The organism is Streptomyces sp. NPDC058000, assembly GCF_042886435.1.
Taxonomy (GTDB): domain Bacteria; phylum Actinomycetota; class Actinomycetes; order Streptomycetales; family Streptomycetaceae; genus Streptomyces.
This window is the reverse complement of the sequence record NZ_JBHVQS010000007.1, coordinates 169,426-227,096: the sequence shown is the minus strand read 5'-3', so window position 1 is coordinate 227,096 and position 57,671 is coordinate 169,426. Positions and strand designations below refer to the sequence as shown.

Here is a 57,671-nt window from a genome sequence, read left to right as displayed (position 1 = left end):
GACGTGCGGGACGCCGGGCGGGATCTCCTGGTCGCAGCCGGGGCAGCGGTAGTGCTTGGTCGCGCCGCCGCCGCCGACCTGCCGGACCACCCATTCCTCGCCGCGCCACTCCTCGGTGGCCTCGAAGCCGTAGCGGCCGACGCCGGCCTCGTCCGCGCGGGCTGCGTGGTCGCGGGGGTTCGCACCGCGTTGGCGGTTTCGACGCGGAGACACAGAACACCTCGGCAGGTCGACGGGGATGGGGTCCCCCTGCTCGAACGTCGAGAGCTCGGGGGAGGGCTGTCACCAGCGTACGCGGCACGGTCAGGGGCAAAACTCCGCCGTCACGTTTCTGCGATGATCTGGAAATTTCGCGTCAGGCCGTGCCTTGGGCACGTGTCTCACGTTGTTGCCGGGTGAGGGAGGGGACGCGTCGGCTGCAAGGAGGCAGAGAGCGATGCGCGTAGGGGCTTTCATCCTGGCCGCCCAATTTCCCGGTCAGGGACAGGGGGAAGCACTGCACCGCGCGGTGCGTTCCGCGGAGATCGCGGAGCAGGCCGGACTCCATGAAGTCTGGCTGGCAGAACACCACTTCGTCCCGTACGGGGTCTGTCCGCAGGCCGCGACGCTGGCCGCGCTGTTGTTGGGGCGCACCCGGCGCATCGGGGTCGGGACGGCGGTCAGCGTGCTGCCGACCCAGCATCCGGTGGCGCTCGGTGAGCAGGCGGCGCTGCTGCATCTGACGTCGGAGGGCCGGTTCACGCTCGGCGTCGGCCGGGGCGGTCCCTGGGTGGACCTGGAGGTCTTCGGCTCCGGGCTGGCCGCGTACGACCACGGGTTTCCGGAGTCGCTCGATCTGCTGCTGCGCTGGTTGCGCGAGCCGCGGGTGGGCGCCCGGGGCGAGCGCTATGCGTTCCGGGAGGTGGCGGTGGTGCCGCGGGCCGCCGAGGCGCTGGCCGATCCGGACGACCCGGGCGGGCTGACGAGCGGTCCGCCGGTGGTGGTGGCGTGCACCTCCCCGGCCTCGGTCCGGCTGGCCGCCACCCGCGGGCTGCCGATGCTGCTGGGGATGCACTGCGGCGACGAGGAGAAGGCGGAGATGGTCGCGCTGTGGCGGGCGGCAGCGCTGGAGGCCGGCCGGGATCCGGGCGAGGTGGCCGCGGCGGAGCACGTCTCGGCGGGGGTGGTGCAGATCGCGGACGGCCGGTCGGCCGCGGTGGAGACGCTGACCAAGGCGATGCCCGGCTGGCTGCGGCAGGGGCTGGGTGCACATGTGACGGTCGACGGCCGGTACCGCGGGATGCGCGATCCGTTGGCGTACACGGAGTTGCTGTGCGCGTTGCATCCGGTGGGCCCGCCGGCGTTGTGCGTGGACCGGCTGGCGGCGACCTCGGAGCGCACCGGCATCCGGCGGTTCGCGCTGCTGGTGGAGGGCTCCGGGGATCTCGCCGCCACCGAGGAGAACGTCCGGCGGCTGGGCGCGGAGGTGCTGCCGCAGCTGGGGTGACCCCGCCCGGGGTGGGCGGCGGGGTCACCTCTCATCGGTCCGGGGCACGGCTGGTCGGTGGTGCTGCCGCCGGTGCGCGGCGCCGGAGGGTGCCCCGGTCGGCTCAGCGGCAGCAACTCCGATCAGCAGTCGCGGAGTTCGGGCGACTGGTTCAGCAACTGGCCCCGGATAGAGGTGAAGCGGGTCAGCCGCTGGTCGGCGGCCTGGTCGAGCGGGAAGACCGCGACCCGGTGGCAGTTCTGGAAAGCGAGGCGCACTCCGAAGTGACGCTCCAGCGAGCCGCGGATGGCGTTGCTCGCCAGTGCGCGGAGCAGCTGGCCGCGCGCCTGCTCGTCCGGCGGCGGCGTCTGGTTGTCGGCGAACTCTCCGCCGTCCGCCTTCAGCCGGTCCACCAGAGAGCTGATCATCCCCCACGCGTAGGGCAGGGAAGTCCGGACGCAGTCGACAAACGCGGCTTCGTCGACCTCGCCTCGCTCGGCCTGTTCGAGGAGGGCCGGTGAGACGTCGAGCGACATGAGGTTCTCCTCTCGCGGCCCCGCCGGGACGGACGGGGCCTCATGGGTGGGACAAGGGGAATTCGCGACAGAGCGTGTTCGCCCCGCGACCCCCCGCGTCAACGGTATGCCGCGCAAGGGGCCCGCACCAGGAGATTGCACATACAACCGGCCATGCATGGGCGCCGGGGGTGCGGGGGTTTCCGCCGTAAAGGGACCCCGGGTCGGGGGCGAATCGCGTCGGCGGCCCAGATTCGAGTAGCGTGACGCACCATGCGTCTCGTCATCGCCCGTTGCTCCGTGGACTACGCGGGTCGGCTCACCGCCCATCTGCCCTCCGCCCCCCGCCTCATCCTGGTGAAGGCGGACGGCTCCGTCTCCATTCACGCGGACGACCGGGCCTACAAACCCCTCAACTGGATGTCCCCGCCCTGCTCCCTCAAGGAGGGGGACGGCAACGTCTGGACGGTGGAGAACAAGGGCGGCGAGAAGCTCATCATCACCCTGGAGGAGATCATGCACGACTCCTCGCACGAGCTCGGGGTGGATCCCGGACTCATCAAGGACGGTGTGGAAGCCCACCTCCAGGAGCTGCTCGCCGACCGGATCGAGACACTGGGCGAGGGCTACTCGCTTATTCGGCGTGAATACCCCACCGCCATTGGCCCGGTGGATATCTTGTGCCGGGACGCCGACGGCCAGACCGTCGCCGTCGAGATCAAGCGGCGCGGTGAGATCGACGGCGTCGAGCAGCTCACCCGCTACCTCGAACTCCTCAACCGCGACCCGCACCTGGCCCCGGTGAAGGGCGTCTTCGCAGCTCAGGAGATCAAGCCGCAGGCCCGGGTGCTGGCCACCGACCGCGGGATCGGCTGTGTGGTGCTGGACTACGACGGGCTGCGCGGCATCGAGGACGACAAGCTGCGACTGTTCTGACCCGACCGCACCGGCCGGACGCCGGAACACCAGGACGGCCCGGTACGCGATCCACCCGCCTTTACGGCGGGTGGTCCGTACCGGGCCGTCGTGGTGTTCCGGCGCGCGTCGGCTGTGCCGGGCGGGGCGCGCGGGACGCCGGGGGCGTCAGCCGGTCGGGGTGCCCTGGCCGGATGCCGACTGCCCGGACGGTGCCGGTGCGGTGTCCGGGGCGGTTCCGGCGGTTCCGTTGCTGGTGGACGGTGCCACCGCGGAGTTGCTGCCGGACGGGCTGCCGCCCGAGGAGCCGCCGGACGTCGTCGGCGGCTGGCCGGTCGGGGTGTCGGTGGGCTTCTGGGTCGGGGTGGGGTCCGTCGTGCCGGTGGGCTTTCCGGGCGGCGTGGGGTCCGTGGGGCTGCTGGTCGGGCTGTGCGTGGGGTGGGTCGGGTGGCCGGTGGGCGAGGTGGGTCCGCCGGTCGGGGTGGTGGTGCCGCCGGTCGGGCCGCCGGTCGGGGTGGTGGGGGCGCCGGTGGTGCCGGGGGCGGACGGCGCGGTGGTGGGTCGGTGGCCGGGGGTGCCGGGGGTGCCGGGTCGGGTGGTGCCGGAGCGGGTGGGCGGCAGGCCGGCGCCGGTGCCGGGCTGCTGCGCCGGTTCCTGGGTGTCGTCGCCGGCGGCCGGGGACTGCTCGGTGGTGACCTTGTTGTCGTGCGGGTCGGAGGTGTCGGAGGTCATGCCGAGGGTGATGGCGGTGCCGAGGGCGGCGGCCACCAGCACTCCGGCGCCGGCGGCGATGAGGTTGCGGCGGCCGGTGCGGCGGATGCCGCGCCCCAGGCCCCCGGCGGCGGATCCGCTGCCGGCGGCGGCCTTCCCGGTCGTCGCAGTCGTTGCGGCCTTCCCTGTCATCGCGGCCGTCGCTGCCGTCGCGGCATTCGCTGCCGGGATGGCGGCGGTGGCCGCGGTGGAGGAGGTCGCGGCGGGCCGGGCGGTGACCGTGGTGGCGGGGCCTTCCGGGCGGGCGACGGCCTGGAGTTTGGCGGTGGACACGGCGTCGGGAGACGCCTCGCCGGCCGGGCCGTGGGCCGCGGCCGCGCCACCGGCGGCGGCCGCCGGGTCGACGGACGCCAGCAGGGTGGTCGGCGCGTCCGCCGCGGCGGCCCTGGACCGGTCGATGACCAGGGCGAGGGCCCGTCGTCCGGCGATCGCGCCGTCGCGGTCGGAGAGCACGCCGCGCAGCCCGATGGACGCCTCCAGTTCGGCGCGCGCCCGGTCGACGTTGCCGCTGCACAGGGCCAGCACGCCCAGGTCGTGGTGGAAGTACGCCTCCTCGGCGACCTCGCCGGCCAGTCGGGCGGCCTCCTGGCCGTGCCGCAGGCTGCGCTCCCAGGCGCTCCAGTGCAGCGCCGCGGCGAACGCGGGGGCGGCGGTACGGGCCAGCAGCACCGCGGCGGCCGGGTGGCCGTTCTCCCGGCTGCCGGTCAGTACGCCCATGGCGGCCAGTACCGCGTCGGACTCGGCGGCGGCCCGCTCAGGGGCGACCGAGGGGTGTCCGGCCCACCAGGCGTAGTGCTGGGCGGCGGTGTGCGCCCGGGCGGCGGCGCCCTCGGCGTAGCCGGCGGCGGTCAGCTGGTCGTGGACGGTGGCGGCGAGGCGGTAGTGGCCGCCGGCCGGGCTGATCAGGCCGCAGCCGAGCAGTTCGCCGAGGGCGGAGTCGGCGTGGGTGTCCTGGGTGAGGGCCGGCAGGTGTGCCTGGTGCGGCAGTTCACCGCCCAGGGCGACCGCGAAGCGGAGGGCCTCCTGGGCGGCGACGCCGAGCCGTTCGGCGAGCAGCGGGGCGGGCGCGGCGGCCTCGCCGCGGGCCGGCAGCGGGGGCGCGGGGCGCTGGTCCGCGTCCGTCTGGTCGGCCGTGCCGTCCTCGGGGAAGAGTCCGTAGCCGTCGTCGAGGGCGCCCGGTGCGGTCCGGGCCTTGTCGCGCTGCCGGAGCAGGGCGGCGGCCTGGACGAACCGCAGGGGCAGCCCCTCGGACTCGAACCAGAGGTCGGCGGCCCAGGTCTTCTCGTCCTTGGTGAGCGGGCGGTCCACGGCGCGCTCCAGCAGCCGCAGGCCGGCGTCCCGGCTGATCCCGCCGACGAAGACCTCTTCGAGGTGTGCGTCGGCGCTGGGGGCGGGCACGTCGGGGGTGGCGGCGAGGAGGAAGGCGCACTCGGGGGTGGCCTCCAGCAGCTCGTCGAGCGCGGTGCCGCCGAACTCCAGGTCGTCGAGGACGACGACCGCGCCGATGCCGCTGAGGAGGCGCAGCAGCTCGGGGCGCTCCGGGCGGTGCTGCGGGGCCCCGTAGACCGCGGCGAACAGGGCGTACAGGACGTCGGTGACGCTGCGGTGGTAGCCGGAGAGTCGGACCACGCCGTCGGGGGCGAGGTCGGTGACGCTGCCGGAGACCGCGTCCAGGAGCCGGGTGCGGCCCGATCCGGCGGGGCCGGTGACGCGTACCGAGCGGCCGCGGGTGAGCAGCCTGATCAGTCGGGCGATGTCCTCGGAGCGCTCTTCGAGGAGGATCTCGTGGCCGGCGAAGGAGAGCGGTCCGGTCGGTGCCGGCGGCTGGGCGGCGCGGGCCGCGGCGGCCCGTTCCTCCGGGTCGAGCTTGGTCGGCGGGGTGGGGCGTTCGCCGGGCGGGCAGGGCTGTATTTCGCAGCCGTCGACCGGGTTGACGGTGACCAGGTAGTTACCGGAGACGAGCCGGACGACGCGGGCGAGGCCGCCGGATCCGCTCTGTCGGCCGGTGGCCTCGGGGGTCGGCGGGCCGGCCGGACCGCCCTGCTGGCCGTACTCCTCGGGCCCCGGGTGGGTGTTCGGGTCCATGCTGCAAGCTCCCAGAATGTGCGTGCCGTCGGTGCTTCCGGCCGTCCGCACTCCCCCGGCTCCGGCGGATCTCCTCAGCCGTCGCGTCTGGTCCGGTGCCCCGCCGCGGATGATGGCACACGGCGGGCAACCGAACCATAGACCGATCGCCGGCGTCGGGCACGGGCGGGGTGGCACCTTGACGGAAACGCCAGCAGATCAGGCGGTATGTGCGGTTTGCCGTGTTTGCTGCGTTTATTGCGGGCGCTGTGTTTACGGCGTTTACGGCGTTCGCGGCGGTTTCGTTGTCCGGGTGGCGGCCGGGTGGGGCGCGGCGGTGGTCACGCCCCCGCCGCGCCCCGCCTCACACCCGGGGAAGCGATTCCGCTTCGATCCCGCCCTCGATCGCGAGGATGCGGTGGAGCCGGGTGGCGACCAGGAGCCGCTGCATCTGCGGCGGCACCCCGCGCAGCACCAGCCGGCGGTTGTTGCGGCCGGCCCGGCGGTGCGCGCCCATGATCACGCCGAGGCCGGTGGCGTCCCACGAGTCCAGCTCGGTCAGGTCCAGCACCAGATCACCTCGGCCGGAGTCCACGGCGGCGTGCAGGGCCGTACGGGCGTCCGCCGCGCTGCGGACGTCGAGGCGGCCCCCGACGACCAGCTCGGCGTGGTCGCCCTTGATGTGCATATGCGCTCCCCGATGTCATGGGTTGTGGTGCATTGTCGTCTACCGATCTGACTGCCTCTCATACGGCGAAGTTGCCGTTTGTAAGCGAACCGATACCGAAATCACCCTGCGGGGTGACCCCGCCGGAGTGCAGCCTGACGCGGTGTCAGTGCGAGTAGAAGCCCTGCCCGCTCTTGCGGCCGATGTCACCGGCGTCCACCATGCGGCGCATGATCTCCGGCGGGGCGAACTTCTCGTCCTGGGACTCGGTGTAGATGTTCTCGGTGGCGTGCAGCAGGATGTCGACGCCGGTCAGGTCGGCGGTGGCCAGCGGCCCCATGGCGTGACCGAAGCCCAGCTTGCAGGCGATGTCGATGTCCTCGGCGCTGGCGACCCCGGACTCGTAGAGCTTGGCGGCCTCGACGACCAGCGCCGAGATCAGCCGGGTGGTGACGAAGCCGGCCACGTCGCGGTTGACCACGACGCAGGTCTTGCCGACCGACTCGGCGAACTCCCGTGCGGTGGCGAGGGTTTCGTCGCTGGTCTTGTAGCCGCGCACCAGCTCGCAGAGCTGCATCATCGGCACCGGCGAGAAGAAGTGCGTGCCGACCACCCGCTCGGGCCGGGAGGTGGCCGCGGCGATCTTGGTGATCGGGATCGCCGAGGTGTTGGAGGCCAGCACCGCGTCGTCCTTGGCGAGCTTGTCCAGCGCCTGGAAGATCTCCCGCTTGACCTCGATCTTCTCGAAGACCGCCTCGACGACGATGTCCGCGTCGGCGACGGCTTCCAGGTCGGTGGTGGTGGTGATGCGGGCCAGCGCCTGCTCGGCGGCGGCCGCTTCCAGCTTGCCCTTCGCGACGAACTTCTCGAAGGAGGACGCGATGCCGCCCTTGCCGCGGGCCAACGCCTCGTCCGTCACGTCACGGAGGACGACGTCCCAGCCCGCCTGGGCCGAGACCTGCGCGATACCGGAACCCATCAGTCCGGCGCCGATGACGGCAAGCTTCTTTGCCACTGCTTGTCCCCTCACACCCTGTGCATTTGACGGTCGTAAGTGACGTTAGCGGTCACCGGCGACCGATTGACAGGGAAGAGATGCGCGTCACTCCCGCCTGTCACCCGACCGCCGCCCCGCAACGAGGCCCTTCGGGCCGCGGCGCCCCGTTTCCATGACGGACATCACACCCCTGGCGTCCGGTGAGCGCCCGGAAGGCCGTCAGCCGGCCGATCGCACGGCGTAGTTGAGGACCTTCTCGCTCAGCACCTCTTCCATCTCGTCCAGCACGACGAGCGCCTCGCGGGAGACCTCCACGGGGTTGCGGCCGGCCATCATCTCCTGGGCGATGGTGACGATCAGGCTCTGGTGGACCCAGTTGATCTGGCCGGCCATCAGACGGGGCATCGGGTCGTCGGCGGCGGCCGACTCCCTTGCCGGTCGACCAGTTCCTGGCTCCGGTCCATGAAGAGGTCTTCCTTCGCCGGGAAGTAGTTGTGAAGTCTCCCAGAGCTGTCCTCCGGGCTCCCCTCGCGCATCGTCATTCGTACGGTGACCACGCGATTCGGTTGACGATTCGGCCACAGCCAACGCCGCGGCCTGCGCCTCCGCCAAGCGGGGGCGCTGCGTCCGTCCACCCTGCTCCCCAGGGCGGTCAAGCTCGCCGTTCCGTGCGGCCACTCGATGGCATGAACGGCATCGGTCTTGATGTTGTAGGCGGAGTTCACATCGGCGTTGACCGGCCCATAGCCGCACTCGGGATTCGTGCACTCGAAGACCGCTTGGCTCTTGCGGTTCTTCGCATCCACTTCCCCGCAGGCGGAGCACCTCAGCGAGGTATTCCTGGCCGGCACCCGCACCACGACGCCGCCGCGCTCCACAGCCTTGTACTCCAACATTGCGAGTACGCGGGACCACCCTTCGCCGAGAATGGCCCGGTTCAAGCCGGTCTTCTGCGCCACGCCCCGGCCCGGTCGGTCGACGCTGCCGCGGGCGGACGCGGTCATCGCACGGACATTCAGCTCCTCCGCACCGATGAGGCCAAATTGTTCAGCCAGCTCCGTGGTCACCTTGTGGTGCCAGTCGGCCCGACGTCGCTTCTCCCGGCCGCGCACCTCCGCGAGCTGCGCGTACGTACGCTGCAACCGCTTCGACGTCGGCCGGCCCCGCTGAGCCGACCGCCGCTGACGGGCAGCCTTACGCTCCAGGCGGCGTAGACGTTCCGTCTCCTTCGGGTGCAACCACGGCCCGTGGGTCACGTACGGCTTATCGGGTGCCGAGGTGGCGATCGGCACCGCCACGCCACGGTCCAGCCCCACCGCGGGCCCAGGGTGAGATCTCGGCGCCGGAGTCTCTCGTTGGAACGCACAGCGGAAAGCCAGGTACCAGCCGTCCGACTCCCGCACCACACGCGCTCCCGTTAATCGGCCGGCCGGGGCCTGGCCGCCGAAGCCCGGCAGGTCACGCGAGTAGCGAAAACGCACCCGCCCGACCAACGCCAAGTTGGCCTCGCCCCACCTGCGGTTCAGCAGCGCGATCTTCATCGCACCCGCTTGAGGCACATCGATCGACAACCGTGTCCGGGCACGCGAGTGGAAGTGTGGACGGCGACTTGCACCTCGGCGGGCGGCCTGCCATGCGCGAACGTACTGCTTCAGAACCTGTTGGCACGCTTGGGCGGGCAGGAGGGAGAGCCACTCGATTTCACGCCGTGCCTGACGGATGACCTCATCCGCCTCAGTGATCGACGGCCACCTCTGTGGTGCGTGGAAGGAGAACCACTGGTGCAGCAGATTCCACAGCGCCCGAGCCGAGTGCCCCTGCCCCGTCAGGATCCGCTCCTGCTCAGGAGTCAGGTACAACCGCAGCTTCACCATGCGGCGCACTTCAAGCCGCTCGGCAGCCTGCTTGACGCGCCATGATCGCTTGTGCGCTCCATCCCCCATGTGAGAAACCCTGCCGCCTCAGTGGCACCCATTGCCCTCCATTCGCCCAAATGACCCTCGAACGAGTGAACTGTGCACCGTTCCGCAGGAGTTCGGGCCGGTGGTCAACGCGGTCACCATGCCGGCGATGCTGCTCTCCGGGCTGATGCTGCCGATGGCGCTGGCCCCCCGCTGGCTCGACGCGCTGTCCCACCTGATGCCGCTGCGCTACCTGGTGGACGCGGTGCGGGCGGCGTTCACCGGTTCCTATGCCGGGCCGGTGGTGCTCCGCGGGGCGCTGGTCGCGGTCGGGTTCGCGGCGCTGGCGATGGCCCTGTGCACCCGGGCCTTCCGCCGGGCCGCGGCGTAGTCTCACCCGTATGGTGAATCTGACCCGCATCTACACCCGTACCGGCGACAAGGGCACCACCGCGCTCGGCGACATGAGCCGGACCGCCAAGACCGATGCCCGGATCGCGGCGTACGCGGACGCCAACGAGGCCAATGCGGCGATCGGCGTGGCGCTGGCGCTCGGCTCGCTGCCGGAAGAGGTCGCCGCGGTGCTGCTGCGGGTGCAGAACGACCTCTTCGACGTCGGTGCCGACCTGTCGACCCCGGTGGTCGAGGACCCGGAGTTCCCGCCGCTGCGGGTCGAGCAGTCCTACGTCGACAAGCTGGAGGCGGACTGCGACCGCTTCCTGGCGGAACTGGAGAAGCTCCGCAGCTTCATCCTGCCGGGCGGCACCCCCGGCGCCGCCCTGCTCCACCAGGCGTGCACCGTCGTCCGGCGGGCCGAGCGCTCCACGTGGGCGGCCATGGAGGAGCACGGCGCGACCATGAACGCGCTGACCGCCACCTACCTCAACCGCCTCTCCGACCTCCTGTTCATCCTCGCCCGGACGGCGAACAAGGAGGTCGGGGACGTGCTGTGGGTGCCGGGCGGGGAGCGCTGAGCCGACCCGATCCGCACCACGGGCCTCACCCCGGGGACTTCTCCCGGTGCTGGGGCCGGGTCCGCGCCGCGTCCGGCGCGGGCCCGGCCTCGGGTGCCTTCTTCTGCCAGACGAGGTACGTCAGCGCGATCACGCCGTGGATCGCCACGAGGCGCAGGGACATCCCCTGCCAGCTGCGCAGCGACGTGGCGTCCCCGTCACCGCCGACGTACCAGATCGCGCCCTGGAGCAGTGCGGCGGCCACCGCGGCCATCAGCACCGTGCGCAGCCACAGCTTCGCCTCGTGCCGGAAGCGGTCCAGGCCGTACCGCTTGACCGGCGGCGGTCCGCCGGCGAAGCGGTGGGCGACGAGCCGGTCGGCCCACGTGATCGTGTAGTGCCCGTAGGCGACGGTGTAGCCGATGTAGAGGGCGGCCAGGCCGTGTTTCCAGTCCGCTGCGGCACCGTTCTTCAGGTCGATCGCCGTGACGATCAGCAGCGCCAGCTCCAGCAGCGGTTCCACCAGCAGCACCGCCGCCCCGGTCTTCGGCATCCGCGCCAGATAGCGCAGTGCCAGACCGGCGACGAGCAGCACCCAGAAGCCGACCTCGCAGGCGATGATCAGCGTGACGACCACGGCGACTCTCCTCTCCTGCCGCTCCGCGCCCCGGGCGGTTCCGGGGCTCCCACCGAGCGGAACGGACCTGTTCAGGCTCGCAGCCGGCGGCGCCCGGAACGTCGTCGCCGGTGACGATCCGGCACTGCATCTTTCGATGTAGCCGGCCCGGTCCACGGGGTGAGCGCGCGAGGCGTCGCCGCCGTGTTGGATGGAGGGGTGATTGTCAGAGCCCTCACCGCGCCCGGACGGCCGCACCGGCACGACGTGTTGATCGCGGGCGGTGGGCTGGCCACCGGGGTGCTGCTGTGGGCGCTGCACCTGCACGGTGGGCCGCCGCTGTTCGGCCTGCCCGCGTCGTTGCCGCTGCTCGCGCTCACCGTGATGGCGGCGGCCGAACTCCTGCGCCGGACCGCCCCGATGGTCGCGCTGGTCCTCGCGCTGCCGGCGCTGGCGCTGGACTTCTGCACCGGCACCCTGATCGCCACCGTCCTGATGTTCACCGACGTGGTGTACGCCGCGGTGCTGTACGGGCCGCCGGGTGCCGCCCGCCGGATCCCGCTGTACTCGGAGCTGCTGACGGTGCTGGCCACGGTCGTCACGGCGGCGGTGTGGCGCGTTCCGCAGGTGGTGCTGCTCGGCATCGGGATCGCGTTGATCACCGTGGCGCCGGCCTGCACCGGACTGATCATCCGTAACCACCGGGACGCCGCGCAGTCCGCCCGGCTGCGGGCCGAACAGACCGCGCTGCTGGCCGAGATGGACCGGACCCAGGCGGTGGCCGGGGAACGTGCCCGGATGGCCCGGGAACTGCACGACCTGGTCGCCAACCACCTGTCCGCGATCGCCATCCACGCCACCGCCGCGCAGACCCTCGACCACCCGACCGCGACCCGGGCGGCGCTCGGCGTGATCCGCGAGAACAGCGTCCAGGGGCTGGCCGAAATGCGTCGGCTCATCGGACTGTTGCGGGACCCGAAGGCCACCGGGGAGGAGCCGGCCGCCACCCCCACCCTCGACGGGTTGGAGGCGCTGGTCGAACAGGCCCGGACGAACGGCGCCGCCAGCGGCCTGGCGTTCGTCCTGGACGACGCGCGGCGGCCGACCGGCCCGCGCAGCCCGGGCGGCCCGGGCGGCCCGGGCGGCGGGCGGCCGCCGGCACCGGTGGAGTTGGCCGCGTACCGGATCGTCCAGGAGTCGCTGACCAACGCGCTCAAGCACGCCGCGCCCGGCGAGGTACGGGTGCGGATCGCCCACGGCCCCGGTGGGACGCTCACCGTCGCCGTCCGCAGTCCGTACGCCGACCGGCCGGGCCCCCGCGCGCCCGGTTCCGGGGCCGGGCTGGTCGGCATGCGGGAGCGGATCGCCCTGCTGGGCGGGGAGTTCGACGCCGGCCCGACGGACGGGCCGGACGGCACGGTCTGGTGGGTGCGGGCCGCGCTGCCCGGCACCGGAGAGGAAGGACGACGATGACGGGCGCCGCCGCACAGCCGATCCGGGTCCTGGTCGCCGAGGACCAGTCCGCCGTACGGGCCGGGCTGGTCCTCATCCTGGGCTCCGCGCCCGACATCGAGGTGGTCGGGGAGGCGGTGGACGGTGCGGAAGCGGTCCGTCTGGCGCACGCCCTACGCCCCGACGTGGTGCTCATGGACATCCAGATGCCCCGGCTGGACGGGGTCTCCGCCACCCGTCGGATCACCGCCGAGCAGCTGGCCGACGTCCTGGTGCTGACCACCTTCGACCTGGACGCCTACGTGTTCGGCGCGCTGCGCGCGGGCGCCGCGGGTTTCCTGCTCAAGGACAGCGACGCGGCGACGCTGCTGACCGCGGTGCGCACGGTGGCGGCCGGTGAGGGGCTGATCGCGCCGGCGGTGACCCGACGGCTGATCGCCGAGTTCGCCCGGCCGGGGTCGGCCGGGCGGACGGCGGGTGACCGGCCGGCCCCGGACCCGGCGGTGCTGGAGGCGTTGACCCCGCGGGAGCGGGAGGTGCTGGGATGCCTGGGCGAGGGGTTGTCGAACGCGGACGTCGCGGTGCGGCTGGCGATGGCGGAGGCCACCGTGAAGACCCACGTCAGCCGGCTGCTGGCCAAGCTGGAGCTGCGCAGTCGGCTCCAAGCGGCGGTGTTGGCACGGGAGTTGGGGGTGGTGGGGCCGTAGGCCCGGCCGGGTGCGGGGGCCGGGCCGGGCCGGGGGTGCCGCGGGGGCCGCGGCCGCGGACCGCTCCGGGAAGTCCGGGCGCGGCCCGCGGCGGCGGGCCGGTCAGGAAGCAGCCGCGGGCCAGTCGACAGGCAGTCGTGGGCCGGTCGACAGGCGGCCGCGGGCCGATCAGCTGCCGGCCGGTGACCGGACGGGCCCGCTCACGATGTGGTCCGGCGGGCGGCGGCCCGCTGGGCGCGTCGCGAGACGCGGCCCTGGCCGCCGGCCGCCGCGCCCGGCGCGGCGTCCTCCGGGTGGATCCCCAGCTCCCCGGCGAGATCGGCCACGAACGCGCGCACCGTGGGGAACTCGACGAAGGCCGAGGTCCGTACCGGGTGGTCGAGTTCGTCGCTGAGCTTGGCGATGACCTCGATCAGGATCAGCGAGTCCAGCCCCATGTCGAAGAGGTTGGTGTCCAGATCCACCGCCTGCGGATCCGGGTCGCCGACCACCGCGGCGATCGCGCCCTGGATGAACCCGGTGATCAGGGCCGTCCGGTCGGCGTCCGTGACGCCCTCGAAGCGGTCCAGCAGCCGGCTGCCCGCGGCCGGGGCCGGGGCGGTCTCCCGGCCGTGCGGCTCGATCCAGTACCGCTCGTGGTCGAAGGGGTACGTGGGCAGCGGCACCCGGCGGGCGGGATCGTGCCGGTGGACCTCCGGCCAGTCGACGTCCTCGCCGGCGGTCCACAGTCGCGCGAGCAGGTCCAGCAGGAACACCCGGCCGGTGGTGTCGTCGCCCGCCGTCGTGCCGTCGGGCAGCAGCGCGAGCGCGGGCCGCCCGTCCGGTACGGCGGACGTGGCGCCGGCGGCCTCCAGGAGCCGGCGGGCGGCTTCGGGGAGCGCGGTGCGGTCCGCGGCGGCGGCCTCCGTGCCGACGCCCCAGCCGGCCAGGGTCCGCCAGGTGGCGTACTGGACGACGAAGGCGGCCAACGGCCCGTTCCCGTCCAGGAGTCCGGCGGCGCCGTCCGGGGTGCCGAGTTCCCCGGCGCACCGGTCGAGGTGCGCGCGGAAGGCGGGGACCTGCTCGTACAGCGCGGCGGCGTGCCCGGTCGGGGCGCCGGAGGGGGCGCCGAGGACCAGGACCGGCCGGTCGGCTCCCGGTGCCCCGGTCAGTACCCGGGCCCCGTCGCCGAGCGCCAGGGTGAGGGCCGCATCCCGTACGTCGGTGGCGACCAGGGCGCGCCGGTGGACGTGCCGGCGGCGTCCGGTGGCCAGGGTGTGGGCCACCGCCGCGAGGTCGAGGTCCCGGTGCTGCCGCAGGTACCGGGCGAGGTTGGCGGTCGCGGTGTTCAGCGCCGTGGTGGTGCGGGCCGAGAGGAGCAGGAGGCGGGGCCCGGTGGCGGCGGGGCCCGGGGTGCCGGCCGCCGGGGGTTCGGGGGCCTCCTCGACGATCACGTGGGCGTTGGTGCCGCCGATGCCGAACGAGCTGATCCCGGCCCGGCGCGGGGTCGGCCCGGCCGGCCACTCCCGGGTCTCGGCGCCGACGTGGAACGGTCCCGCCGAGAAGTCGATCTCCGGGTTGGGCGATTCGAAGTTGAGGCTGGGCACCAGGGTGCGGTGGCGCAGCATCAGCACCGTCTTGATCAGACCGGCCATGCCCGCGGCGGTGTCGAGGTGGCCGACGTTGGTCTTGACCGAGCCGATCACGCAGGACTCGCGGTCGAGCGGGTCGCCGTCGCGGCCGAACGCCTGGTTCAGCGCGGCGATTTCGATCGGGTCGCCGAGCGGGGTGGCGGTGCCGTGCGCCTCCACGTAGGAGATGGTCCGCGGCGGGCAGTCGGCGATCTCCTGGGCCTCCGCGACGACGGCGGCCTGGCCGTCCACGCTGGGGGCGGTGTAGCCGGTCTTGGCCGCCCCGTCGTTGTTCACCGCGGTGCCCTTGATCACGGCGTGCACGGTGTCGCCGTCGGCCAGCGCGTCGGTGAGTCGTTTGAGGACGACGACGCCGACGCCGTTGCCGATCACCGTGCCCTGGGCCTTGGCGTCGAAGGCCCGGCAGTGGCCGTCGGGCGAGAAGATCATGCCGTCCTGGTGGAGGTAGCCCTCCTGCTGCTCGGCCTGGACGTGGGCGGCGCCGGCCAGGGCCATGGTGCAGTCGCCGGACAGCAGCGCGAGGCATGCCTGGTGCACGGCCACCAGCGAGGTGGAGCAGGCGGAGTTGACGCTGATGCTCGGGCCGCGCAGGTTCAGCTTGTACGAGGTCCGGGTGGCGGCGAAGTCCTTGTCATTGGTGATCATCATCCGGTAGCGGTCCACGGACGACGCGGTCCGGTAGCGCTCGGCGAGGTTGTGCAGCAGATAGGTGTTCATCCCGACGCCGGCGTAGACGCCGATCGGGTGGTCGGTGCGCTCGGGGTCGTAGCCCGCCTGCTCCAGGGCCTGGAGCGCGCATTCCAGGAACTGCCGCTGCTGCGGGTCGATGAGTTCGGCCTCGTCCCGGGTGACGCCGAACAGTCCGGCGTCGAACCGGTCGGCGTGCGGCAGGATCTGGCCGGCCCGTACGTAGCGGGGGTCGCCGAGCGTCCGGTCGCTCACGCCGGCCGCGCGCAGTTGTTCCTCGGTGAAGTGGGTCAGGGTCTCCCGGCCCTCCTTCAGCACGTCCCAGAACGCGTCCGGGCCGTCCGCGCCGGGGAACCGGCACGCGAGGCCGATGATCGCGATGTCCGCGTCCCGGGCCTCCGGGTGCTGACGGTCCTGGTCCGCCTGTATCGCCTGCTCGTTCATCATCTCTCCCTCAACCGACCTTGATCCCGAGGTCCGCGGCGACCTTCCGCATGTCCAGGAAGGTCTCCGCGACGAACCGCGCACCGTCCTCGGTGGCGTCCATCTGCCGGAAGAGCTCCACCAGGATCTCCCGGTGCTCCTCGCGGTCGCCGGTGCCCGCGGCGATCTCCATGACGACCCGCCCCAGCCGGTCCTCGACCTCGGGCAGGTCCAGGGAGCGGGGGAACTTGATGCTGAAGGTGGACCGGTCGTAGTCCTTGCTGCGGCGCACCGAGCGGACGTAGCTCGACGCGTTGAGCTTGTAGAACATGCAGCCCCAGTTGCTGAACGAGTAGTAGTTCAGCAGCGGGAACAGGGTGCAGTGGGTCTCCAGGGGAGAGGACTGGTACAGGCCCTTCTCCTTGAGTTCGGCCACCATCCGGTCCGGGTCGTAGTCGTGCCGCATGGCGATGAACGGGAAGACGATCTTGGGGAGTTCGTCGTCCTCGGCGAAGAGGACGTCCTCGATCTCGCCGTTGAACAGTTCGCCGACGAGTTCGGGGCCGAAGGTGCGGTAGAAGTCCCGCACGACCTCCCGGACGTTCGACTCCATCGTGAGGATCTGTTGGGGGTCGGCGCACAGGGCGATGTACGGGATGCGTTCCCGGAAGGCGTGGAGGATCGCCCGGATGACGAAGAACGACCGGCAGGAGACGCACGGCAGCTTTTCGTCGAGGTACTTCCCCGGCTGCTGGGGGCGGGGCCGGTTGAAGACGTCCCGCATCATCTTCTTGATGTTGTCGTCGTCCGAGTCGAGGACGAACGTGGCCGGCAGCTTCTCCTGCGCGAGCCGGATGTTCTGGGCGGTGTGCGTGCTCTCGAAGGGCACGTCGAAGGTGTAGGCGAGGGTCCGCTTGCCGTATTCGTTGACGAACTTGTCCAGCATGTAGGTGCTGTCCTTGCCGCCGCTGTACATGAAGAGGCAGTCGAAGTCGCCGCGCGGGTTGGGCGGTGCCTGCTGGAACTCGGCGAACACCTGGTTGGTGTACTTGTAGTTCTCCAGCAGGTCGCCCGCGACGTCGAGGTTGCACAGGTTGCACACCTGGTCGTCGTCGAGGACCACTCCGGGGTGCCCGGCCTTGAGCGCGCAGATCCGGCAGCGCACATCGGTGGTTTGCATGAGCTCTCCTTGGAAGGGGTTCGGCTGTCCGTCGCGGTGCGGGGCCGGTGTCAGGTGCTGGTCCGGCGGCGGCGGGCACCGAGCAGGGCGCGGTCCCGGCCCGCCGGGCGGACGGGCCCCTGCGGGGGCGCCGCCGCCCGGTCGCCGGCGAGGTGCCGGGCCATCGCCCGGATCGTCGGATGGCGGAACATGTCCAGGCGGCTCACCGCCGGGTTCAGCTCCGCCCGGAGCCGCGCCACCACCCGGGTCAGCCGGAGCGAATCGCCGCCGGCGTCGAAGAAGTTGACGTCGACGCCGATGGTCGGGGCACCGAGCGCCGCCTGCCAGATCCCGGCGATCCGCTGTTCCAGCGGGCCTTCCGGCGCCGTCCCGCCACTCTGGGCGGCGAGGACCGCGGCCCCGGGTGCGGGCAGTGCCCGGCGGTCGAGCTTGCCGTTCGGGGTGAGCGGGAGTTCTTGCAGGGGGACGACGACGGCGGGCGCCATGTAGGCGGGCAGCCGCGCCTGTACGTGGTCGCGTAGGGCGGCGAGGGTGGGGGCCGGGGTGCCCGCGGCGACGAGGTAGGCCACCAGGCGGCTGTCGCCGTTGTCGTCGTCGTGCACGACGACCGCTGCCTGGGCGACCGCGGGGTGGTCCCGCAGTACGGTCTCCACCTCGCCGAGTTCGATCCGGAAGCCGTGCACCTTCACCTGGCTGTCCACCCTGCGCAGGTAGGCCAGGCGGCCGTCGGGGAGTTGCCGCACCAGGTCGCCGGTGCGGTAGACGCGGCCGGGGGCGAAGGGGTCGTCGAGGAATTTCTGCGCGGTGAGGTCGGGCCGCCCGTGGTACCCGTCGGCCACCCCGTCCCCGCCGATGTACAGCTCTCCGGGAGTACCGGGGGGAACCGGCCGGAGCCGCTCGTCGAGCACGTACATCCGCGTGTTGGCCAGGGGGCGCCCGATCGTGACCGGTGCACCGGCCGCCACCCGGTCGAGGGAGGACCAGATGGTGGTCTCGGTCGGCCCGTACATGTTCCAGACCCGGCGGGCGCGCCGGACGAGGCCGTCGGCGAGGTCGCCGGGGAGCGCCTCGCCCCCGCACAGGACGGTCAGTGCGTCGCTGCCCTGCCAGCCCGCGCCGATCAGCATGCGCCAGGTGACCGGGGTGGCCTGCATGACGGTCGGCCGGCACTCCTCGACCAGTGCGCGCAGCGCGAAGCCGTCGGCGGCCGTCGCGGCCGGGGCCACCTGGACCTGGCCGCCCGTCACCAGCGGCAGGAAGAGCTCCAGGCCCGCGATGTCGAAGCAGGCGGTGGTGACGGCAAGCAGGGTGTCGGTGCGGTCGAAGCCGGGCTCGCGGGCCATGGAGCACAGGAAGTTGGTCAGGGCGCGGTGGCCGACCCGCACCCCCTTGGGGCGGCCGGTGGATCCGGAGGTGTAGATGACGTACGCCGGGTCCTTCGCGGACGCCCGGTCCTGGAAGTCCTCGGCGGTGTCCGTGGGCGGTTCGTCGGCCGCGTCGAGTTCGACGACCCGGGAGGGGCAGTCCGCCGGCAGCGCGGCGGAGAGCGCGGACTCGGTGAGTACCAGGAGGGCGCCGGAGTCCGTCAGCATGTTCCGGATCCGTTCGGCCGGATAGACCGGGTCCAACGGCACGTACGCCGCCCCGGTCTTGAGCACCGCCAGCAGGCCGGTGAGCAGGTCCGTGGAGCGGTGCAGGAACACTCCGGCGAGGGTGCCGGGGCCGGCGCCGAGTCGGGCGAGGCGGTGGGCGAGCCGGTCCGAGCGGCGGTCGAGCTCGCCGTAGGTGAGGACGGTGTCGCCGAACCGGACGGCGGGCGCGTCCGGTTGGCGGCTGCTCCACTCCGCGAAGAGCTGGTGCACGCAGCGGTCGCCGGGGTAGTCGGCCACCGTGTCGTTCCAGGTGTCGAGCACCCGGCGGCTCTCGTCCTCGGTCAGCAGCGGGAGCAACCCGGCGTCCTCGGCGGGCTGTTCGGCGGCCAGGCGGAGGAAGTGGCCGAAGCGGTCGGCGAGGCGGCGCGCGGCGTCGGACCGGGCGGGGTCGGCCGGTTCGAAGGCGAGGTACCGGGGCCGCGCACCGGGCGGTCCGAGGCGGACCGTGAGGGCGGGGCCGGCCGGCCGGCGGGCGGTGCCGGGGCGGCCGGTCAGGTCCACGGTGACGGGCAGCGCGGCGCCGGACGGGGCCGCGGGGCCGCGGAGTCGGGGGGCGCGCAGCTGCACCCCGCGCAGCGGTGCGCACCGCCGCCGTACCTCGGCGAGCTGCGCGGCGACCGCCCCGGTGAACGCGGCCACGCTCTGTCCGACGGGTATCGAGGGGGTGCGGAAGGGCACGTCGGCCCGCAGCGGGCTCGGTCCCGCGCCGGCGTCCGGATCGGCGTCCGGGCCGGCGGGCAGGCGCAGTCCGATGTCGAGGCCGCCGGCGCCGCCCCCGGCCATCCGGCCGAGGAACAGCAGCAGCGCGGCGAGCAGCCGGGCCTCGCCCTCCGCCCCGTCGGGGGCGAGGGCGTCGTCGAGGAGCACGGACGGTGCTGCCGTGCCGGGGCCGGACGCCGTGCTGGTGCCGGACGCCGTGCCGGTCTCGGATGCCGTGTCGGTCCCGGTCCCGGTCGCCGTGCCGTCGGTGGTCTGCCCGTCCGGCTGCCCGCCCGGTTCCCCGTCCGCCCAGGGCACGTCGAGGGGCGCCGGATCGGTGAGGCGCCGCAGCCAGTGGGTCTCGTGCCGGCGGGCCGCGCCGACGGTGGACGTCCAGCGCTCCAGCGCGGCACCGTCGAGCTGGGTGAACCGGTCGCCGGGGCGGAGCGGGTCCGCTTCGCCGGCCACCGGTCCGTCCAGGTCCACGAGTTCGGTCAACCGCACGTCGAGGTCCGCGGTCGCGACGACGACAGCAGCCTCCTCGACGGCCAGTACGGTGCCCGGCGGGCTCGTCGAGGGGCGTGCGGTGACCTCCGCGCCCCGGACCGCGAACAGTCGCTCCTCCAGGGCGAGGAGGGCCAGGCCGAACGCGTTGTGGTGCGGTCCGAGAGTGGTGGCCCGGACCAGTGCGTCGAGTTCCCCGGCCGGCCGCCGCCAGGAGAACAGGCCCTCGCGGGGCGGGCCGTCGTGGCGGCCGTGGTAGGTGCGCCGGCTCAGGTCCTGGGCGGTGCGCACCTCGGTGCCGGCGGCCAGTTCGTCGACCAGTTCGCCGAAGGAGTCGGCGGCGGCCTCGTAGCAGGCGAGGTTGAGCGTGTGGGCGGTGTCGTCCGGCCTGACCGGGACGGTCCGCTGCTTGAGCAGGTCGCCGGTGTCCGCCTCCCGTTCCATCACGTGCCAGGTCACGCCGTGCTCGGTCGCGCCCTCCAGGACGGCCCAGCTGGTGGCGTGGAGACCGGCGTGCCGGGGCAGCAGCGCGTCGTGGAAGTTGACGGGCATGCGTTCGGGCAGCGCCAGGACCTCGTCGGGCAGCATCCTCAGGTTGGTGATGCTGAAGAGGTAGGCGAAGCGCAGTGGGCGCAGCCGTTCCAGCAGGTCCCGGCCGGGGGCGACGACGGTCAGGTCGTGCTCGGCCGCCCAGCGGCGCAGCCCCGGGTCGGCGGCGACCACGGCGACCACCTGGTGGCCGCGGGTCAGCAGGTGTTCGCCGCATTCGGCGAGGAGCGGTTCCTCTCCGATCAGGACGGCGCTGAAGGGTGTGGTCATCGCTGCTCCTCCTGTTCCTGGAGAACGGTGCTCAGTTGGTGGAGCAGGCGGTCCACCTCCGCGTCGGAGAGGCCGCCGACGAGTTGCGCGAGCCCGTTGTCCGGCGTGCCGGGGGCCGCGGGCGGCGGGTCGGCCGCGGCGCCGGTCCCGGCAGCGGGTCCGGTGCCAGCCGGGGCAGCAGGTCCGGCAGCGGGTCCGGTCGGGCCCGGCCGCAGGGTCGCGAGGTGGCGGGCCAGCCGCTCGATGGTGATGTGCTCGAACAGCAGGGTCGTCGGGAGCGGACCGAAGTCCGGTTCCAGCTCCTTGGTCAGGGTCAGCGCGACGAGGGAGTCGACGCCGTAGTTCTCGAAGGTGGACGTGGGGTCGAGGAGGTCCTCGGACATCTCCAGGACGCGGGCGAAGACCGCCCGCACCCGGAGTTCCGCGGCGCGGACCGGGTCCGGCGCGGACGGTTCCCCTGGGGCCGGCGCGGGGTCGGCCGCCGGTTGCTGCGCGGGCCGGGCCGCGGGCTCCGGCCCGGTGGCGGGGGCGGGCCCGGCGGCAGGGCGCGCCCCGGCGGCCGGTACGGGCACCAGGCCGTCGCTCTCGGCGACCAGTACGCGCTGGTAGGTGGCGCCCCCGGCGCCGCCCGGTCGGGGGCGGGCGGTGACGTTGCGGAAGCCGTTCTGGGCGAGGACGTCGTGCCAGGCGGTCAGTCCGAGCAGCGGGGACCGCGGCAGCCGGTACTCCGCGTCCTCGAAGAGCCACCAGCCGGTGGCCAGTCCGAAGATCAGCGACATCTGGTCCCGGAGTTCGACGCCCTCGTTGACCACCAACAGGCCGTTGGTCCGCAGCAGTTGCTTGGTGTGCGCCAGGGTGCGGTCGATCCTGCTGGTCGCGTGGAACACGTTGGTGCCCAGCACCAGGTCGTAGCCGCCGGCCTCGAAGCCCTGCGCGGCCGGGTCCCGTTCGATGTCCAGCACGCGGAACGCGGCGAACGGGTGGTCGGCGCCGAAGCGCCGGCGGCCGTGCCGGACGAACCCGTCGGAGACGTCGGTGCAGACGTACTCGACGTGCGCGCCGTGGCCCGCGTCGGCGAGGCGGCGCAGCACCCGTTCGCTGGTTCCACCGGTGCCCGCGCCCACCTCCAGCACCCGGATGCGGTCCCCGGGCTGCCTGCGCAGGCGCTCCGCCACGTACCGCAGCACGGTGCCGGCGACCTGGTCGTTGCACCGGCCGGCGGCCGGGTCCCCGGCGTAGACCGCCTCGACCAGGTCGAACGAGCCACCGGGGAAGAGCACCTCCAGGTGGCTGCGGGCTCCGGTCAGGACGGCGGGCAGCGCGTCGAGGCAGCGCCGCAGCAGGGTGACCACCGGGCCGGTCGAGGGGTGGCGCCCGGTCAGGTCGTCGGCCGCCGCGTCGGGCCGGTCCAGGCAGCGGCGCAGGTCCGCGTCGTCGAGCCGGTCCGTGGCGACCAGTTGGTCGTCCTCCGCGCGGAGGTGGCCGCCGCGCAGCAGGACGTCGACGAGCAGGTCGAGCAGCCGCTCCTGGCCGGCGGCGACGCCGAGTCGGGCGCACAGCCCGGCGCGGGTGTGCCGCTCGCCGGGCCGGTGCAGCACGCCCATGGTGCGCAGGGCGCCGACCAGCAGGCTCCGGGCGAGCCGCTCGGTCTCCGCGGAGGCGTCGGCGGAGGCGTCCGGGCCGTCCGTCACTTGCTGTCGGGCGCCGGTCTCGTCCGGGCCGGCAGGGCCGGCAGGGTCCGTGGCGGGGGCGGCGGAGGCCGGTGTCGGGCCCGGCTGCGGCCGCAGCACGGTGTCCGGGTCGACGCCGAGACCGGCGAGGATGCCGGGCTCCGCCTTGACCACCAGCAGCTGCGGCAGGGCGCCGGCCAGCACCCGTTCGACGGCGGCCAGGCCCTCGTCGGCGCCGATCGGTTCGATGCCCGCGGCGGCGAAGCGGCGCAGGACCCGCTCCCGGTGGGCGTCGCCCGCGGCGTGCCAGTAGCCCCAGTTGATGATGCGGACGGGGTACGGCAGGGTCTGCGCCGCGGCCAGCGCCCAGGCATCGGCGATATGGCAGCCCGCCGCGTATCCGGCCTGGCCGTGGTTGCCCTCCAGGGTGACCGCGGAGGAGTAGAGCAGCGCGAAGTCCAGCGGCTCGCCGCGGAGCGCGTGGAACATGCTCCGGACGGTGTCCGCCTTGGCCGTGAGGGCGCTGCGCAGCTCCGCCTCGTCGAGGTCCCGGATCGGCCGGTCCACCAGCACCATCGCGGAGTGGATCACGCCGTGCAGCGCGCCGAACCGGGCCTTGGCCTCGTCGACCACCTGCCGCAGCGCCACCGCGTCGGCGGCGTCGCACGGCGCGTACAGCACCTCGGCGCCCAACTGCTCCAGCTCCGCGAGGACGGCGCTGCGCTCGGCGTCCAGCGGGCCGCGCCCGACCAGGACGAGCCGGGCCCGGTAGGTGCGGGCCAGGTACCGGGCGGTGTCCCGGCCGAGCACCCCGAGACCGCCGAGGACGAGGTACACCCCGCGGTCGCGGAAGCGCGGCGGCGCGGCGGGCAGTTCCACCCTTTCGAGTCGGCGCACCCGGCGTACGCGGCCGCGCAGGGACACCGGCCGGGCCTTGGCCCGGGCCGGCTCCTCGACCAACGCGCGTACGCCGTCGGCGAGTTCGGTGCCGCGCACGTCCAGGCAGGCGGTGCTCAGCTGCGGGAACTCCTTGGTCGCGACCTCGCAGTAGCCGAGGAGTCCGGCGGCCGGCGGGTGCACCCGGTCCGTCTCGCCGAGCGGGAGGCCGTCGGCGGTGAGCACCTTGAGCCGGAGCGGGCGGTCGAGCAGGCCGGCCCGGTCCAGGCCCCGCACCAGACGGTGGAGCGAGACCACACCGCGGTCCTGGGCCTGCCGCAACTCCTCGGCGCTGTCGGGCAGTCGGCCCGGTGTGTCGACGCCGAGGAAGTACACCAGGTCGGTCCGCGGGGCGCGGGCCAGGGTGTCGGCCACCTCCTGCTCGCCGAGGCCGCCGGCGCCGAGCGTCAGCCGTACGTGCTCCGCGCCCGGGTGGGCGCGCTCCAGGGCGTCCGCGAGGGGCGCGGCCTGCTCGGCGGCGACGGTGAGGACCGTCCGGGGAGCGGGGGCGTCCTCGCCGGTGCCGGTTCGGGGAGCGACCGCCCAGCGGGGCCGGTGGTCGATGCCGGGCGCCGCCTTCGACGGGCGCAGTACGAGGCCCAGGATCCGCACGCAGACCCGGCCGGTGTCGTCGGTGACGGTGACGTCGAACCGGTGCGCGCCCAGGGCGCGGACGCAGGACCAGCCGTCGCCGGGCACCGGGGCGTGCCGTTCGATCCGGTCCGCGGCGAACGGCAGCAGCGCCCGGCCGCCCTCGTCCGCCGCATCGCCGAGCAGCAGGGCCAGCGGGTGCAGCGCCGCGTCGAGGGCGCCCGGGTCGAGCGGGTCGGGGCCGTTGGCGGTGCGGTGCTGCTGCTCGGGGGCGCGCAGTCGGGCGAGGACGGTCCGCTCACCGGTCCAGACCTGCTCCACCCGCCGGAAGTACGGGCCGTAGTGCAGGCCGCGCCGCCGCAGCCCGGCGTAGAGCTCCTCGTGGCCGACCCGGTGCGGGCAGTCCGCCCGGATCAGGTCGAGCGCCAGCGGTTCGGGGTGGTCCGGTGCGGTGTCGAGCACCTGGCCGACCGAGTGGACGGGGTCGCCTCCCGGGGCGGCGGAGATCCGGTAGTCGTGCGCGGTCCCGTCGCCTTCCGGGGTGGGGCGGGCGGGCCCGAACGTCAGGGTGAGCGCGGTGCCGCGCTCCGGCACCAGGACCGGGGAGAGCCAGCGGACGTCCCCGAAGACCCGCGCCGCACCGTCGCCCAGGGCTCCGGCGACCAGGCCGAGATGGCCGACGCCGGGCAGTACCCGCGTGCCGTGGACGACGTGGTCGCGGACGACCGGATCGGCCGGGGCGAGGGTGCGGGACACCTCGTGCGGGGCGTCCGGCCGGGGTTCCGCGGGCCGGGGGTCGGCCGGGGCGGCGGGCTGTCCGCCGCGGGTGACCGGCAGCCAGTGCCGGGCGCGTTCGAACGGGTAGCTGGGCAGCGGCACGGTGCGGTGCGGGTGCGGTGCCGCCGCGTCGACCGCCGTCCAGTCGGAGAAGGCGCCGGACACCCAGAGCCGGGCGAGTCGGGTGCGGTCGCCGCCGGCGGCCAGCGTCTGGAGGAAGTCGGGGCCCGCTCCCCCGGTGAACACGTCCGCGAGCGCGGCGTGCTGTTCGGCGTTGCCGAGGACCGCCCAGGTGCCCGGGGCCCCGTCGGCGCACGCCGCGAACTTCTCGGCGGCGTCGGTGAGGTCGGACGCCAGGAAGGCCAGCCGTTCGGGCAGGGCTTCCCGGCCGGTCCGCAGGGTGTGCGCGGCCTCGGCGAGGGCGGGCCGTTCGCGGCGCAGGAAGGCGGCCAGCTCCGCGGCGTAGGCCCGCAGTCGTTCGGGGCTGCGCGCGGAGAGCACCATCAGCTCGGGGCCGTCGGCGGCGGCGGGGCGGGCCGCCGGAGCCCGGTACTCCTCCAGGATCACGTGCGCGTTGGTGCCGCCCGCGCCGAACGAGCTGACGCTCGCCCGCCGCGGCTGCTCCACCGGTCCCCGGTCCGTCTCGACGACCGGTCGGGGCCAGGGGGCGAGGGTGCGCTGCACCCGGAACGGGGAACGGGCGAAGTCGATGTTCGGGTTGAGCTCCTCGGAGTGCAGCGAGGGGACCAACTCGCCGTGTGCGAGCTGGAGTACGGCCTTGGTCACCCCGGCGATGCCGGCGGCGCCCTCCAGGTGGCCGATGTTGGACTTCACCGAGCCGAGTACGTGGCCGCCCGCGGGCTGCGGGGACCGGGCGAAGGCCAGCGCCAGCGCGGTGTGCTCGATCGGGTCGCCCAGGGCGGTCCCGGTGCCGTGCGCCTCGACGTAGCCGATGGTGCGCGGGTCGATGCCGGCCCGGTCCAGGGCCTCTTCGATGAGCGCCTGCTGGGCCTGTGGGTTGGGCACGGTGTAGCCGCCGGTGCGGCCGCCGTGGTTCACCGCGGTCGCCTTGATCACGGCGTGGATGTGGTCGCCGTCGGCGACCGCCTCCGAGAGCCGTTTGAGCAGTACCGCGCCCACGCCCTCGCCCGGCACGTAGCCGTCGCCCCCGGCGCCGAAGGACCGGCACCGCCCGTCGGTGGCGAGCATCCGCATCCGGCTGAGGTGGGCGTACTTCAGCGGATGCGCGGAGACGTTGACGCCGCCGGCGAGTGCGTAGCGGCACTCGCCCCGGCGCACGCTCTCGCATGCCTGGTGCAGGGCGACCAGCGAGGCGGAGCACGCGGTGTCCACCACCACGCTCGGTCCGCGGAAGTCGCCGGCGTAGGAGACCTGGTTGGCGATCGCGGAGCGGTTGGCGAGCACCGTGTGGTGGTTGCCTCTGGCCGCCTCCTCGGCGGCGAGCTGGGCGTAGTCGCCCCACATCACACCGGCGAACACGCCGACGTCGCGGCCCTGGCCGCCGTAGCGGGGCCGCGGCAGGCGGGACGGCGGGTAGCCGGCGTTCTCCAGTGCCGACCAGGCGGCCTCCAGGAACAGGCGTTCCTGGGGGTCCATCAGTTTGGCCTGGGACGGCGGGATCCGGAAGAACAGCGAGTCGAAGGCGTCCACGTCGGACAGGAAGCCGCCCCACTTGCCGTAGCTGGTGCCCGGGGTCGCGGGGTCGCCGTCGAAGTGGGCGTCGGCGTCCCAGCGGTCGCGGGGCACCTCGGTGACCGCGTCCCGGCCCTGGCGCAGGTTCTCCCAGAACTCCGTCAGGTCGCGGGCCTGCGGGTAGCGCCCGCTGATGCCGATGATGGCGATTTCGTCGTCGGCGGGGTCGGGGTCGGCGGTGTCGGCCGGCGCCGGTTCCCGCGCGGGCGCGGGCCGGGCCGGGGCCGGGGCCGGGGTCGGGCGCTCATCGGCTGCCGCGCGGTCGGCCCGCGCCGCCTCCTCCTGCGGTGCGGCGGGGAACAACTTCCGTACGGCGTCGGCGTGTTCGTGCAGCAGGTACTGCGCGAGGTCGTGCACCGTCCGGTACTCGAACAGCAGGGTCGCGCGGGCGCCGGGGAAGTCCCGGTCGAGCTGCGCGTTGGTCTCCATGACCAGGACGGAGTCGAGGCCGTAGGCGTCCAACGGGGTGTCCGGGTCGATCCGCTCCGCCGCCAGGCCGAGCACCTCGGACAGCAGTCCCCGCACATGCTCGGCGACCTGCGCGAGCAGGGCCGTGGCGGTCGGGTCGGCGCCGGTGACGGGGGCCGTGCCGGCCCCGGCCGACGGCCCGCCGGCCGGGGTGCCGGCGCCCGCGCCGCCGGTGCGCGGTGCCAGGGCCGCGTCGACGGCCGCGGGGTCGCCGAGCGCCGGGACCAGCCGGACGAGTCCGGTCCGCCCGGCGAGTTCCAGTGCCCGCAGCCCTTCCTCGGCGCCGAACTCCCGCATACCGGTGCGCCGCCGGTATCCGGCGCGCTCCTCCTCGCCCATCAGGGCGTCCACGCCGCCGATCCGCCACAGGGGCCAGGCGGGCGCCAGGGTCCGGCCGGTGGCCTGCCCGGCGCGGACCCGCGCGTCGCGCTGTGCCGCGTAGGAGTCCAGGAAGCGGTTGGCCGCGGCGTAGGCGCAGGTGCCGAAGTCGCCGACGACGGAGGCGATGGAGGAGAACACCACGAACAGGTCGAGCGGCTGATCGGCGGTGAGCGCGTCCAGCAGCCGGACGCCGTGTGCCTTGGTCGCGAGGAGTTCGGTGAAGCGTGCGCGGTCCGCTTCGAGCACGGTGGCCGGGTCGGCGGCGCCGGCGAGGTGGAAGACGCCGTCGAGGTGCCCGAAGCGCTCGGTGGCGCGCGTCACCGCGGACCGCATGCCCTCGGGGTCGGCGGTGTCGGCGGCCACGAGCAGCACCTCGCCGCCCAGCGCGACGAGTTCGTCGGCGGCCGCCCGCGCCGCGGGCCGGTCGGCCGAGCGGCTGACCAGCACCAGTCGGGCCTGGTGGGCCGACGCCAGGTGGCGCACCAGCTCCAGGCCGATGCCGCCGGTGCCGCCGGTGACGAGGTAGGCGCCGTGCCGCTTGAGCGGCAGGGCGTCGCCGGCCGGCGGGACGGTCGCGTCCACCCTGCGCAGGACGCGGACCTGGCGGCCTTGCGCGCCGTGGCGCACCTCCGCACCGGCCGGCCGCCCGCCCTGCGCCAGTTCGGCGGTCAGCAGGCCCGGCAGTGCGGGCCCGTCGGCCAGGCCGTCCGCGCAGGTCACGGTGAACAGCTCGCACCCCGGCAGCACCCCGGTGACGGACCGCGCGAACCCCGCCGCGGCCTCCTGGTCGGGGCGCGGTCCCCACGCGTCCTCCGCCAGCACGTAGGCGCAGCGCACGCGTCCGGTGGGGCGGACGGTGTCCACCGCCCGGACGAGGGCGCGCAGGGCGTGCAGTCCGGTTGCGAAGGCCGCGTCGAGGGCCGCGCCCGCCTGCTCGGTGGCGCCGTCGGTCCCGTAGCCGACCGGCTCGGTGGTCAGGCCCCACAGGTGGACGACGTCCAGCGAACGGACGCCCTCCTGCCCCAGGTCCGTCAGCAGCCGGGCGAAGTCGGCGGAGCGGGTGGGGTCGACGGTGTACCGGTCGGGGCCGGTGCGGGCGAAGGCCGTCGCCGCCCGGACGTCGATGACGCGCCGTCCGCCGCCCTGCGCGGCCAGGGCCCGGGCGGTGGCGTCGCTGTCCCCCAGGACGAGAACGGCGTCGGCGTCGCCGTCGGCGCGGGTGGCCGGCGGGAGGTCCTGGTCCTGCCACACCTGCTGGTAGAAGAACGGGTCGTCGGCCGTGGCGGGGCGGGCGGTTCCGGTCGGGTCCGCGGGGAGCCGGTCCGCGCCGGCTCCGAGGTGCCGGCCGCCGAAGTTCTCGATGCGGACCAGTTCGGCCCCGGACGCGTCGAGGATGCGGACGTCGAACTGCCGCAGCCCCGAGGCCGGGTCCGCTTCGCCGACGGGGACGGCGTGCGCGTAGCAGGTGCGGGGCAGCGGTTCCCGCGGAGCCCGGACCTCCAGCGCGCCGAGGCTGAACGGCACCGCGAGCGGCCGGTCCTGTGCCGGTCGGGGCAGGTCCGCCCAGTGGCAGGCGCGGAGCGCACCGTCGAGCAGCGCCGGCGGCAGGAGTTCCGCCGGGGCGGCGTCCGTCTCGGGCAGGGCGAGGCGGACCAGTGCGCCGCCGGGTCCGAAGTGGACGTCCTCGATGACGTCGAAGGAGGTTCCGTAGGCGAACCGGGCGGCCCGGTAGGTGTCTTGTACGGCGGCGCCGTCCCGGTGCTGCGGACAGGCCGCGCGCAGTGCTTCGAAGTCGGCGGGCGCGGCGGGCGCGGGCCGCTCGGCGGGGGGCGGTGCGCCGACCGTGCCGCGTACGTGGACGGTGCGCTCCGCGCCGTTCGGGGTCCAGACGGTGAAGGCCAGTTCCCGGTCCGTGGCGTCGCTCCGGCCGGCCGGGCGGGCGAGGGTGACGAAGACGTCGCGCGTCCGGTCCTCGATCACCACCGGCCGGCCCCACAGCACGTCCCGCAGGGAGTGTGCGTCGGCGAGTCCGGCCAGTTCGGCCGCGGCCCGGGCCATCTCCAGGCAGGCGGCGCCGGCCAGCAGCGGCCGGCCGTCGATGAGGTGGTCGCGCACCAGGGGTTCGTCGGCGCGGAAGGTCCGGCGGAAGCGGACCTCGTCGAGGGTGGACTCGTTGGCGTCGAGGAGCGGGTGCGGGCGGGCGGGCGCCGCGGCGGGCCCGCGCTGGCTCCGGTCGGCGGCGGGGACCCAGTGGCGTTCGCGGGCGAACGGGTAGTGCGGGGCGGGGATGCGGCGCGGCGGTGCGCCGTCATCGGGGCGCAGCGCGTCCCAGTCGGCCGTGCCGTCCTGCGTCCACCGGGCGGCGAGCGCGGCGGCCGGGCCGTCCTGCTGCTGCGGTGCGGGGTCGGTGGCGCCGCCGCGCAGCAGGGCCGGGTCCGGGGTGCCGTCGCGGTGGGCGCGCAGCGCGCGGACGAGCGTGGCGCCGTCCTCGGCGACCACCGCCAGGCGCTCCTCCCATACCTCGCGGCCGTGTTGGAGGGTGTGGGCGAGGTCCTCGGCGCGGACGTGGGCGCGCTCGGTGAAGTCGGCGAGGCGGTCGGCGTAGGCGCCCAGCCGCTCCGTGTCCCGCGCGGAGAGCGGGAAGACCAGCGGCCGGGCGAAGCGCTGCCCGGCCACGGGGGTGTCGGTGCGCGCGGGGCCGTCCCGGTACTCCTCCAGGACCAGGTGGGCGTTGGAGCCGCCCGCGCCGAAGGAGCTGAGCCCGGCCCGGCGGGGCGACGGGCCGGATTCCGCGTTCGGCTCGGGCCAGTCGGCGGCCTCGCGCTGCACCCGGAACGGCGCGCGCCCGAAGTCGATGTTCGGGTTGAGCTCCTCGGAGTGCAGCGAGGGGACGAGTTGCCGGTGCCGGAACTGGAGCAGCACCTTGGTCAGCCCGGCGATGCCGGCGGCCGACTCCAGGTGGCCGATGTTCGACTTCACCGAGCCGATGGACCACCGGTGCCCGTCCGGGGTCGCGGTGCCGAAGACCTTGGCGAGTCCGGCGATTTCGATCGGGTCGCCCAGGGAGGTGCCGGTGCCGTGCGCTTCGACGTAGCCGATGTCCGACGGTTCGAGTCCCGCCCCGTGCAGTGCCCGGCGTACCGCGTCGGCCTGCGCGTGCGGGTTGGGCACGGTGTAGCCGTTGGTGCGGCCGCCGTGGTTGACGGCGTGGCCGCGGATCACCCCGTAGATGTGGTCGCCGTCCCGCACGGCCGCGGCCAGCGGCTTGAGCAGCACCGCCCCGACGCCCTCGCCGGGGACGTAGCCGCTGCCGCCGGCGCCGAAGGCCCGGCACCGGCCGTCGGCGGAGACGAACCTGCCCTGGCTGAGGAAGACGTACTTGTACGGGTGCAGGGAGAGGTTCACCCCGCCCGCGATGGCCACCTCGCTCTCCGACCTGCGCAGACTCTCGCAGGCCAGGTGGATCGCGGTCAGGGACGACGAGCACATGGTGTCGAGGGCGATGCTCGGCCCGGTCAGGCCCAGGGTGTAGGAGACACGGTTGGCTATCGAGGCGAACGAGGAGCCGGTGACCCTGATGCCGCCGCGCTCGGCGTCGGCCGCGCCGTAGAGCTGGTACTCGCCGTACATCACCCCGACGAAGACGCCCACGCTGTGCCCGGACAGTGCGTCCCGGCGGTATCCGGCGTCCTCCAGGACGTGCCACGAGGTTTGCAGGAACAGGCGCTCCTGCGGGTCCATCAGCTCCGCCTCGCGGGGGGAGATGCCGAAGAACAGCGGGTCGAAGCGGTCGATGTCGCGGAGGAAGCCGCCCCACTTGGAGGAGGCGCGGCCGCGGGCGGACGGGTCCGGGTCGAAGTAGCGCGCGTGGTCCCAGCGGTCGGCGGGGATCTCGGTGATGCAGTCGCGGCCGTCGGCGAGGTTCTGCCAGAACGCGTCCAGGTCGTCGGCCATGGGGTAGCGGCCGGTGAGCCCGATGACGGCGACGGCGTCGGCGTCATCAGCGGCAGCGGCAGCGGCGGCAGCAGCGTCGGTGTATCGCACGTCCGGAGCGGGGGCCGGGGCCACGGGAACGGTGCGGGCGGCGACGGGCGCGGCTTCCTCCCGGGCGGCGCCGGCACGGGCGGCGTCCGCCTCGGCTGCCGCCCCGTCCTCCTCGGACGCCCCGTCGGCACCGGCCAGTTCGCGCAGGCGGGCGGCGTGTTCCGCGACGAAGTACCCCGCCAGTTCCTCCAGGGTGGCGTACTCGAAGAACAGGGTCTTGGGCAGCGCGTCGAAGTGCCGGTCGAGTTCGGCGTTGAGCGCGGTGATGACGAGCGAGTCGATGCCGTAGCGGTCGAAGGGCACCCGCAGGTCGAGCTCGGCCGGGTCGAGTTTGGTCCGCTCGGCGAGCAGTTCGCGCAGGAAGGTCCCCACCCACGCGGTGAGGTCCGCCTCGGACAGCTCCGCCCGGGCCGTCCCCGGGGCCGCGGACGGCCGTGCCGCGGTCCGCACGGGGGTCGGCGCGAGCGCCGCCGCGACCCGGTCCGGGTCCCCGTATCCGACCAGGACCGCACCGCCGTCCTGGTGCAGTGCCGCGTCGAACGCCGCCAGGCCCTCGGCCGTCGGCATCGGGACCAGGCCGAGACGGTGGCGCAGCGCCCGGGCGGCGTCCTCGTCCTGGCGCATACCGCCGTCCCGCCAGAGCGGCCAGGCGAGGGAGACGGTGCGGCCGGCGCGGCGGCCGTCCGCCACCTGGGCTCGGCGGCGCTCGGCGAACGCGTCGAGGAAGGCGTTGGCGTAGGCGTAGTCGCTCTGCCCCGGGTTGCCGAAGACGCCGGCGATGGAGGAGAAGCAGACGAAGAAGTCCAACGGGTCCCCGGCGGTGAGCCGGTCGAGGTGGACCGTGCCGTGCACCTTGGGGCGCACGACCTCGGTGAACTCCTCCCAGCTCTTGCGGAGCAGGAACCCGTCGTGCAGCGTGCCGGCCGCGTGCAGCACGCCGCGCAGCGGGCCGTGTTCGGCCCGGACGGCCGTGAGCAGTGCGCCCAGGCTCTCCTCGTCGGCCACGTCCGCGCGCCGGAAGACGACCTCGCACCCGGTCGCCCGGAGGTCCGCGATCCGCCGCTCGGCCTCCGGGCCCGGCTCGGTCCGACCGGTCAGCACCAGGGTCGCGGTGACCTGGTGCGCGAGGTGCTCGGCCACGGTCAGGCCGAGCCGGCCCGCGCCGCCGGTGAGCAGGTAGACCCCGCCGTCCCTGAGCGCCGCCGAGCCGTCCGCGGCCGCGGGGACGGGGACGGCGTCGAGCCGCCGGTGGCGGCGTACCCGCCGGACGCCGTCGGCGTACCGCGTCTCGGTCTCCCCGTCGTCCAGGAGCGCCGACTCTGCGACGAGCGTGCGCAGTACGGGGGCGTCGGCGTCCAGACCGACCAGGCGGTGGAGCAGGCGCGGGTTCTCCAGCGTGACGCTGCGGGCCAGGCCGGTGAGGGCGGCGGCCGCGGGGCTCGCGCCGTCGGCGTCGGTGCGGTGGGCGACCAGCACGGCGGTGCGGTCGGCGCCGCGGCGCTCCAGGAGCGCCTTGGTGAGGGCGAAGACGCTGGGCAGGGCGTGGTCGAGCAGGGCGGGGGTGAGCGGCTGCGAGGCGTCGGTGGCGGCAGCCGCGTCGGCGGCGGTGGCGGCGTCGGCGGCGGTGGCGGCGTCGGCGGCGGTGGCGGCGTCGCACCAGGTGTGCAGCACGACGGTGGGGGTCCGCCCGCTCTCCGCCAGGTGGTCGAGGAGCGCGGCGAAGTCGGCCTGGCTGGCCGGGTCCACGGTGTAGTGGTCGCCGTCCACCGCGGCGTACTCCGTACCGGGGGTCACCAGGATCACGTCGGGTTCCCCGTCACCGGCGGCACGCAGTTCCTCGGCCAGCGCGGAGCGCCGGGCCGGGTCGTGGGCGAGCAGCAGCCGCGGGCCAGTCGCGACCGAAGCGGCCGGGACCTGGGCGGTCGGGTCCGAGGCGGCCGGGTCCAACGCGGGGTGCCCGGCGGGCTCCCATGCGCTGCCGAACAGGGCACTCTCGGGCTGCCGTTGGGCGTCCCGCACGGTGCGCACGGACAGGTCGCGGAGCCGGGCCAGCAGCCGCCCCTCCGTGTCGAGGACGTCGACGTGCGCCTTGGTCTGCTTCTCCCCCGAGCCGGCCGCCAGCAGCGTGACGTGTGCGAGGCAGTGCCGGGGCAGCGGCGCGAACACCTCCAACCCGCCCAGGGCCAACGGCAGGTAGGTGGTGCCCTCGTCCTCTCCGGCGGCGAGCAGGCCGACCACGGCGTGCAGGGCACCGTCGAGCAGCGACGGGTGCAGGACGAAGCCGGCGACGCCGGAAGCGGTCCCGGGCGCGTCCCCGTCCGCCCCGAACCCTTCGCCCGTTTCCTCCAGTTCGGGCAGTTCGGGCAGTTCGAGAACGCCCACTGCCTGTGCGTCGCCGCGGTGCAGTACGCGCAGGGAGCGCATGGCCGGGCCGTAGTCGAGGCCGCGGTCCCGCAGCAGGGTGTAGAGGTCGGGCGCGGTGAGCCGGTCCGGGCAGCGCTCGGTGAGGGCGGCCGGGTCGACGGGGGCGGGCGGGGCGGCCGGGGGCCGGACGGTGAGTTCGCCGCGGGCGAAGACCTCGGGTTCGCCGTCCGTGCCGCCCGGCCCGTCGGCGATCGCGAACCGCGCGCCGTCGCCGTGCGGGGTGAGCCGGATGTGCACCGTCCGTGGTCCCCGGGCGAAGGAAAGCGGCCGCTCGAAGGCGACCCGGTGCAGCGACGGCCCGCCCGACGCGGCCGCGGGCAGGGCGAGTGCCCCGGCGGCGCGGGCCATCTCCAGGTAGCCGACGGCGGGCATGATGGCCTCGCCCCCGACCCGGTGCCCGGCGAGGTAGAACTCGCGGCCGGTCAGGGCGGTGGCGTAGCGGTGCTCGGCGAGGGTGGAGACGTTGGCGCCGATCAGCGGGTGCAGGCGCGCCGGCGCGCGGTCCGCGGCGTCCGCGACGTCCGGGGCGTCCGGGTCCTCGGGATCGAGCCAGACCCGTCGGCCCTCGAACGGATAGGTGGGCAGGGGGATGCGGCGGCGGCGCTCGTCGGCGTAGAGGGCGGCCCAGTCCACCTCCGCCCCGTCGAGCCAGGCGGTGCGCACGGCTTCGAGGAGTTCCCGTCCGGACGGCCCGCCGTCGGGGGTGAACGTCCGCCGGCCGCCGCGGACGTCGCCGTCGCCGGTGACGCAACCGGGCCCGGACCGCTCCCGCAGGAGCCGTACGACCTCGGCGCGGTCGGCACCGAGGACCGCCCGCCGGTACCGGTGGGCCTGCCGGCCCACGGCGAGGGTGTAGGCGGTGTCGGCGAGGTCCGTGTCGGGGTGCCGGTCGAGGTGGTCGGCGAGGGCGTCGGTGAGGGTTTCCAGTGCCGTGGCGGTCTTGGCGGACAGCACCAGCAGGTGCGCGTCGTGCCCGGAGGGGCCGGACGGCTCCTGTCGCGGGGCCTCCTGGAGGACGGCGTGCGCGTTGGTGCCGCCGATGCCGAACGAGCTCACGCCGGCCCGCAGTGGCCCGTCCGCGGTCCAGGGCGTGGTCTCGGTGCTGACGTAGAACGGTGTGGCGGGGAAGTCGATGGCCGGGTTGGGCCGCTCGTAGTGGAGCGTCGGCACCAGGGCCCGGTGGCGCAGCATCAGCGCCGTCTTGATCACGCCGGCCACGCCGGCGGCGGCGTCGAGGTGGCCGACGTTGGACTTCAGCGAACCGATCGCGCAGAAGCCGGTGTCCTGCGTACCGCGGCGGAACGCGTCGGTGAGCGCGGAGACCTCCACCGGGTCGCCGAGCCGGGTGGCGGTGCCGTGCGCCTCGACGTACGTCACGCTCCGCGGCTCGGTGCCGGAGACGGCGTGCGCCTCGGCGATGACGGCGGCCTGGCCCTCCTTGCCGGGGGCGGCGTAACTCACCTTCAGGGAGCCGTCGTTGTTGGTCGCGGTGCCCTTGATCACGGCGTGGATGGTGTCGCCGTCGTTGACGGCGTCCTCCAGGAGCTTGAGGACCACGATCCCGACGCCGTTGCCGAGTACGGTGCCGCTGGCGTCCGCGTCGAAGGTGCGCACCCGGCCGTCGGCGGAGAGGATCGCGCCTTCCTCGTACAGGTAGCCGCGGGTCTGCGGCAGCTTGACCGTCACGCCGCCGGCCAGCGCCATATCGCACTCGCCGTTGACCAGCCCCTGGCAGGCCAGGTGGATCGCCACCAGGGAGGTCGAGCAGGCCGTCTGGACGCTGTAGCTCGGGCCGCGCAGGTCCAGCTTGTAGCTGACCCGCGTGGCCAGGAAGTCCTTGTCGTTGCCGACCATCACCTTGAAGTGGTCGGAGGTGGCGGTCTGGTCGATGCGGGGCAGCACGTTCTGCTGGAGGTAGGTGTTGATCGCCGCGCCGCCGTAGACGCTGATCAGGCCGTCGTAGCGGCGCGGGTCGTACCCGGCGTCCTCCAGTGCCGTGTGGCAGCTCTGGAGGAACAGCCGCTGTTGCGGGTCGATGACCTCCGCCTCCGCGGGGGTCAGCTCGAAGAACCCGGTGTCGAAGAGGTCGACGTCCGGCAGGATGCCGTGCGCCGGCACGTACGACGGATCGGCGCGCAGCGCCGCCGGTATGCCGGCCCCGGCGAGCTCCTCGTCGCTGAACCGCGCGATGCCCTCGCGTCCGGCCCGCAGCAGCTCCCAGAATTCCCCCACGCTGTCGGCGCCCGGGAAGCGCCCGGCCATGCCCACGATGGCGATGTCGGTCCCGGACACTTCAGTGCCGTCCTGCGAACTCACGGTCGTTCCCTCTTCCCTTGCTGCCCGGTCTCCGCACGGAGGCCGGGGTCATTCGGCAGACGAGGAGCTTGTACGTCGGGGGCGGTTCACACGGCGGTGAACCGGGCCGCCCGCTCACGCAGCAGTGCGGCGGTCTCGGCCATCAGGTGCTCGGCGACGGTGTCGGCGTGGCGGGCCTGCCAGGGCGCGAGGACGGTGCCGCGCACCCAGGAGTTGAAGGCGCCCATGGCCGGTCCGCAGTAGATCAAGTAGTCGACGGTGCGGCCGGGTTCGCCGCGTTGGGCGAGGTGGAAGCCGCGGTCGAGGTAGGTCCGGAAGGCGTCGGCCATCGTCCGCTTGGGGTCTCCGCCGGCCGCCGTGGTGGCCGCGGGGAGCGGTCCGCGCAGGAACTTCTCCTCGATCCGGGCCCTGGTCGGGGCGTCGAGGTCGGCCAGCGAGTCGTGGCGGCGCCACAGCTCGTGCAGCTTGCCGGCGCGGGCGGGCAGGAACACGCCGCGCTTGACCACCTGCGCCCGCACGCCCAGTTCGAACATCTCCGGGGCGGGCGCGAGGGCCACGTCGTGCACGTCGAGTTCTTGGAGCAGGTCCTTGACGGCCGGGCTGGTGGCCGCCTCCGGGGTGCACTGGTTGATCGAGCCGGTGAGCACGAAATCCGCGCCGAGCAGGAACGCGGCGGCCGCGGCCTCCGGGCTGCCGATGCCGCCGGCCGCGCCCACGTGCACCCGCGGCCCGGTGCCGGACGCCGCGTCCCGCAGCCGCAGCACGGTGGGCAGCAGGGTGGTGAGGCTGCCTGCGGCGTCGTACCAGCCGGATCCGGTCTCCACGCACAGGTCGTCGGCGAGCGGGAGGTCCGCGTAGCGCGCGGCGTCCTGCCCGGTCAGGGCGCCCGCGTCGACCAGGTCCGCCACGAGGGCGCGGGGGGCGGGCGCGAGGAACGCGGCGGCCATGTCGGTGCTGGACACCTTGGCGAGCACCCGGCCGCCGCTGAGCCGGTACTTGACGAGGGCGGGGGTGATGCGCAGGAAGCCGGACGCCTCGACGGTGCGCACACCGGTGCGCAGGAAGAGGTCGACCAGCGCCATCTCCCGGGCCGGGTCGGCGTGTTGGTGGAGCAGGTTCGCGCCGTAGACCCCGTCGGCGCCGAGGTCGGCGCGGACCGTTTGGAGGCCCGTCGCGACCTCGTCCAGGGACAGTCCGCCGGTCCCGAAGAAGCCCATACCGCCCGCCTTCGCGAGGCGCACCAGGAGTTCCGGGCCGGACACGCCGCCGTACATCGAGCCGGCGAGGTAGGCGTGGCGCAGGCCGTAGCGCGCGCGGAAGGTGTCGGCGCCGAGCGCCGCGGGCCGGGCCGCGCCGACGGCCTCCGCGACGACCGCCGGCGGTGCGAGCTCGACCGCGGGCGCCTGGACGACGGGTTCGTGGACCGTGCTCTCGTGGACCGCGGGTGCCTGGACCGTGATCTCGTGGTCCGTGATCTCGTGGGCCGCGGGTGCCTGGAGCGTCGGTGCCTGGAGCGTGGGCTCTTCCACGATCAGCGGCTCGGCCTCGGCCTGGATCTTGGTGACGAGCTTGCGCAGCACCGCGCCGGGGCCGAGCTCCTTGAGCGCGAAGTCGCCCTTGCCCATGAGGTACCGCACCGTGTCGGTCCACCGCACCGGCGAGGCGATCTGACCGGCCAGGAGCTGCTTCACCTCGCCGGGGCCGTACGGCCGGGCGTGCACGTTGGCGAGGACGGGGATCGCCGGGTCCCGCAGCGTGAACCCGTCGAGGTAGGCGGCGAACTCGTCGGCCGTGTCGCGCAGATAACGCGAGTGGAAGGGGGCGCTGACGTTCAGCGGCACGTAGTGCGCACCGAGCTCCTGGAACACCGGCTTGGCCAGGTCGATCTGGTCGGCGGGCCCGGCCAGCACGAACTGGGTGGGCGCGTTGTGGTTGGCGATGTCCAGGCCGGTCAGCCCGTGGTCGGCCAGCGTCCGTTCCACCGTGGCCAGATCACGTCCGATGACGGCCGCCATCCGGCCGCCGCCGGCCCGGCTCATCAGCTCGCCCCGGCGGGTGACCAGCCGCAGCCCGGTCTCGAAGTCGAAGGATCCGGCGGCGAACAGCGCGGCGTACTCGCCGAGGCTGTGGCCGACGAGGTAGTCCGGCGGCTCGGGGTCCTCGCGTTGGGTGCGGAGCCAGGTCAGCGCGCTGACCACGAAGAGCGCGGGCTGGGTGAACTGCGTCCGGGCCAGCTCCCGGCGGGGGTCCTCGACGCACAGTTCGCGGATCGAGTAACCGAGCACCGAGTCCGCGAGCGCGGTCTGCTCGGGGAACTCCTCGAAGAGGTCCTTGCCCATCCCCTTGGCCTGGCTGCCCTGGCCCGGGAATCCGTACACCTTCATGACGCCGTCCTTGGATACAGGGTGGGAAGCGGAGGGAGAGGCGGGGTGGGATGCGGAGGGAGAGGCGGGGCGGGGTGAGGAGGGAGAGGCGGGGCGGGATGCGGGGTGGGACTGGTTGCGCGGGGGTACCGCGGCGCGTACGGCGGCCAGCGAGCGGGTGTCCTCGCCCAGCGGGCTGAGCAGCGGCAACGACCGGGAGCGCGAGGCGGCGGACAGGCCCTTGCGGGCGAAGTTGTGCAGGGTGCCGGCCGGTCCGAGGTCCAGGTACTGGAACGGGCCGCGCTGCTCCAGCGCCGCCAGGGTCTCGGCGTACGCGATGGGTTGCCTGGTCGCCCGCCACAGGTGGTCGACCGTCACCCGGGCCACCTCGCCCGCGCTGGCGCAGGACACGACGGGGATCCGCGGCGGCCGCAGCGCGGTCCCCGCCATGACGGACCGGAACAGCGGCTCGCCGGCGTCCATCAGCCGCGAGTGGAAGGCGTACCCGACCGGGACCCGCTGGCACACCACCTGGCGGGCCCGCAGCGCCTCCTCGGCCGCGACCAGGTCCGCCTCGGCGCCCGAGACCACGAAGTGGCCGGGGTAGTTCCGGGCGGCGATCTCGGTCCGGTCGCGCAGCAGCGGGAGGTCCTGGTGGAGTGCCACGTCCTCCAGGACCGCGAGCATGCCGCCGCGCGGCGCGGCGCGCAGCGCCCTGGCCTGGCGGACCAGGAGCCGCAGGCACACGTCGGCGTCGAGCACGCCCGCGAGGACGGCCGCGGTGAACTCGCCGAGGCTCGCGCCGAGCAGCAGATCGGGCTCGATGCCGTACGCGATGAGGGTTTCCGCCAGGGCGAGTTCGACCATGACGATCGCCGGGTGGGTGAACTCGATGGCGTCGAACGGTTCGCCGCGGCTGCGGCCCGGGGCGTACAGGGTCGCCAGCACCGACTCGCCGAGCTCCGTCGCGGCCGCCGCGTCGAGGCGGTCCAGGGCATCGCGGAACACCGGTTCCGCCTGGTACAGGGACCAGCCCATCCGGCTGTACTGCGAGCCCTGTCCGGAGAACTGGAAGACGACCGGCCGGCTCAAGCGCGTTCACCGCCCTGCTGTTCGCGGATCTCCGCGACCCGGAACTCGCCCTCGTGGAAGACGCCGAGGCCGGGCGGGACCGGCCGGTCCGTCAGGGCCGCGTCGGCGAGTTCGCCGACGGGCCGGTCGAGACCGTCCAGCATGGCTTCGAGGACGGACTGGAGCCCGAGCAGGAGCCGGGTCGCGCCGGCGTCGGTGACCTGGTCCCGGTGGTAGGAGAGGTGCACGGTGACGACGTTGGTGGGGAACACGTCGAGGCGCAGCGGGAAGCCCATCTTGGAGACGAAGAACGCGGTGCCGGAGCGCTCCATGGTGTCCACGCCGACGTTCTGGAAGACGATGTAGCTCTCGCAGGGCAGGGCGCCCGCGGGCAGGTCGCTCCAGCCGAGGACGGTGTCCAGGGGCGTGGTCTCGTGGCTGCCCATCTCGACGAGGGCGCCGAAGAGTTCCCTGAGGAACTCCCCCGCGTCGTGGCCGCGGTCCAGGCGGGTGCGCAGCGGCAGGATGTTGAAGGCCGGACCCACCATCGTGGAGAGCGCCTCGGGGTCGGCGACCGGCGAGGAGCGGCCGGCGAGGAGCACGCCGTGCACCACGTCGTCGGACGCGGTGCAGGCGGCGTTCACCAGCGCCCAGGCGCCCTGGAACAGCGCGTTGAGCGGGAGGTGGCCGCGCTGCGAGAGGCGCCGCAGGCCCAGGGTGGTGTCCCGGTCCAGGGTGATGATCTGGCGGGCGCAGCCGTCCTCGGCGGGGCCCGCCGGCAGGTGCTTGCGGAGTCCTTCGGACAGGGCGGTCGGCTGGGTGAGGCCCGTGAGGGCACGCCGCCAGTACTCCTCGGCGGGCTGGTCCGGCAGGGCGCGCACGCCGTCGACGAACGCCTTGAACGGCAGCCGGTCCACGGCGGGGCTCGGGGCGCGGCCCGCGGCCGCGGCGTCGAGCAGTTCCTGGAGCCGATCGGTGACGATCTCGAAGCTCCACCCGTCCAGGCAGAAGTAGTTCAGGCTCACCACGACCAGCGCGGTGTCCGCGTCGAGCAGGGCGACCAGGTAGCGGAGCCCGGAGGCGTTGCCCAGGTCGACGCCGCGCTCGCGGTCCGCGGCGAGGTAGGTCTCCAGCCGTGCGTCCTGTTCGGTGCCGGGCCGGCCGCGCCAGTCGGCGAAGGTCGTCTCGGGGGTGGCCTCCTCGTGTACCACCTGTACCGGTTCCGCGAGACCTTCCCAGGCGAAGGTGGTGCGCAGCAGCGGGTGTTCGCCGATCAACTGCCGGAAGCAGTCGACGAAGACGTCCTCGCTGAACTCGGAGACCCGCAGCAGCTGCATGCGGTGCACGAGGAAGAGGCCGGGCTCGGGGCGCTCGCGCCATGCGCCGAGGGCCCACTGCTGGAACGGTGAGAGCGGGTAGACGTCGACGACGCCCGGGGCCTTCGACAGCGCGCGCAGGGTGGCACCGGCGTCGTCCGGCGCGGTGGTCGCGGGCGTCGCGGGCGCGGCGGCGACGGCCGCGGCGGCCCGCTCGTCCAGGGCGGCGGCCAGGGCGGCGACCGTGCCGTGCCGGAAGATCAGCTGCGGCGCGAACTCCAGCCCGCGCTGACGGGCCTTGGCGACGACGTGGATGGTGTGGATCGAGTCGCCGCCGAGCTCGAAGAAGTTGGTGTGCACGCCCACGTCGTCCACGCCGAGGACCTCCGCCCACACCTCGGCGAGCGCGTGCTCGGTGGGGGTCGTGGGCTCCGCGGTGGCGCCGTCGACGTCGCCCTGGTCGAGCACCGGCGGCAGCGCGTCACGGTCGAGCTTGCCGTTGACGCCGACCGGCAGGGCGCGCAGCGGCAGGAACGCGGACGGGATCAGGTAGTCCGGCACCCGGTCCTTGAGGTAGCGGCGCAGTGCGCGCACCAGCTCGGCGCCGGCGCGGTGGAACGCGGGGTCGTTCGTCAGGCTCTCCGGCGCGTGCGGCCCGTCCGGCAGGGCGCGTTCCAGGGCGAGCGGGTCGCTGCCGGTGCGGCTGAGCAGGACCGCGTAGCTGCCGTCGGTCGCGTCCGGCATCCAGGTGACGGTGACGGTGCGGCCGGTGTCCTCGCCGAGTTGCCACCACTGCTCCGGGTCCGCGTGGGCGCCGGGGTCGAGCGGGGTGTCCCGGACGAGTTCGCCGACGATCTCCTCGGCGTCCCGGTCGCGGAGCCGGTCCTGCTTGTGGTTGACGGCGGCGAGGCGGGCGTTGGGCACGCCGAGCACCGCGAGCGCCTCGGGCCGCTCCTCGTCGAGGCGTCGGCGCACCGCGGCGAGGCCGCCGCACTCCGGCCAGTCGAGGGTGACGACGTCCGTGTCGCGGTCGGCGGCCGGCGCTCCGGCGTGGAGGACGGCGTCGTAGCGGTAGCGGGTCAGTTCGTTGTCGTGGCGGCCCCGGCGCAGTTGTACGTCGATGCCGCCGAGGGACGGGCGTTCCTCGCGCAGCGCCGTGAAGAACGCGGGGTGCACGAGCAGTTCCTGCTCCTGGCGGGCCTGGCGGGCGATCCGGCCGCGCAGCCGCCCGACGGGGAGTTTCGCCGTGGCGCGGCTCAGTTCGACGTCGGTGTGGAAGGTGTCGAGGAGGGCGAGGTTGCGCAGGTCGCCCACGAAGACGGCGCCGTCGCCGGTCAGGCTGTCCAGGGCCTGGCCGAGGACGGTGCGCAGGTAGGCGGCGTCGGGGAAGTACTGGACGACGGAGTTGAGGATCACCACGTCGAAGGGCTCGTCGGAGACTCCGGCGACCTCGTCGGCGGCGCGGTGCGACAGGGTGACGCCGGCGAGCTCGGGGCGCTCGTCGATCAGTCGGGTGCGGACGAAGTCCAGGGCGGCCGCGGAGATGTCGGTGCCGTGGTAGCTCTCGCAGTGCGGGGCGATGCGGGAGAGCAGCAGGCCGGTGCCGCAGCCGATCTCCAGGACGCGCCGGGGCTTGAGGGCGAGGATGCGGGCGACGGTGCCGTCGACCCACTCCCGCATCTCCTCGGCGGGCAGCGGGTCGCCGGTGTAGCTGCTGTTCCAGCTGATGATGTTGAAGTCCGCCTCGCGCGGGTCGGCGTCCTGTGCGTAGGCCCGGTCGAACACCTCCGCCCACTGGGCGACCCGTTCGGTCATCGGGTCCTCGTCGGACTCCGCCACGGCGGGTCCGGTGTTGGGCACGACGTAGGCGACGAGTTGTCGGTGGTCGGGTTCGTGTGCGTCGTCGCGGGTGACGACGGCCGCCTCCTGCACGTCCGGGTGCTGGGTGAGCGCGGCCTCGACCTCGCCGGGCTCGATGCGGATGCCGCGGACCTTGACCTGGAAGTCGGCGCGACCGCGGTACTCGATCGCCCCGTCGGGCAGCAGCCGGGCCAGGTCGCCCGTCTTGTACAGCCGCTCGCCGGGGGCGCCGAACGGGTCGGGGACGAACCGCTCCTCGGTGAGCTCGGGCCGGTTGTGGTAGCCGCGGGCCACCTGTACGCCGCCGATGTGCAGTTCGCCGACGACGCCGACCGGCACCGGGTTGAGCCGCTCGTCGAGGATCCGGACGCGGGTGTTGGCGATGGGGTGGCCGATGGGCACGATGCCGCGGGCGTCACCGGGCACGCACTGCCAGGAGGTGACGTCGACGGCCGCCTCGGTGGGGCCGTAGAGGTTGTGCAGCTCCGTCTTCGGCAGCCGCGCGAAGAACCGCTCCTGGAGGGCGAACGGCAGGGCCTCGCCGCTGCACACGACGCGGCGCAGGTCGGCGCAGTGCGCGGCGAGGTCGTCCTGGCCGAGGAAGACCTGGAGCATCGACGGCACGAAGTGGGCGGTGGTGACCCGCTCCCGGCGGATCACCTCGGCGAGCGTGGCCGGGTCCTTGTGCTCGTCGGGTCCCGCGACGACCAGGGTCGCGCCGGTCAGCAGCGGCCAGAAGAACTCCCACACGGAGACGTCGAAGCTGAACGGCGTCTTCTGGAGCACCCGGTCGGTGCCGTCCAGGCGGTAGCGGTCCTGCATCCACAGCAGCCGGTTGACGATGCCGCGGTGGGTGTTGAGGACGCCCTTGGGCTGCCCGGTGGAGCCGGAGGTGTAGATCATGTAGGCGAGGGTGTCCGGGCCGGCGCCGTGCGCGACCGGCTCGTCGGACTCCTTCGCGAACTCCGCCCGGCGGGTGTCGAGGGCGACCACCTCCGCGTCCGTCGGGGGCAGTGCGGCCACCAGGTGTTCCTGGGTGAGGACGAGGTCCGGGGCCGCGTCGTCGAGCATGAACGCGCGGCGGCGGGCGGGGTAGTCCGGGTCGATCGGGACGTACGCGGCCCCCGACTTGAGGACGCCGAGCAGCGCGACGACCAGGTCGAGCGAGCGTTCCGCGCAGACGGCGACGAAGCGCTCGGGGCCCGCGCCGCGGCGGCGCAGCCAGGTGGCGAGCTGGTTGGCGCGGCGGTCCAGTTCGGCGTAGCTGATCCGTTCGCCGTCGAAGACGAGTGCCGGGGCGTCGGGGGTGCGCCGGGCTTGGTCGGCGATCAGGTCGGGCAGGCAGCGGTCGGCGCCGTCGAAGGTCCGGGCGGTGTCGTTCCACTCCTCGACGATCTTGCGGCGCTCGGGCTCCGGGAGCACCGGGAGCCGGGAGACGGCGAGTTCGGGGCGGGCGGCGGCGGCCTCCACCACGACGCGGAAGGCGTCCATCAGGCGGCGTACGGTGCCCGGTTCGAAGACGTCGCGGTTGTACTCCACCTCGACCAGGAGTTCGTCGGCGCAGTCGACGACGCTGATCCACAGGTCGAACTTGGAGGTGTCGATGCGGACGCCCTCGATCGCCTCGATGACCAGTTCGTCGCCGGGCTTGAGTTCCCGGGCGGGCAGGAAGTTGAAGCAGACCTGGAACAGCGGGTTCTGCGAGAGGTACCGCTCGGGTTGCAGCGCGTCGACGAGGACCTCGAACGGCACCTCCTGGTGCTGCTGGGCCCCGTTGACGACCTCCTGCACCCGGCGCAGCACCTCGCGGAAGTCCGGGTCCCCGGACATGTCCGTCTTGTAGACGAGGGTGTTGACGAACATGCCGATGAGCGGCTCGATGTCGACCTGGGTCCGGTTGGTCACCGGTGAGCCGACCGGGATGCCGCTCTGGCCGGTGTAGCGGTGCAGCAGCACGTTGAGCGCGCCGAGCAGCAGGACGAACAGGCTGACACCCTCGCGGCGGCACAGCGTCTGGAGCGCGGTGCGCAGCGAGTCGGGATAGACGTCCCGGAGGTCGCCGCCCTCGAAGGTCTGGAGGGGCGGCCGCGGCCGGTCCAGGGGCAGCTCCAGGTTCTCCGTTCCGTCACCCAACTGCCGTCGCCAGTAGTCGAGTTGGTTCTCCAGACGGTCACCGGAGAGGTGCTGGCGCTGCCAGACGGCGAAGTCCGCGTACTGCACGCCGAGGTCGGCGAGCGGGGAGGGCCGGCCCGCGGCGAACGCCTCGTACAGGGTGAAGAGTTCCTGCCAGAACAGGCCGAGCGACCAGCCGTCGACCACGACGTGGTGGGCGTTGAGCAGTACGACGTGCAGTTCGGGCGCGAGCCGGTAGAGGGTGATCCGCAGGAGCGGTCCGGTCGCCAGGTCGAACGGCCGGCGCCCCTCGTCGAAGATCAGCGCGTCGAGCCGGGCCGGGTCGTCGGTGACGTCGACCAGGTCGATGGGGACGCGGACGTCGTCGAGGATCTCCTGCCACGGTTCGCCGTTCTCGCTGGGCAGGCGGGTGCGCAGCGACTCGTGCCGGCGCACCACTTCCTCGGCGGCGCGCTCCAGGACCTCGCGGCGCAGCGGCCCGCGCAGCCGGAAGCTCATCGGGACGTTGTAGGCGGGGCTGTCGGGCACCATCTGGTCGAGGAACCACAGGCGGCGCTGGGCGAAGGAGAGCGGCGGGCGGTCGTCGGCCGGGCGGCGCGGGATGCCGGTGCTCCCCGACGCGCGGGCGGCACCGCTCAGCTTCTCCAGCAGGGCCCGCTTCTGCGGGGACAGTTGCGCCTTGCGCGAGGTGGCGAGGTCTTCGCTGGACATGGCGGGCAAACTCCTCTGTGTCATCGACGGCGTCCTGGGCTCTCGCCGGTTCACGCAAGCAGGGTGCTGATGGTCTCTTCGGGCAACTCGTCGATGCGCTCGATCAGTTCGGCTTCCAGCAGCTGCACCATGTCGGCCAGGGTGCGGGCCTGGAACAGCTCACCGAGGTCGAGCTCGAACGGGAAGCCGCTCTTCAGCCGGGAGATGATCTGGGTGGCCAGGATCGAGTCGCCGCCCACCTCCTGGAAGTCGTCCTCCGGGCGGGCCGTGGTGACGCCCAGTACCTCGCGCCAGGCATCGACCACGAGTTCCTGGAGCGAGCCGCCGGCCGGCTCCTCGGGCGCCGCGGCGTCCGCGGCCACCTCGGCGACCGGCTCCGCCACGGCGGCGACGGCTGCCGGGACCGGGCGTTCCGCCGGGGCCTCGGCACCGGCCCGGTCCGGGACCGTGCGCGCCGCCTCGGCGGAACCCTCCAGCGCCCCTTCCTTCTCGGCCAGGACGACCGCCTGGTACGCCTGGTCCTCGCGCACCGGCGCCGGCGACAGGCTGCGCACCGCCCGGTATCCGCCGCGCTCCAGCGCCTGCCGCCACAGGGCGACGCTGAGCAGCGGGGAGCCCGGCAGCCGGCAGTCGTCCTCGAAGGCCCACCAGCCGCCCATCAGGCCGAAGGTGAGGGTGAAGAAGTCCTGTGCGCGGGTGGTCTCCAGGAGGATCAACACGCCGCCGGGACGCAGGAGTTGCCGGGCGTGGGCCAGGGTGGCGTCGATGTTGCGGGTCGCGTGCAGCACGTTGCAGGCGAGGACGACGTCCTGGCTGCCGGCCTCGAAGCCCTGCCCGGTGGGCGAGGACTCGATGTCCAGCGGCGCGAAGGTCACGAACGGGTGGTCCTTGCCGTACTGGTTGCGCCCGTACTGCGTGAAGCCGCGGGAGATGTCGGTGTAGACGTAGCTCAGCCGCCCGTCCGCGGCGTCCAGTGCGGGCAGCACCTTGGCGGTGGTGCCGCCGGTGCCCGCGCCGATCTCCAGGACGGAGACGGTGGCCTCCGGGTCGCGCTCGCGGCGCGCCCGGACGTACCGCGCGACGAGCCCGGCCACCAGGCCGTTGGTGTCGCCGTCGCTGTGGTACACGGCCTCCACGGCGTCGAACGACCCGCCGGGGAAGAGCACCTCGTGCGCCTTGCGGCGGCCCGTGAGGACCTCGGGGAACTCCTCCAGGCAGATCGTCAGGAGGTGGAAGTACCCGTCCATCTCCGGGTAGTCGGCGGTCACCTCGCGCTTGAGGGCCGCCAGCTCGTCCTCGTCCCAGGTCAACGTCGACGGGTCGGTGACCCGGTCGGTGGTGACCAGTTCCTCGCCGTCAGCGCGCAGGTAGCCGCCGTCGGTGAGGACGCCGAGCAGCCCGTGGAACAGCGCCGCGTGGTCGTCCACCACTCCGAGCCGGCGGGCCAGGTCCGCCTCGCGGTGGCGTTCGCCCGCGGCTGTGAAGACGTCCATCCGGCGCAGCGAGGCGAACAGCATCCGCCGGCAGACCTGGGTCAGCTCGCGCACCATCACGTCGGAGCGCAGCGCGGCTTCGAGGTCCCCGGCCGACGGGTCGGACCGCAGGTGCTCCTCGGCCGCCGCGTCGAGCGCGCCGAGCACGGACGGTACGGCCCCGGGTTCCGGTTGCGCCGGCGCGGGGTCCTGGCCGGCCGTTCCCGGGGCGGTGCCGTCGGCCCAGACGTGCGGGAAGGCGTCGCGGACGAAGGGGTGTCCCGGCAGGGCGAGGCGTCGGGGCGCGCTGCCGGTGTGCAGGCGCGGCCAGTCCACCGTGGCGCCGGTGACCCAGGCGGCGGCGAGGGCGTCGGCGTCGCGGCCGGCGGCGGCCGGGGCCGGCGCTCCCGGGCGGCGGTCGGTGACCTGTCCGCGGTGCGCGCCGGGTACCCCGGTGGCGCCGCCCGTGAACGCGTCGAGTGCGGTGGTCAGTTCGTCCACCGTGCCGGCGGCCACCGCGAGCCGTTCGGGGAACGCCTCGCGGCCCACCTGGAGCGTGTACGCCACGTCCCCGAGCGCCGCTTCGTCGGGTCCGGCCGCCCGCAGGTGGGCGGCGAGCGCCCCGGCCTTCTCGCGCAGTTGGGCCTCGGTCTTCGCGGAGAGCGGGACGAGCTGCCGGCGCCGGGGCACGGCCCGGGCGGGGCGCTCGGGGGCGGTGTACTCCTCGATGATCACGTGGGCGTTGGTGCCGCTGTAGCCGAAGGAGCTCACCCCGGCCAGGCGGGGGGCCGTGCCGTCGGGGGTCCACTCGGCCAGCTCGCGGCTGACGTAGACCGGGCTGTCCTCGAAGTCGGCGTGCTTGTTCTCGTCGCGGAAGTTGGTGGCCGGGGGGAGTTTGCCGTGCCGCAGGCACAGCAGCACCTTGATGGCGCCCAGCACACCGGCGGCGCCCATGGTGTGGCCGATGTTGGCCTTGATCGAGCCGATCGCGCAGAACTGCTTGCGGTCGGTGAACTCCGCGAACGCCTCGGTCAGTCCGTGCACCTCGATCGGGTCACCGAGGCTGGTCCCGGTGCCGTGCGCCTCGATGTAGCGCAGCCGGTCCATGGCGATGCCGTTGCGGCGGTAGACGTCGCGCAGCAGGGCGGTCTGCGCGGGAGCGCTGGGCGAGGTGATGCCGGAGGTCCGGCCGTCCTGGTTGGTCGCACTGCCCCGAATGACGCCGAGGATCCGGTCGTTGTCCCGGACCGCGTCGGAGAGCCGCTTGAGGACCAGGACGCCGACGCCCTCGCCGACCAGCATCCCGTCGGCGTCGGCGTCGAAGGGCCGGCAGGCCCGGCCGGGCGAGACGGTGCCGAGGGCCTCCATGGTGACGAAGGTCCCGGGGTGGTTGGCCACGTACACCCCGGCGGCCAGGGCGAGGTCCGACTCGCCGGACAGCAGCAGTCGCCGGGCGAGGTCGACCGCGACCAGCGACGACGAGCAGGCGGTGTCCACCGTCATCGCCGGGCCGCTGAGGTCCAGTTGGTAGGCGAGGCGGGCGGCCATGATGCTGGTGTCGGAGCCCATCAGGGCGTGCGCGGAGTACTCGGCCTGGGGCGCGAGCCCGGTGCTGCCGACGAGGGTGGCGACGGAGCGGCCGCGCAGCGTCGAGGCGTCCTGGGCCGCGTCCTCCAGGGCGTGGTAGCAGGATTCGAGCAGGACGCGTTGGGCCGCGTCCATCGCCGCGGCCTCGCGCGGGGCGATCCGGAAGAAGGCCGGGTCGAAGAGCTCGCTGCCGGACATGGCGCCGTAGCGTGGCGGCGCGGCGTCCGGGAAGTGCTCGCGCAGCAGTCCGAGGGCGACCGGGTCGTCGACCTCGGTGGTGCGGTCGGTGCCCTGGCTGATCACCTCCCACAGTTCGTCGGGATTCTGCGCGCCGGCGGTGCGGCAGTGCATGCCGATGACGGCGACGGCCTCCGGCGGGGCCTGTCGGTCGAGCTGGGTCCGGACGCGTTCGGCGAGCCGGTCGAGGTCACCGGACTCGGTCACCGCGCTGGTCGACAGGGCCGTGCCGAAGTGCGCGTTGACCGCTTCGGTCAGCGCCACGGCCCGGTCCAGGCCGAGGTCCTGGAAGGAGGTCCGGTTGACCGCCTCGGGGGCGGCATCGAGGACGCGGGCCGCGAGGTCCGCCAGCGCCTGCTTGACGTGGGGCGACATTGACTCTGTTTCTCCTTCAGCTCCGCGGGGCGCGCGGCTGCGCGGTGGTCTCGGCCAGGTGTGCCCGGTTGGTCCGCAGGCGCTCCTCCTCGGTCGAGGAGGTCTGCTTGCGCAGCTGGAACAGGCGGTGTCCGATCCAGCCGTGCCGCAGCGGCCCGGCGAGGTCGGGGTCGGTGTCGGGGTCCGCGGGGTCGTGCGGGAGCAGGTGCTCGATCACGAACCGGTTCCGGGCGAACACCTCGGCCCAGGTACGTGCCGTGGGGACGCTGATCCCGGCGCCGGCGTCGACCAGGTCGCCGCTGAGCGTGCACAGGACGTCCGCGAGGAGGACCTGGCCGCCGTCCACGACCGCCGCGTCCAGGTTCGCGAAGAGCGCGTGCTTGTCCTCGACGCGGTAGCAGCCGCCGACGGTGTACGCCAGGTCGTAGGTGCCCGGGAAGGGGTCGAGCGGGCCGCCGGCGTGGCACATCGCGGTCCGGTCCGCCAGGCCGCGTGCGTCGATCTCCCGCTCGGCGGTGCCGACCAGTTCCTTGTCGCCGGTCACGCCGTGCACGACGAGGTGCGGATGGTCGGCGGCGACGGCGAGCAGCGCTTCCGTGTCGCGGCAGCCGAATTCCATTACGGCGCCGAGCTGTTCCAGGTCCGCGCCGGCGAGCAGCAGCCGGTGCGGGGCCGGGGGCGCCTCCCGGTCGGCGGCCTGCGCGGGGGATCCGGCGGCGACCGGAGCCGGGGCGGGCGCGGCCGGGGCGGCGGGCTTGCGGGCCCCGCGCCCCGTGGTGAGCCGCTGCCGCAGGTAGGCGGCGAGCGCACCGGGCGCGGGCTGGTCGAAGACCAGGGTGACCGGTAGGCGCAGGCCGGTGGCCCGGTTGAGGCGGTTGCGGAGCTCCACCGCCGTCAGGGAGTCCAGGCCGAGTTCGACGAAGCCGGCGTCGGCACCGACCGTCGCCGGGTCGACGACCAGGACCGAGCCGACCTGCCGGCAGACCAACTCCAGGAGCACGGCGTACTGCTCGTCCTCGGGAAGGTCGGCCAGCCCGTCAAGGCCGGCGGGCCCGTCAAAGCCGGCGGGACCTGCGCCGGCGCCGCTGTCCGGCGCGGCGGTGGACGCCGCCCGGGGCACGGACTCCAGCAGTGCGCGGTGCAGCGGATGGCCGGCGCCCGCGTCGGCCTGGGTGCGCAGCGCGGCCAGGTCCAGGCGCATCGGCACCTGGAGCGGCGCGTCGGCGCCGCGCGCCAGGTCGAACAGTGCGAGCCCGTCCGCGGACGGCAGCGGCAGCAGACCGCCGCGGGCCATCCGCCCGGTGTCGCCGTCGCTGAGGTGCTTGGTCAGGCCGGTGGCCTGCTCCCAGTAGCCCCATGCCAGGGAGGTGCCCGGCAGCCCCTGCGCCCGGCGGTGCTGGGCGAGGGCGTCGAGGAAGGAGCTGGCCGCGGCGTAGTTGGACTGGCCGGGGTTGCCGAGCACACCGGCCGCGCCGGAGAAGAGCACGAACTCGGCCAGGTCCGTCCCGCGGGTCAGCTCGTGCAGGTTCCAGGCACCCTCGGCCTTCGGCCGCAGCACCCGGGCGAGCCGGTCTGGGGTCAGCGCGTCGAACACCCCGTCGTCGAGGTCGCCGGCGGTGTGCACGACGGTGCCGAGCGGATGCTCGGCGGGCAGCGCGTCGAGCACCTCCGCGAGGCGGTCGCGGTCGGCGACGTCGCAGGCCACCACGGTCACCCGGGCCCCGGCGGCGGTGAGTTCGCCGGTCAGCTCGGCCGCGCCGGGGGCTTCCGGGCCGCGGCGGCTGAGCAGCAGCAGGTGCCGGGCGCCGCGCTCGGTCACCAGGTGCCGGGCGAGCATGCCGCCGAGGGTGCCGGTGCCGCCGGTGATCAGCACGGTGTGGGCCGGGTCCGGCCGCCGCGGCACCGTCAGGACGATCTTCCCGACGTGGCGGGCCTGGCTCATGAACCGGAAGGCGTCCGGGGCGCGCCGCAGGTCCCAGGTGCGCCGGGGCAGATGGTGCAGGACGCCCCGTTCGAAGAGGTCCACGATCTCGGCGAGGATCTCGCCGATCCGCCGGGGCCCGGCGTCCACGATGTCGAACGCCCGGTAGCGGACGGCGAAGTGCGCGGTGGCGACCTGGGCGGCGTCGCGGATGTCGGTCTTGCCCATCTCCACGAACCGGCCGCCGCGCGGCAGCAGCCGCAGCGACGCGTCGACGAACTCACGGGCCAGCGAGTCCAGGACCACGTCCACGCCGCGGCCGCCGGTGACGGCCCGGAACTTCTCCTCGAAGCCCAGGTCGCGGGAGGAGGCCAGGTGGTCGTCGGGGACGCCGAGGTCCCGTACCGCGTCCCATTTGCCCTCGCTCGCGGTGGCGAAGACCTCCGCACCCAGATGCCGGGCGAGCTGTACCGCGGCCATGCCCACGCCGCCCGCGGCGGCGTGCACCAGGACCGCCTCGCCGGCCTTGAGGCCGCCCATGTCCACCAGGCCGTAGTAGGCGGTGGCGAACGCGACCGGAGCCGCGGCGGCCTGCTCGAAGGACCAGCCGCGCGGCATCCGGACCACGGTCTGCGCATCGGCCACGCAGATCGGGCCGAGGCCGCTGGGGAACAGTCCCATCACCCGGTCCCCGACGGCGAGGTGGGACACCTCGGCGCCGACCTCGGTGACCACTCCGGCCCCCTCGGCGCCGAGCGTCAGCTCCCCGGGGTACATGCCGAGCGCGCCGAGGACGTCGCGGAAGTTGAGGCCCGCGGCCCGCACCTCGACCCGCACCTGACCGGGCGTCAGCGGTGCCTCGGCCGCGGGCCAGGGCAGCAGCGCCAGGTTCTCCAGGGTGCCGGCGCCGGCGGTGTCCAGGCGCCAGGCGGTGCCGTCGCCCGGCGGGACCAGCGCACCGTCCGAACCGAGCCGGGCCAGCCGGGGCACCGTCGCCGCTCCCGCGCGCAGGGCGAGCTGCGCCTCACCGGCGGCGGTGGCCGCCGCGACCGCCGCGGGCAGCGCGGCGGTCGACGCCTCGGCACCGTCCACGTCGACCAGGAGCAGCCGCTCGGGGTTCTCCGCCTGCGCGGCCCGCAGCAGGCCCCACACCGGGGCGTGCACCAGGTCGTCGACGTCCTCGCCGACGTGGGTGGACACCGCCCGCCGGGTCACCACCACCAGGCGCGCCGCGGCCTGGCCCTCGTCGGCCAGCCAGTCCTGCACCAGGCCGAGCACCCGTGCGGTGGCGGCCCGGATGCCGGCGGCCAGGTCGTCGGGCCGCCCGGCGGACAGGGACAGCAGCGCCGTCCCGCCGGCACCGGCGTCGGCCTCGGCGTGGCCGGCGCGGCGCAGGTCGGCGGCGAGGCCCAGTTCGTCGGGGCCGGCCAGGCTCCACGTCCCGGGGCCGGTGGCGGCCACCGGCAGCGGGGTCCAGTCCAGGTGGAGCAGGTCCTCGGGCAGGGCCTGGCGGACCGGGCCCGGGCGGCGGCCGGAGATCGGGCGCAGCACCAGTGAGTCGAGGACGGCCACGGGGCGGCCGGCGGCGTCGGCGACCGCGGCCGAGACCGCGTCGGTGCCGGCGCCCGTCAGCCGCACCCGCACGGTGGCGGCTCCCCTGCCGAACAGCTGCATACCGGACCAGGAGAACGGGAGCAGTCCGCCGCCGTCGCGTACGAAGCCGCCGAAGCCCATGGCGTGCAGGGCCGAGTCGAGCAGCGCGGGGTGCAGGCCGTAGCGGCCCGCGTCCCGCTCGTCGTCGAGCACGGCCTCGGCGAACACCTCGTCGCCGCGCCGCCAGATCGCGCGCAGCCCGCGGAACGCCGGGCCGTAGGCGTAACCGGCGTCGGCCATCACCTGGTAGTAGTCGTCCACCGGCACGGGTTCGGCGCCGGTCGGCGGCCAGACCGCGAGGTCGAAGCCGGCGTCCGGCTCGCCGGCGACGAGCAGTCCGGCGGCGTGCCGGGTCCACGGCCGGTCCTGGTCCGGGTCCGTCCCGCCGGGCCCGTCCGCGGGCCGCGAGTGGACCTCGACCGGCCGGGCCCCGGTCGCGTCGGGGGCCTGCACGACGATCTGGAGCCGCGCGCCGCCCTGCTCCGCCAGGGTGAGCGGCGCCTCAAGGGTGAGTTCCTCCAGCCGTCCGCAGCCCAGGTCCGCTCCGGCGTGCAGCGCCATCTCCACGAAGCCGGTGCCGGGGAACAGCACCGTGCCCGAGACCGCGTGGTCGGCGATCCAGGGGTGCGTGGCGAGCGATACGTCGCCGCTGAACACCGTCCGGCCGTCGGCGAGCGGGACCGCGGAGGTCAGCAGCGGATGGCCGGTCGTCCCCTGGCCGGTGGCCGGGCCGGTCACCTCGGTGGGGCGGGTCGCCGGGGTGGTGTCGTCGACCCAGCAGAGCCGGCGCTCGAACGGATAGGTCGGCAGTCCGGACGTCCGCGCGGGGGTTTCCGCGCCGTGCAGTCCGGTCCAGTCGACCGCCGCGCCGCGCGCCCACAGGTCGGCCACCCGGCCGAGGTCCCGTTCGCGCACGGCGGCGTCGAGTCCGGTGGTGTCGATCCGTGCCGCGGTGGCCGCGAACACCGCGTCGGACGGCCGGCCGCGGCGCCAGCGGGTGAGGTGTCCGCGGAGCTCCTCGACGCCGGAGACGACGACCGCGAGCCGGTGCGTCAGGTCGATCCGGCCGACCTGGAGGGTGTACGCGAGGTCCGCGAGGTCGATCGCGGGCTGTTCCAGGAGGAAGTCCAGCCAGGTGTCGACGTAGGCCCCGAGCCGCTCCTGAGTGTGTGCCGACAGGGTGAAGAGGACCGGTCCGCGGGTGGCCGCGCGGGCGCGGGCCGGGGTCTCGGGCGCCTCCTCCACCACGAGGTGCGCGTTGGTCCCGCCGCCGCCGATGCCGGTGATCCCGGCCCGGCGCGGCACCGGGACGCCGTCCACGACGACCCGGTCCCACGACACCGGGGTGCCGGACAGTGCGAAGGGGAGCCGGTCGAGGTCGATGGCCGGGTTGTACTCCGCCGGGAGCCTGGTCGGGGGCAGGGTGCGGTGCTTCATGGCCAGCACGACCTTGAACAGCTGCGCCATGCCGGCGGACGCCTCGCCGTGGCCGATGTTGGGCTTGACCGAGCCGATCCGGAACTGCCCGTCGGCGTCCGGCCGGTCCGCGAAGACCTGGGTGAGCGCCGTCATCTCGACGGCGTCGCCGATCTCCGAACCGTTGGCGGTGGCCTCCACGTAGCCGACCGTCCGCGGGTCGATCCGCGCGTCGCGCAGCGCCGCCCGGATCACCTCGGCCTGCCGCTGGGCGCTGGGGCTGGTGAACCCGATGGTCCGCCCGTTGTGGTTGACGGCGCTGCCGCGGATCACCGCGCGCACCGGGTCGCCGTCGCGCAGCGCCTGCCGCAGCGGTTTGAGCAGCACCGCGCCGACGCCCTCGCCGGGGACGATGCCGCTGGCCTCGGCGCCGAACGACGCGCAGTCGGAACGGTCGGAGAGCAGCCCCACGGTGGCCAGTTCGACGTACGTGGACGGGTGCAGGTAGAGGTTCACGGCCCCGGCCAGGGCCAGGTCGCAGCGGCCCGAGCGCAGGCTCTCGACCGCCTCGTGCAGCGCCACGTGCGCCGAGGAGCAGGCGGTGTCCACGGCCTTGCTCGGTCCGCCGAGGTCGAACTGGAAGGAGACCCGGTTGACCATGTCGCCGAAGGACGTGCGGGGCATCTCCAGCCGGCCTTCGGAGCCGAACCGGGTGAAGCCGTGCTTCGCGCCGCCCGCGAAGACCCCGATGCGTCCGCGGACGTCGGCGGGGAGCTTGGACGGGGCGTAGCCGGCGTCCTCCAGTGCCTTCCAGCACTCCTGGAGGAACAGCCGCACCTGCGGGTCGGTGTTGCGGGCCTCCTGGTCGGTGAACTGGAACAGCGCGGGGTCGAACGCGTCGAAGCCGTCCAGGAAGGCACCCCATTTGGAGGGGCTCTTGCGGACCACGTCCGCGCCCTCGGGCCGCGGGTCGTAGTGCTCCCGCCAGTCCCAGCGGCGGTGCGGGATCTCGGTGACGGCCGAGCGTCCGTCCATGAGCAGCTGCCAGTAGCGGTGCTGGTCGGGCGCGTCCGGGAAGGAACCGCTCATCCCGATGATCGCGATCCCGTCCTCGACGTCGGCGTCGGCGTCGGCGTCGTCCGTGGTGCCCTCCGCGGACGCGGCGGCGTCCGCTTCCGCCGTGACCTCGTCAACTGACGTGGCACGTAGGGGAGTTGTGGCGGTCTCGGCGGACGCGGCGACCGGGACCGGAACGACGTCGGGGGCGGGCTCGACGGCCGGTGCGGTCCCGGCGGCGGGCACGGCGGCCGCGTCACCCCAGCCGAGGAAGTCCCGGCAGGCGTCCGGGAACAGCTCGACCAGGTGCCCGGCCACGCCCTCGACCTTCGCGAACTCGAAGAACAGCGTCCGCGAGGCCGCCGGGAACGCCTCGCTCAGCAGCTGGTTCAGCCGCGTCCGGGTGATCGAGTCGATCCCGTAGCGGTCCAGTTGCTCCGTGGGGTCGACCTCGCCGTCGGCGGCACCGATCAGCTCGGTGGCCAGCCGCGCGATCCGCTCCTCCAGCGCCGGGGCCAGCCGCTCGGGGCGCTGCTCGCCCCGCGGCGCGGCGGACGGCGCGGCCTGGGCCGGGGCCGGCGGCTCGGGGCGGCGCTCGGCCACCGGCCGGAGGGGCTGCGGTGCGGCGGGTACGGCGGCGGTGATGCCGTGGCGGTCCTTGGCGAACGGGTAGCCGGGCAGCGGCACCCGGCGCCCCGCTCCGCCACGGTGCAGCCGGCGCCACTCGATGGGGCCGCCGCGCACCCACAACTCCGCGACCTGCGCGTACTTGCCGCGCTCCAGCCACTTGCCCACGGCGTCGCGCAGCTCGTCGTCGTCGGCGAAGAGCCGGACGACCTCGCCCCGTCCGTCGGCCTCGCCCAGCCAGCAGTTCTCCGGGAGCTCCTGTCCCGAGGCCAGCGCCCGCAGTCCGGCGAGGAGTTCGTCCCGGTCGCGGACGACCAGCACGGCGCGCGCCGCGAGTTCGGCCCGGCCGAGCTGGAGGGTACGTGCCACATCCGCGAGCGACGGTCCCGCGTCCACGGCGCCGGACCGCTCGCCGTCGGCGTCCCCGGCGGCGTCCACCGCCGCCAGCAGGCGCGCCACGTCGCCGGCGGTCCGGCCCTCGTGGAGCGCGTCGGCGTCCAACCGCGGGCCGAACGCGACCTCCAGGGCCTCGCCGAACCGGGCGAACTGCTCCGGACGCACGCCGTAGGCGTCCAGGCGCTCGTCCGGGTCGATCTCGTCGGCGGCGACGCCCAGGACGTCCGCCAGCACCGCGCACACCTGCGCGGGCGCCACCGGCTGCGGGGCGGGCCGCGGCGGCGCACCGGCTGCGGGCGCCGCCAGATGCGCGGCGAGGACGTCCGCGGTGGCGCGGAGCCGCTCGGTGGTGCGCGCCGACAGCGGGACGATCTGCGGTCCGCCGTCGTCGCCGGTACGGTCCGCCGCGTCGGCGGGCACGTACTGTTCGACGACCACGTGGACGTTGGTCCCGCTGTGCCCGAAGGAGTTCACCGCGGCCATCAGCGGGGCGCCGGAGGTGCTCCGCCACGGCCGGGCCGTCTCGTCCGGGACGAAGGCCGAACCCTCGAAGCCGATCAGCGGGTTGAGGGTGCGCAGGGTCGGCATGCCGACCAGCCGGCCGTGCCGCATGGACAGCAGGACCTTGATCAGTCCGACGACTCCCGCGGGGGCGCCGGTGTGGCCGATGTGCGCCTTGGCGCTGCCGATGGTGCAGAACGCCCGCTCGTCGGTCAGCCGCCGAAACGCCCGCACCAGCGCGTTGGCCTCCACCGGGTCGCCGAGCGCGGTGCCGGTCCCGTGGGCCTCGACGTAGCCGACGCGCTCGGCGGGGATCCCGAAGCGCCGGTAGACGTCGACGACCAGTTCCTCCTGGGCGGCCCCGTTGGGGGCGGTGATGCCGTTGCTGGCCCCGTCCTGGTTCATGCCGGTCGCCCGGATCACGCCGTGGACGTGGTCGCCGTCGGCGAGCGCGTCGGACAGCCGCTTGAGGACGACGACGGCCACCGCTTCGGAGTAGACGGTGCCGTTGGCCTCGGCGTCGAAGGTGCGGCACTGTCCGCTGGGCGACATCGCGCCGCTCTCGACCAGCAGGTCCAGGCCCCGCGCGTCCAGGCCCGCGTTGACGCCGCCGACCAGCGCGAGGGACGACTCCCCCGACCGCAGGCTGTGGCAGGCCAGGTGCACCGCGGCCAGCGCGGACGAACAGGCGGTGTTGACCACCAGTGCGGCGCCGCGCAGGTCGAGGAAGTACGAGAGGCGGGAGGCCACCAGCGCGTCGGAGGCCCCGGTGAACGACTCGTGCGGGTAGCCGGTGGGTTCGGCGCCGATGAACAGTCCGGTGCGGGAACCGGCGAGCTGCTTCGGGTCGAGGGCGGCGTCCTCCAGCGCGTGCCAGCTCTCCTGGAGCAGCAGCCGCTGGTGGTGGCTCATCAGGTCCGCCTCGTGCGGGCGGATGCCGAAGAACTCCGCGTCGAAGCAGTCCCGTTCGGCCAGTGCCCCGCCCCAGCGGTAGCCGCCGGGGTCGTCCGGGGCGAGGTAGTGGTCGGGCAGCTCGCC

Annotated in this window: 20 protein-coding genes and 2 pseudogenes (2 of these 22 only partly in view); 6 read left to right on the top strand and 16 right to left on the bottom strand. The window is 74.3% G+C overall.

The genetic code is table 11. The annotated features are described in order from the left end of the window. Positions 1-213, bottom strand: the 5' portion of a protein-coding gene (locus ACFVT2_RS10690; RefSeq protein ID WP_390014850.1) for an ATP/GTP-binding protein. Its footprint begins 120 nt before the window's first position; only the first 213 of its 333 coding nucleotides appear in the window; its start codon is at positions 211-213; the stop codon falls past the left edge of the window. 223 nt (positions 214-436) lie between these two features. On the opposite strand from ACFVT2_RS10690, the gene ACFVT2_RS10685 reads away from it, so the two are divergent. Continuing rightward, a complete protein-coding gene (locus ACFVT2_RS10685; protein ID WP_390014848.1) occupies positions 437-1,486 on the top strand; it encodes an LLM class flavin-dependent oxidoreductase in 1,050 nt (349 codons plus the stop codon). Positions 1,487-1,608: 122 nt separating this feature from the next. On the opposite strand, the gene ACFVT2_RS10680 is transcribed toward ACFVT2_RS10685, so the two are convergent. After that, positions 1,609-2,001, bottom strand: coding sequence for an SCO5389 family protein (locus ACFVT2_RS10680; RefSeq protein ID WP_390014845.1), 393 nt, complete (start codon positions 1,999-2,001; stop codon positions 1,609-1,611). A gap of 252 nt (positions 2,002-2,253) precedes the next feature. Here ACFVT2_RS10680 and nucS point away from each other — a divergent pair, with 252 nt between their 5' ends. Then, the gene (gene nucS, locus ACFVT2_RS10675; protein WP_390014843.1) at positions 2,254-2,916 is read left to right on the top strand and encodes an endonuclease NucS; all 663 of its coding nucleotides are present in this window, start codon (positions 2,254-2,256) and stop codon (positions 2,914-2,916) included. A 147-nt stretch (positions 2,917-3,063) separates the two neighbouring features. Here nucS and ACFVT2_RS10670 read toward each other — a convergent pair whose 3' ends face one another. From ACFVT2_RS10670 to ACFVT2_RS10650, 5 genes and pseudogenes are all read right to left on the bottom strand, one after another. After that, positions 3,064-5,751 (bottom strand): ATP-binding protein, encoded by a 2,688-nt coding sequence (locus ACFVT2_RS10670; RefSeq protein ID WP_390014841.1) that lies wholly within the window; start codon positions 5,749-5,751, stop codon positions 3,064-3,066. Positions 5,752-6,094: 343 nt separating this feature from the next. Beyond that, positions 6,095-6,418, bottom strand: coding sequence for an STAS domain-containing protein (locus ACFVT2_RS10665; RefSeq protein WP_390014838.1), 324 nt, complete (start codon positions 6,416-6,418; stop codon positions 6,095-6,097). A 145-nt stretch (positions 6,419-6,563) separates the two neighbouring features. After that, positions 6,564-7,412 (bottom strand): 3-hydroxyacyl-CoA dehydrogenase family protein, encoded by an 849-nt coding sequence (locus tag ACFVT2_RS10660; RefSeq protein WP_390014835.1) that lies wholly within the window; start codon positions 7,410-7,412, stop codon positions 6,564-6,566. A gap of 201 nt (positions 7,413-7,613) precedes the next feature. Further along, a pseudogene (locus ACFVT2_RS10655) lies at positions 7,614-7,817 on the bottom strand (TetR/AcrR family transcriptional regulator); the annotation flags it as partial. Next, entirely contained in the window at positions 7,787-9,268 is a 1,482-nt protein-coding gene (locus ACFVT2_RS10650) for an RNA-guided endonuclease InsQ/TnpB family protein (protein ID WP_390014974.1), read from the bottom strand. The pseudogene ACFVT2_RS10655 and the gene ACFVT2_RS10650, both read right to left, overlap by 31 nt. A gap of 145 nt (positions 9,269-9,413) precedes the next feature. Between ACFVT2_RS10650 and ACFVT2_RS10645 the strand changes: the two are divergent. Further along, positions 9,414-9,686: pseudogene (locus ACFVT2_RS10645) on the top strand (ABC transporter permease); the annotation flags it as partial. Positions 9,687-9,696: 10 nt separating this feature from the next. Then, a complete protein-coding gene (locus ACFVT2_RS10640; RefSeq protein WP_390014833.1) occupies positions 9,697-10,269 on the top strand; it encodes a cob(I)yrinic acid a,c-diamide adenosyltransferase in 573 nt (190 codons plus the stop codon). A 25-nt stretch (positions 10,270-10,294) separates the two neighbouring features. Here the strand turns inward: ACFVT2_RS10640 and ACFVT2_RS10635 are convergent, their stop codons facing one another. Then, positions 10,295-10,885, bottom strand: a complete 591-nt coding sequence (locus ACFVT2_RS10635; protein ID WP_390014830.1) for a hypothetical protein — start codon at positions 10,883-10,885, stop codon at positions 10,295-10,297. Between the two features lie 198 nt (positions 10,886-11,083). Here ACFVT2_RS10635 and ACFVT2_RS10630 point away from each other — a divergent pair, with 198 nt between their 5' ends. Further along, entirely contained in the window at positions 11,084-12,337 is a 1,254-nt protein-coding gene (locus ACFVT2_RS10630) for a sensor histidine kinase (protein ID WP_390014828.1), read from the top strand. Next, complete coding sequence (locus ACFVT2_RS10625; RefSeq protein WP_390014825.1) at positions 12,334-13,023, top strand: response regulator; 690 nt, start codon at positions 12,334-12,336, stop codon at positions 13,021-13,023. Before ACFVT2_RS10630 ends, ACFVT2_RS10625 begins: the two co-directional genes overlap by 4 nt. Positions 13,024-13,223: 200 nt before the next feature. Here ACFVT2_RS10625 and ACFVT2_RS10620 read toward each other — a convergent pair whose 3' ends face one another. The 8 genes from ACFVT2_RS10620 to ACFVT2_RS10585 all read right to left on the bottom strand — a co-directional run. Next, positions 13,224-15,788 carry a type I polyketide synthase gene (locus ACFVT2_RS10620; RefSeq protein WP_390014823.1) on the bottom strand — a complete coding sequence of 855 codons (2,565 nt, stop codon included), beginning with the start codon at positions 15,786-15,788 and terminating at the stop codon, positions 13,224-13,226. A gap of 7 nt (positions 15,789-15,795) precedes the next feature. After that, a complete protein-coding gene (locus ACFVT2_RS10615; protein WP_390014820.1) occupies positions 15,796-16,944 on the bottom strand; it encodes an OzmP in 1,149 nt (382 codons plus the stop codon). A 50-nt stretch (positions 16,945-16,994) separates the two neighbouring features. After that, positions 16,995-20,618 (bottom strand): amino acid adenylation domain-containing protein, encoded by a 3,624-nt coding sequence (locus tag ACFVT2_RS10610; protein WP_390014817.1) that lies wholly within the window; start codon positions 20,616-20,618, stop codon positions 16,995-16,997. Then, entirely contained in the window at positions 20,615-35,938 is a 15,324-nt protein-coding gene (locus tag ACFVT2_RS10605; RefSeq protein ID WP_390014815.1) for an SDR family NAD(P)-dependent oxidoreductase, read from the bottom strand. Before ACFVT2_RS10605 ends, ACFVT2_RS10610 begins: the two co-directional genes overlap by 4 nt. An 86-nt stretch (positions 35,939-36,024) precedes the next feature. Next, the gene (gene fabD, locus ACFVT2_RS10600) at positions 36,025-39,393 is read right to left on the bottom strand and encodes an ACP S-malonyltransferase (protein ID WP_390014814.1); all 3,369 of its coding nucleotides are present in this window, start codon (positions 39,391-39,393) and stop codon (positions 36,025-36,027) included. Then, entirely contained in the window at positions 39,390-45,392 is a 6,003-nt protein-coding gene (locus tag ACFVT2_RS10595) for an amino acid adenylation domain-containing protein (protein ID WP_390014812.1), read from the bottom strand. Before ACFVT2_RS10595 ends, fabD begins: the two co-directional genes overlap by 4 nt. A gap of 50 nt (positions 45,393-45,442) precedes the next feature. After that, positions 45,443-49,063, bottom strand: coding sequence for a beta-ketoacyl synthase N-terminal-like domain-containing protein (locus ACFVT2_RS10590; protein WP_390014810.1), 3,621 nt, complete (start codon positions 49,061-49,063; stop codon positions 45,443-45,445). 16 nt (positions 49,064-49,079) lie between these two features. Beyond that, a protein-coding gene (locus ACFVT2_RS10585) for an SDR family NAD(P)-dependent oxidoreductase (protein ID WP_390014808.1) crosses the window boundary here: on the bottom strand, positions 49,080-57,671 show its 3' portion. It continues 249 nt past the right edge of the window; only the last 8,592 of its 8,841 coding nucleotides appear in the window; its start codon lies off the right edge, out of view; its stop codon occupies positions 49,080-49,082.

Coding starts and splice junctions, on each gene's coding strand:
- ACFVT2_RS10685 (WP_390014848.1), top strand. CDS start 437: ATGCGCGTAGGGGCTTTCATCCTGGCCGCCCAATTTCCCGGTCAGGGA.
- ACFVT2_RS10680 (WP_390014845.1), bottom strand. CDS start 2,001: ATGTCGCTCGACGTCTCACCGGCCCTCCTCGAACAGGCCGAGCGAGGC.
- nucS (WP_390014843.1), top strand. CDS start 2,254: ATGCGTCTCGTCATCGCCCGTTGCTCCGTGGACTACGCGGGTCGGCTC.
- ACFVT2_RS10670 (WP_390014841.1), bottom strand. CDS start 5,751: ATGGACCCGAACACCCACCCGGGGCCCGAGGAGTACGGCCAGCAGGGC.
- ACFVT2_RS10665 (WP_390014838.1), bottom strand. CDS start 6,418: ATGCACATCAAGGGCGACCACGCCGAGCTGGTCGTCGGGGGCCGCCTC.
- ACFVT2_RS10650 (WP_390014974.1), bottom strand. CDS start 9,268: ATGGTGAAGCTGCGGTTGTACCTGACTCCTGAGCAGGAGCGGATCCTG.
- ACFVT2_RS10640 (WP_390014833.1), top strand. CDS start 9,697: ATGGTGAATCTGACCCGCATCTACACCCGTACCGGCGACAAGGGCACC.
- ACFVT2_RS10625 (WP_390014825.1), top strand. CDS start 12,334: ATGACGGGCGCCGCCGCACAGCCGATCCGGGTCCTGGTCGCCGAGGAC.
- ACFVT2_RS10620 (WP_390014823.1), bottom strand. CDS start 15,788: ATGATGAACGAGCAGGCGATACAGGCGGACCAGGACCGTCAGCACCCG.
- ACFVT2_RS10615 (WP_390014820.1), bottom strand. CDS start 16,944: ATGCAAACCACCGATGTGCGCTGCCGGATCTGCGCGCTCAAGGCCGGG.
- ACFVT2_RS10610 (WP_390014817.1), bottom strand. CDS start 20,618: ATGACCACACCCTTCAGCGCCGTCCTGATCGGAGAGGAACCGCTCCTC.
- ACFVT2_RS10595 (WP_390014812.1), bottom strand. CDS start 45,392: ATGTCCAGCGAAGACCTCGCCACCTCGCGCAAGGCGCAACTGTCCCCG.
- ACFVT2_RS10590 (WP_390014810.1), bottom strand. CDS start 49,063: ATGTCGCCCCACGTCAAGCAGGCGCTGGCGGACCTCGCGGCCCGCGTC.